General features: G+C 70.2%; 48 protein-coding genes and 1 pseudogene (2 of these 49 running past the window's edge). 19 read left to right on the top strand and 30 right to left on the bottom strand.

Annotated features, from left to right (window positions below; translation table 11 throughout):
* Both OG266_RS43585 and OG266_RS43580 read left to right on the top strand, forming a co-directional pair.
* Positions 1-1,479, top strand: the end of a protein-coding gene (locus OG266_RS43585; protein WP_371552376.1) for an amino acid adenylation domain-containing protein. The gene continues 2,415 nt to the left of window position 1, outside the view; the window shows 1,479 of its 3,894 coding nt (coding positions 2,416-3,894); the start codon falls outside the window, past its left edge; its stop codon occupies positions 1,477-1,479.
* A complete protein-coding gene (locus tag OG266_RS43580) occupies positions 1,476-1,667 on the top strand; it encodes an MbtH family NRPS accessory protein (RefSeq protein WP_371552374.1) in 192 nt (63 codons plus the stop codon). Before OG266_RS43585 ends, OG266_RS43580 begins: the two co-directional genes overlap by 4 nt.
* Before the next feature lie 35 nt (positions 1,668-1,702).
* Here OG266_RS43580 and fes read toward each other — a convergent pair whose 3' ends face one another.
* Positions 1,703-2,965 (bottom strand): enterochelin esterase, encoded by a 1,263-nt coding sequence (fes, locus tag OG266_RS43575; protein WP_371552372.1) that lies wholly within the window; start codon positions 2,963-2,965, stop codon positions 1,703-1,705.
* Between the two features lie 156 nt (positions 2,966-3,121).
* Here fes and OG266_RS43570 point away from each other — a divergent pair, with 156 nt between their 5' ends.
* The 3 genes from OG266_RS43570 to OG266_RS43560 all read left to right on the top strand — a co-directional run bounded on the left by OG266_RS43570 (position 3,122) and on the right by OG266_RS43560 (position 7,156).
* Positions 3,122-4,804, top strand: coding sequence for a hypothetical protein (locus OG266_RS43570; RefSeq protein ID WP_371552370.1), 1,683 nt, complete (start codon positions 3,122-3,124; stop codon positions 4,802-4,804).
* A gap of 179 nt (positions 4,805-4,983) precedes the next feature.
* Entirely contained in the window at positions 4,984-6,036 is a 1,053-nt protein-coding gene (locus OG266_RS43565; RefSeq protein ID WP_371552368.1) for a YncE family protein, read from the top strand.
* A 163-nt stretch (positions 6,037-6,199) separates the two neighbouring features.
* Positions 6,200-7,156: an alpha/beta hydrolase fold domain-containing protein gene (locus OG266_RS43560; RefSeq protein ID WP_371552366.1), complete on the top strand. Its 957-nt coding sequence runs from the start codon at positions 6,200-6,202 to the stop codon at positions 7,154-7,156.
* Positions 7,157-7,343: 187 nt separating this feature from the next.
* On the opposite strand, the gene OG266_RS43555 is transcribed toward OG266_RS43560, so the two are convergent.
* From OG266_RS43555 to OG266_RS43535, 5 genes are all read right to left on the bottom strand, one after another.
* Positions 7,344-8,414, bottom strand: coding sequence for an Ldh family oxidoreductase (locus tag OG266_RS43555; RefSeq protein ID WP_371552365.1), 1,071 nt, complete (start codon positions 8,412-8,414; stop codon positions 7,344-7,346).
* 20 nt (positions 8,415-8,434) lie between these two features.
* Positions 8,435-10,144 (bottom strand): thiamine pyrophosphate-dependent enzyme, encoded by a 1,710-nt coding sequence (locus OG266_RS43550; RefSeq protein ID WP_371552363.1) that lies wholly within the window; start codon positions 10,142-10,144, stop codon positions 8,435-8,437.
* 13 nt (positions 10,145-10,157) lie between these two features.
* Positions 10,158-11,018 (bottom strand): amidohydrolase, encoded by an 861-nt coding sequence (locus OG266_RS43545; protein ID WP_266470371.1) that lies wholly within the window; start codon positions 11,016-11,018, stop codon positions 10,158-10,160.
* Positions 11,019-11,150: 132 nt separating this feature from the next.
* The gene (gene lhgO / locus OG266_RS43540) at positions 11,151-12,359 is read right to left on the bottom strand and encodes an L-2-hydroxyglutarate oxidase (RefSeq protein ID WP_371552361.1); all 1,209 of its coding nucleotides are present in this window, start codon (positions 12,357-12,359) and stop codon (positions 11,151-11,153) included.
* 29 nt (positions 12,360-12,388) lie between these two features.
* Positions 12,389-13,834, bottom strand: a complete 1,446-nt coding sequence (locus tag OG266_RS43535; RefSeq protein ID WP_371552359.1) for an aldehyde dehydrogenase — start codon at positions 13,832-13,834, stop codon at positions 12,389-12,391.
* Positions 13,835-14,070: 236 nt separating this feature from the next.
* Here OG266_RS43535 and OG266_RS43530 point away from each other — a divergent pair, with 236 nt between their 5' ends.
* Positions 14,071-14,358, top strand: a complete 288-nt coding sequence (locus OG266_RS43530) for a putative quinol monooxygenase (protein ID WP_266822822.1) — start codon at positions 14,071-14,073, stop codon at positions 14,356-14,358.
* Positions 14,359-14,414: 56 nt separating this feature from the next.
* Here the strand turns inward: OG266_RS43530 and OG266_RS43525 are convergent, their stop codons facing one another.
* From OG266_RS43525 to OG266_RS43470, 12 genes are all read right to left on the bottom strand, one after another.
* Positions 14,415-15,455 (bottom strand): methionine synthase II (cobalamin-independent)-like protein, encoded by a 1,041-nt coding sequence (locus OG266_RS43525; RefSeq protein ID WP_371552357.1) that lies wholly within the window; start codon positions 15,453-15,455, stop codon positions 14,415-14,417.
* A 2-nt stretch (positions 15,456-15,457) separates the two neighbouring features.
* Positions 15,458-15,937: a heme-binding protein gene (locus OG266_RS43520; RefSeq protein ID WP_266470362.1), complete on the bottom strand. Its 480-nt coding sequence runs from the start codon at positions 15,935-15,937 to the stop codon at positions 15,458-15,460.
* Positions 15,934-16,719, bottom strand: a complete 786-nt coding sequence (locus tag OG266_RS43515) for an alpha/beta fold hydrolase (protein WP_371552355.1) — start codon at positions 16,717-16,719, stop codon at positions 15,934-15,936. Before OG266_RS43515 ends, OG266_RS43520 begins: the two co-directional genes overlap by 4 nt.
* 26 nt (positions 16,720-16,745) lie before the next feature.
* A complete protein-coding gene (locus OG266_RS43510; RefSeq protein WP_266470358.1) occupies positions 16,746-17,117 on the bottom strand; it encodes a VOC family protein in 372 nt (123 codons plus the stop codon).
* The gene (locus OG266_RS43505) at positions 17,114-17,911 is read right to left on the bottom strand and encodes a fumarylacetoacetate hydrolase family protein (protein ID WP_266470356.1); all 798 of its coding nucleotides are present in this window, start codon (positions 17,909-17,911) and stop codon (positions 17,114-17,116) included. The genes OG266_RS43510 and OG266_RS43505 overlap by 4 nt, the downstream gene beginning before the upstream one ends.
* 6 nt (positions 17,912-17,917) lie before the next feature.
* Positions 17,918-19,366: an NAD-dependent succinate-semialdehyde dehydrogenase gene (locus tag OG266_RS43500; protein WP_371552353.1), complete on the bottom strand. Its 1,449-nt coding sequence runs from the start codon at positions 19,364-19,366 to the stop codon at positions 17,918-17,920.
* A 48-nt stretch (positions 19,367-19,414) separates the two neighbouring features.
* Positions 19,415-20,335: a VOC family protein gene (locus tag OG266_RS43495; protein WP_371552352.1), complete on the bottom strand. Its 921-nt coding sequence runs from the start codon at positions 20,333-20,335 to the stop codon at positions 19,415-19,417.
* A gap of 193 nt (positions 20,336-20,528) precedes the next feature.
* On the bottom strand, positions 20,529-21,440 hold the full coding sequence (locus OG266_RS43490) for a LysR family transcriptional regulator (protein WP_266470347.1): 912 nt from the start codon (positions 21,438-21,440) through the stop codon (positions 20,529-20,531).
* Between the two features lie 203 nt (positions 21,441-21,643).
* Positions 21,644-22,642, bottom strand: coding sequence for a sugar ABC transporter substrate-binding protein (locus tag OG266_RS43485; protein ID WP_371552351.1), 999 nt, complete (start codon positions 22,640-22,642; stop codon positions 21,644-21,646).
* 158 nt (positions 22,643-22,800) lie between these two features.
* Positions 22,801-23,823, bottom strand: coding sequence for an ABC transporter permease (locus tag OG266_RS43480; RefSeq protein WP_371552350.1), 1,023 nt, complete (start codon positions 23,821-23,823; stop codon positions 22,801-22,803).
* The gene (locus OG266_RS43475) at positions 23,820-25,361 is read right to left on the bottom strand and encodes a sugar ABC transporter ATP-binding protein (RefSeq protein ID WP_371552349.1); all 1,542 of its coding nucleotides are present in this window, start codon (positions 25,359-25,361) and stop codon (positions 23,820-23,822) included. The genes OG266_RS43480 and OG266_RS43475 overlap by 4 nt, the downstream gene beginning before the upstream one ends.
* A gap of 38 nt (positions 25,362-25,399) precedes the next feature.
* On the bottom strand, positions 25,400-25,963 hold the full coding sequence (locus tag OG266_RS43470) for a carboxymuconolactone decarboxylase family protein (RefSeq protein ID WP_371553168.1): 564 nt from the start codon (positions 25,961-25,963) through the stop codon (positions 25,400-25,402).
* Positions 25,964-26,195: 232 nt separating this feature from the next.
* Between OG266_RS43470 and OG266_RS43465 the strand changes: the two genes are divergently transcribed.
* On the top strand, positions 26,196-26,600 hold the full coding sequence (locus tag OG266_RS43465) for a cupin domain-containing protein (RefSeq protein ID WP_266470339.1): 405 nt from the start codon (positions 26,196-26,198) through the stop codon (positions 26,598-26,600).
* Positions 26,601-26,758: 158 nt separating this feature from the next.
* Here the strand turns inward: OG266_RS43465 and OG266_RS43460 are convergent, their stop codons facing one another.
* Positions 26,759-28,765 (bottom strand): ricin-type beta-trefoil lectin domain protein, encoded by a 2,007-nt coding sequence (locus OG266_RS43460; protein WP_371552348.1) that lies wholly within the window; start codon positions 28,763-28,765, stop codon positions 26,759-26,761.
* A gap of 252 nt (positions 28,766-29,017) precedes the next feature.
* Between OG266_RS43460 and OG266_RS43455 the strand changes: the two genes are divergently transcribed.
* Positions 29,018-29,767: an MBL fold metallo-hydrolase gene (locus OG266_RS43455; RefSeq protein ID WP_371552347.1), complete on the top strand. Its 750-nt coding sequence runs from the start codon at positions 29,018-29,020 to the stop codon at positions 29,765-29,767.
* Here OG266_RS43455 and OG266_RS43450 read toward each other — a convergent pair.
* Positions 29,760-30,143 carry a MerR family transcriptional regulator gene (locus tag OG266_RS43450; protein ID WP_371552346.1) on the bottom strand — a complete coding sequence of 128 codons (384 nt, stop codon included), beginning with the start codon at positions 30,141-30,143 and terminating at the stop codon, positions 29,760-29,762. The two genes, OG266_RS43455 and OG266_RS43450, sit on opposite strands and share 8 nt — an antisense overlap.
* 59 nt (positions 30,144-30,202) lie before the next feature.
* Between OG266_RS43450 and OG266_RS43445 the strand changes: the two genes are divergently transcribed.
* Together OG266_RS43445 and OG266_RS43440 are read left to right on the top strand one after the other, a co-directional pair.
* Positions 30,203-31,447: an MFS transporter gene (locus tag OG266_RS43445; protein WP_371552345.1), complete on the top strand. Its 1,245-nt coding sequence runs from the start codon at positions 30,203-30,205 to the stop codon at positions 31,445-31,447.
* A 171-nt stretch (positions 31,448-31,618) separates the two neighbouring features.
* Positions 31,619-32,191 (top strand): dihydrofolate reductase family protein, encoded by a 573-nt coding sequence (locus OG266_RS43440; RefSeq protein ID WP_371552344.1) that lies wholly within the window; start codon positions 31,619-31,621, stop codon positions 32,189-32,191.
* Positions 32,192-32,231: 40 nt separating this feature from the next.
* On the opposite strand, the gene OG266_RS43435 is transcribed toward OG266_RS43440, so the two are convergent.
* Positions 32,232-33,086: a GNAT family N-acetyltransferase gene (locus OG266_RS43435; RefSeq protein ID WP_371552343.1), complete on the bottom strand. Its 855-nt coding sequence runs from the start codon at positions 33,084-33,086 to the stop codon at positions 32,232-32,234.
* Positions 33,087-33,206: 120 nt separating this feature from the next.
* Here OG266_RS43435 and OG266_RS43430 point away from each other — a divergent pair, with 120 nt between their 5' ends.
* Positions 33,207-33,725 carry a GNAT family N-acetyltransferase gene (locus OG266_RS43430; RefSeq protein ID WP_371552342.1) on the top strand — a complete coding sequence of 173 codons (519 nt, stop codon included), beginning with the start codon at positions 33,207-33,209 and terminating at the stop codon, positions 33,723-33,725.
* 63 nt (positions 33,726-33,788) lie between these two features.
* Here OG266_RS43430 and OG266_RS43425 read toward each other — a convergent pair whose 3' ends face one another.
* Entirely contained in the window at positions 33,789-34,463 is a 675-nt protein-coding gene (locus OG266_RS43425; protein ID WP_371552341.1) for a chaplin, read from the bottom strand.
* Between the two features lie 289 nt (positions 34,464-34,752).
* Between OG266_RS43425 and OG266_RS43420 the strand changes: the two genes are divergently transcribed.
* Together OG266_RS43420 and OG266_RS43415 are read left to right on the top strand one after the other, a co-directional pair.
* Positions 34,753-36,381 carry an alpha/beta hydrolase gene (locus OG266_RS43420; protein WP_371552340.1) on the top strand — a complete coding sequence of 543 codons (1,629 nt, stop codon included), beginning with the start codon at positions 34,753-34,755 and terminating at the stop codon, positions 36,379-36,381.
* A gap of 161 nt (positions 36,382-36,542) precedes the next feature.
* Positions 36,543-37,070, top strand: coding sequence for a DUF4232 domain-containing protein (locus tag OG266_RS43415; RefSeq protein WP_371552339.1), 528 nt, complete (start codon positions 36,543-36,545; stop codon positions 37,068-37,070).
* A 31-nt stretch (positions 37,071-37,101) separates the two neighbouring features.
* On the opposite strand, the gene OG266_RS43410 is transcribed toward OG266_RS43415, so the two are convergent.
* Positions 37,102-38,364: an arginine deiminase gene (locus OG266_RS43410; protein ID WP_371552338.1), complete on the bottom strand. Its 1,263-nt coding sequence runs from the start codon at positions 38,362-38,364 to the stop codon at positions 37,102-37,104.
* Positions 38,365-38,426: 62 nt separating this feature from the next.
* Positions 38,427-39,799 (bottom strand): annotated as a pseudogene (locus tag OG266_RS43405) (amino acid permease).
* A 150-nt stretch (positions 39,800-39,949) separates the two neighbouring features.
* Here OG266_RS43405 and OG266_RS43400 point away from each other — a divergent pair.
* A complete protein-coding gene (locus tag OG266_RS43400; RefSeq protein WP_371552337.1) occupies positions 39,950-41,047 on the top strand; it encodes a chemotaxis protein in 1,098 nt (365 codons plus the stop codon).
* 52 nt (positions 41,048-41,099) lie between these two features.
* A complete protein-coding gene (locus tag OG266_RS43395; protein ID WP_371552336.1) occupies positions 41,100-42,125 on the top strand; it encodes a Gfo/Idh/MocA family protein in 1,026 nt (341 codons plus the stop codon).
* On the opposite strand, the gene OG266_RS43390 is transcribed toward OG266_RS43395, so the two are convergent.
* A complete protein-coding gene (locus OG266_RS43390; protein ID WP_371552335.1) occupies positions 42,115-44,145 on the bottom strand; it encodes a phosphocholine-specific phospholipase C in 2,031 nt (676 codons plus the stop codon). The genes OG266_RS43395 and OG266_RS43390 overlap by 11 nt on opposite strands.
* Before the next feature lie 124 nt (positions 44,146-44,269).
* On the bottom strand, positions 44,270-45,310 hold the full coding sequence (locus tag OG266_RS43385; RefSeq protein WP_371552334.1) for a medium chain dehydrogenase/reductase family protein: 1,041 nt from the start codon (positions 45,308-45,310) through the stop codon (positions 44,270-44,272).
* A gap of 132 nt (positions 45,311-45,442) precedes the next feature.
* Here OG266_RS43385 and OG266_RS43380 point away from each other — a divergent pair, with 132 nt between their 5' ends.
* Both OG266_RS43380 and OG266_RS43375 read left to right on the top strand, forming a co-directional pair.
* Entirely contained in the window at positions 45,443-46,126 is a 684-nt protein-coding gene (locus tag OG266_RS43380) for a TetR/AcrR family transcriptional regulator (RefSeq protein WP_371552333.1), read from the top strand.
* 279 nt (positions 46,127-46,405) lie between these two features.
* Positions 46,406-47,836, top strand: coding sequence for a PP2C family protein-serine/threonine phosphatase (locus OG266_RS43375; RefSeq protein ID WP_371552332.1), 1,431 nt, complete (start codon positions 46,406-46,408; stop codon positions 47,834-47,836).
* 25 nt (positions 47,837-47,861) lie between these two features.
* Here OG266_RS43375 and OG266_RS43370 read toward each other — a convergent pair whose 3' ends face one another.
* Positions 47,862-49,361: a hypothetical protein gene (locus OG266_RS43370; RefSeq protein ID WP_266470286.1), complete on the bottom strand. Its 1,500-nt coding sequence runs from the start codon at positions 49,359-49,361 to the stop codon at positions 47,862-47,864.
* 232 nt (positions 49,362-49,593) lie between these two features.
* Between OG266_RS43370 and OG266_RS43365 the strand changes: the two genes are divergently transcribed.
* Both OG266_RS43365 and OG266_RS43360 read left to right on the top strand, forming a co-directional pair.
* Positions 49,594-50,736, top strand: coding sequence for an aminoglycoside phosphotransferase family protein (locus OG266_RS43365; protein ID WP_266470284.1), 1,143 nt, complete (start codon positions 49,594-49,596; stop codon positions 50,734-50,736).
* A gap of 391 nt (positions 50,737-51,127) precedes the next feature.
* A complete protein-coding gene (locus OG266_RS43360; protein ID WP_371552331.1) occupies positions 51,128-53,107 on the top strand; it encodes an N-acetylmuramoyl-L-alanine amidase in 1,980 nt (659 codons plus the stop codon).
* A gap of 39 nt (positions 53,108-53,146) precedes the next feature.
* Here OG266_RS43360 and OG266_RS43355 read toward each other — a convergent pair whose 3' ends face one another.
* From OG266_RS43355 to OG266_RS43345, 3 genes are all read right to left on the bottom strand, one after another.
* Positions 53,147-53,644 carry a hypothetical protein gene (locus OG266_RS43355; protein WP_266470278.1) on the bottom strand — a complete coding sequence of 166 codons (498 nt, stop codon included), beginning with the start codon at positions 53,642-53,644 and terminating at the stop codon, positions 53,147-53,149.
* Positions 53,645-53,773: 129 nt separating this feature from the next.
* Positions 53,774-56,677, bottom strand: a complete 2,904-nt coding sequence (locus tag OG266_RS43350; RefSeq protein ID WP_371552330.1) for an AAA family ATPase — start codon at positions 56,675-56,677, stop codon at positions 53,774-53,776.
* A 140-nt stretch (positions 56,678-56,817) separates the two neighbouring features.
* A protein-coding gene (locus tag OG266_RS43345) for an ABATE domain-containing protein (RefSeq protein WP_371552329.1) crosses the window boundary here: on the bottom strand, positions 56,818-57,160 show its 3' portion. Its footprint extends 257 nt past the window's final position; 343 of the gene's 600 nt are visible here — the last part of the coding sequence; the start codon falls outside the window, past its right edge; it ends in the stop codon at positions 56,818-56,820.

Raw genomic sequence — 57,160 nt, 5'->3', positions numbered from 1 at the left:
GCGCAGTTGGCCGACGGCTATCTGAACCGTGCCGAGCTGACGGTGTCCCGTTTCGTGGCCGACCCGTTCGGCCCGTCCGGCAGCCGTATGTACCGCACGGGCGACCTGGCACGCTGGACGGAGCAGGGCGAGGTCGAGTACCTCGGCCGCACCGACCACCAGGTCAAGTTGCGCGGGCAGCGCATCGAACTCGGCGAGATCGAGGCCGTGTTGGCCGCGCAGAACGGCGTGGACGGCGCCTGTGCGCTGGTCCTCGACGACCGGCTCGTCGGGTACGTGACGGGGAGCGCCGACCCCGCGGCCGTACGGGCGGCGCTGGCACGCGAGTTGCCGGAGCACATGGTCCCGGCTGCGGTCGTCGCGCTCGACGCCTTCCCGCTGAGCCCCAACGGCAAGCTGGACCGCCGCGAACTGCCCGCCCCGGTCTTCGCCGGCGGCGAGGGTGCCAGGCGCCCTTCGGATCCACGCGAGGAGGCGCTGACGCAGCTGTTCGCGGAGGTGCTCGGCGTCGAACAGGCCGGTCCCGACGACGCGTTCTTCGACCTGGGCGGCACCTCGCTGCTCGCGGTGCGGATGGTGGCGCGAGTACGGGAGGAGCTCGGCGCCGAGTTGACGATCGGCTCGCTGTTCGAGGCCCCGACGCCGGCCGCGCTCGCCGCCCGGCTCGATTCCGTGGCAACGACGTCCGCATCCGAGGACGCGCTGGATGTCGTACTGCCGCTGCGCGCCGAGGGCGACCGGCCTCCGCTGTTCGCGTTCCATCCGGCGGGCGGCATCTCCTGGTGCTATGCGGGCCTGTCGGCCCGGCTCGGTCCGGGTCAGCCCGTGTACGGCATCCAGGCCCGGGGCCTGGTCCGCGACGAACCGCTGCCCAGCACGCTGCAGGAGGAGGCGGCGGACTACGTAGAGCGGATCCGCGAGGTACAGGCAAACGGCCCGTACCGCCTCCTCGGCTGGTCCGTCGGCGGAATCCTCGCGCACACGGTTGCGGTGCTGCTCCAGGAAGCCGGGGAGGAGGTCGAACTCCTCGCGCTGCTCGACGCGTTCCCGGCCGAGCAGTGGCGCGAGCGGCCCGCCCCCGAGGAGGGCGACGCGCTCACCGCCGTACTGCGCATGGCCGGCTTCGACCGCACGGACGAACGCACCAAGGACGACGTACTCGCCACGCTGCGCCGGGCGGGCAGCCCGCTCGCCGGACTCGGCGACCACACCCTGTCGAAGATCGTCGACATCGTGCCCAACCACGCCCGCATGATGCGCGAGCACCAACACCGGCTGTACGAGGGCGACTTGCTGTTCTTCACGGCCGCCGCGCCGCGTGCCGAGGACTGGCTCACCCGGGAGGCCTGGCGCGCGCACGTGACCGGAGCCGTCGTCAATCACGACCTGGACTGCACGCACCCGCAGTTGATGCGGGACCGGCACCTCGACGACATCGCCGCGCATCTCGCGGCCCGCTTGAAGGAGCTGGACTCATGACCCCGCTTCAGTCCGGACCGTTCGATCCGGGGGCGGAGGGCCAGGACACGCACCTGGTGGTGGAGAACGCCCGGGGTCAGTCGTCGCTGTGGCCGGCCTGGCGTGCGGTGCCGAAGGGCTGGAGCGCCGTGTTCAGCCCGGCCCCGCACGAGGCGTGCGTCGGCCGGGTGGAGGCGAGGCGGGGATGACCGGCTCAGCGCACCCCGTCCCCGCACACCTCGACTCAGGCTCCGGACAGCAACTCCACCAGCCCGTCGGCCAGTTCCGTGCGCCAGCACAGGTAGTCGTGTCCGCCGTTGAACTCACGGTAGGAGGCGTCGTCGTAACCGGCGGCGGCGAGGGTGTCACGCAGGCGGCGGGCGGCGGGAAGGGCCACCCACTCCTGCTCGCCGAAGGAGAGGCGGAAGCGCACCGGCAGCCGGGGACCGTCGGCGATACGGCCTGTCAGCCACTCCGGCTCCGGGCCGACGGGCCACCAGAAAGAGCCCGACTGGACCAGGACGTTGCCGAAGCGGTGCGGGGCCGAGAGGCCGGCATAGGCGGCGGTGAGTCCGCCGAGGCTCTGGCCGGCGATCACGGTGCGCTCGGGGTCCTCCGTGACCGGCAGTCGCCCGGCCGCCCACGGCAGCAGCTCGTCCGCGAGGAAGGCGACGAACTCCGGACGGCACGTCAGCTCCGCCCATCGGGTGTCCGCGTCCACCGACTCGGGCAGCACGGCGGCGAGCGGCGGGATACGGCCGTCCGCGATGAGGTTGTCGAGGAGGTGCGCGAGACCAAGCCGCGGCTGCCAATGCTCGCCGTCGAGCAGGACCAGGACGGGCAGGTCAGCCAACTCACGGGCGGGTACGGGGGGTTCGTACAACCAGACACGCCGGGTCCCTCCGAGGCGCGCACTCTCCACCTTGTGCTCGGTGGCCGTGCCGCGGGTGACATCCGACCTCGGCGTCCAGTCCACCGCGCTCGGCGCGGCGGGGAGTTCGGCGTACGGAACGGGATCACCGCCCCAACGACGGGGCAGCGTACGGGAGTTGAAGGGGTCGGCGCGCCGTTGGGTGCGCAGCCATCGCCAGTACTCGGGGGTGCCCGGCTCCGGGCCGCCCCCACCCTCGTCGACGTAGAAGTCGTACGTGCCGCGCCAGTCGTGGCGCAGGCGGAGCGTCCAGTGCCAGACGTCCGTTCCGGGGACCCGCTCCATCAGGTTGCCCTCGGGAACGCGCGGGTCGCCGAGCTTGTTCGGCAGGACCTGGACGGCGCGGGTGGCGGGGGTGCCGCGCCACAGGTACGTCACGGCGACGTGGTCGGCGCTACCCCGGGGGTCGGGCGAGACAAGCGGGGTGCCGCGTCGGCGGATCCCGGCCCAGAACTCCTCGACGCCTTCCGGCGCGGGCAGCGGGCAGCCCGGTTCCGGGAGTCGCTGCAGCGCGTCGGGGCGCTGCAGTCGGGGCGGATGGTGCGGGGCGCCCTCGGGCGGCACGAGCTCGAACATGCGGCTGGACTCCGGATGAAGGGGGAACTGACCTGCATTTATTAGGTTAGCCTAACCTAATTTGACTTTTCATCACCTTTTGCACCGGACACCGCCGATATGTCGCGCCCGAGTGCCCGCTACTTCCCTCACGTCAGCATCCAGGAGCAACCCACCATGACCTCCGAGAGACCCTTCTCCCCCACCTCCGTCACCACGCCGTCGGGCCGTACCGCCCGAGCCAGGGTCGGCCGCATGGCCGCGCTCACCGCCGGGGCGACTCTCGGTCTCGGCGCACTGGCCGTACCGTTCGTCACCGCGGCCTCGGACGGGGTGGACACCACCCCCGCGGTGGCGCTCGCGGCCGATGCAGCGGCGCCCGCGGTCACACTGGGGACCACCTCCGTGAAGCCCGGCGGCGAGGTGTCGTTCACGGCCATCGGCTTCCCCGCCGGGGGGACCCTGAGCATCAAGTTCGACGACAAGACGCTGCTCAAGCAGTTCACGATCGGCGAGGACGGCAGTGTCTCGGGGAGCGTGACGGTACCGGCCGACGCGACCGTGGGCGGCGAACACTGGCTGCGCTTCCTGGCACCGCAGACGAGCATCCGCAGCGAGAACCTGACGGTGACGGGCGACGCCACGACGCCCACTCCGACTCCGACGCCTACGCCAACCCCCACGCCGACTCCGACTCCCACTTCGACGGCCACGCCCGCGGTGAAGCTCACCAGCGGTGCGAAGGTCGCGGCGGGAGGCAAGGTCTCCTTCACGCTCTCCGGATTCACCAAGGGGCAGACCGTCACGGTCAAGCTGGACGACAGCGAGATTCTCGGTCAGTGGACGGGCGCCGTGGGCTCCGACGGCACGTTCTCGGGCACGGTCACCGTCCCCGCCTCCACCTCGGCGGGGGCGCACTGGCTGCGCGTCCTCGCCCCGAGCCCGGCGACGAGCCTGAAGGCCGACATCACGGTCACGTCCTCCGACAGCGGAAGCACGGGCGGCGGCTCGAGCTCAAGCGGCGGATCGACTGGCGGTTCGACCGGCGGCTCCGGCACCAGCGGCGCTTCGGGAACGAGCGGCGGCTCCGGCAGCACGACCGGCACGTCCGCCACGATCACCGCGGGGTCCAGTGTCGCCGCCGGCGGCAAGGTCTCCTTCAAGGTGACGGGCTTCCCGGCCGGCGAGCAGCTCACCGTGAAGCTGGACGACAGCGAGATCATCGGGCAGTGGTCCGGGGTCATCGGCGCGGACGGTTCGTTCTCCGGCAGCGTCACCATCCCGGCGGGCACCACCAAGGGTGCGCACTGGCTGCGTTTCCTCGCTCCGAACCCGGCGACGAGCCTGAAGGCCGGCTTCACCGTGACCTCCGGTTCCGACGCGGCCACGACGGGCGGGCCCGGCGCGAGCGCCAGTGCCTCCGCCACCCCGGTCCCCGCCGCTTCGGGCGCCCCGGCCAGCGCGTCCAACTCGGCCGGTGCGAAGGCCGAGATCACCGCCAGCCAGGTGCAGCCCGGCGGCACGCTGCACTTCAAGGTGACGAAGTTCCCTGCCGGCGAGACCGTCACCATCAAGCTCGACGACGACGGCATCCTCGGCCAGTGGCAGGCGGATTCGGCAGGCTCGTACGAGGGTGACGTGGCCATCCCCGCCGACACGACCGCGGGCGCGCACTGGCTGCGCTTCCTCGCTCCCAACCCGCCGACCACGCTGAAGGTCGAATTCACGCTGCCCGAGCCGGGCACGACGGCGGACTCTGGCGGCGGCCTGACGTCGGCCACCGCGGCCCCGGAGACGGTACCGAACGCCGCCTTGGCCACGTCGGTCGAGAGCTCCGTGTCGGTCGCGACGATCGCCTGATCGGCAACGGCCGCCGCCATCGGCGGCGCCGCCGGAGCCGCGGGCACCACGGTGTTCGTCCTGCGCCGCCGACCGCAGCACGCGGCCGGGAGCTGACGCCCCAACAGACCCCCCACATCCATCCCCCACCCCATCCACCGCGCCCTTGAGGCGTATCCCACCAAGGAGATCGACACCGCATGACCTCATTCACCCGCACCATCCGTCGTACCGCCGCGGTCGCCGTGGCCCTCGCCGCGGGCAGCGCGGTCCTGACCGGCACCGCGACCGCCGAGGCCGGCACCGCGACCGGCTCGGCCGTCACCTCCGCACCGCTGGTGAGAGGCCTGTACCAGTCGGCGTACTCCGAGCGGAACGACGCTCTGTGGGTCACCACGGCCGTGGGCCGGCCGCCGGTCACCAACTCCAGCCTGCTGAAGGTCGATCCGGACACCCTGGCGATCGAGGCGACGTACACGCCGCCGGTCACCGACGCGACCACCGGTGCCCTCGAAGCCGTCTACGGTGTCGCCGTCGACGACGAGCACAACACCGTCTGGACGACGAACACCCGTAGCAACACCGTCGCCGTCTACAGCCAGAAGACCGGCGAGCACCTCGCCACGCTGCCGGACGTGGCCCACGCCCGCGAGATCGTCGTCGACGAGCGGCACAACACGGTGTGGGCGAGCGCCTTCGGCTCCGGCACCCTCGTCGCCTACGACAGCAAGACCTTCGAGGAGAAGGAGCGCGTCACGGTCGAGGGCTCCAGCCCGACGGGCCTCGCCGTCAACGAGAAGACCGGCACGGTGTACGCCGCCGACCTGGGCGGCGACCGGATCATCGAGGTCTCGCGCGGCTCCGAGACCCCGCGGTTCATCCCCACGGGTGACGGCCCGATCTCGGTCTCGCTGTCCAAGAGCGGCCGTTACGCCTACACCGCCGACCAGACCGCCGGCACCGTCTCGGTCGTCAACCTCAAGGACGGAGCTGTCACCAAGTCCGTGGCCACCGGCGCGGGTGCCCTGTCCGTGACCACCGACGAGCGTTCGGGCAATGTCCTGGTCGCCAACCGTACGGCCGCCGACGTCACGGTGGTCGACCCGCGCGAAGGGGCCGTCGTGGAGACCGTGGCCACCGGCGCCAACCCGAACTACGTCGAGGTCGCCGACGGCACCGCGTACGTGGTGGACAAGTCGGGCTCCGGCCCGGCGGGCGAAGACCTGGTGACCCGCATCAGCCTCGGTCACTGAGACACGGCACGTCCACAACTCGTCCGGGGGCCCTGCCCATCGCGCGGCTGCGATGGGCAGGGCCCCCGGACCTGCCGGGGCGGTACCGACGCGTGCTAGCATCGCCCCACCCAATTGACAGGAATCCTGTCGATGAGTGAGACGGCTCGACGAACGGAACGGTATGTCCCTCCTCGCCCGACCGGCCGTGGCCGCCTTCGCCGCCAAGTCGATGCAGCGCCTCGTCGTGGCGGCGAGCCGACGCTCCCAAGGCCGCGGCTCCAACGCTTCCCTGCACGGCCGCTTCCCGGAATTCCCGCGCGACGTACGCGAGTTGACCGTCCCCACCTCGGTCGCTCCGGCCCGGGTCGTGGTGTACATGCCCACGGCCACGAGTGAGGGCTCACCCCCGCCGGTGCACGTCAACTTCCACGGTGGCGGCTACGTCATGCCCGTGACGGAGATCGACGATCCGTTGTGCCGGTTTCTGGCCGCGGAGGCGGGTGTGGTCGTGATCAACGTGGACTACGTCGTCGCCCCGCAACACCGGTTCCCCGCCCCGCCCCGTCAAGCGTACGAGGTCGTCCGGTGGATCGCCTCGCACGGTGACGAGCACGGCTGGGACGGCAGCAGGCTCACCGTGGGCGGGCAGAGCGCCGGCGGCGGTCTCGCCGCGGCCGTCGCGCGCCAGGCCCTGGAGGAAGACGGGCCTTCGATCGCACTCCAGGTCCTGCACTACCCGCCGCTGGACCTCATGACCGGCGCCAAGAACAAGCGCGCCGCCATCGCCAAGCCGATGCTGCGACCCTGGATGGGTGAGATCTTCGACAGCGCGTACGTGCCGGACCCGCGCGAGCGCGCCGACCGGCTGGCGTCGCCCGCCCATCCGTCGGACACCGCGGACCTCAAGGGCATCGCCCCGGCCCTGGTGATCACCGCGGAGTTCGACCTCCTCAAGGCGGAGGGCGAGCGCTACGCCGAGCGCCTGCGGACAGCGGGCGCGCTGGTCGAGCACCACGACGTGCCCCAGGCCGATCACGGGTACGACGGCACGGACGACGAGAAGGCCCGGGAGGTCTACGCCCTGATCGCACGTCAGATGCGGCGGGCGGTCAACTCGGAGGCACCCGAGGCCGGTTGAGCAGGCGTCAACGTCGCGCTCCCGACAACCGTTGAGCAGGTAGCCAACGCCGAAGCGCCCGCCGGGCCCCGTCCAACGGGCCCGGCGGGCGCCGGCGTTCGGACTCGGCGGCAGGGACAGCGCCGCACAGCGGACGCCCCTGCCACCTGTCCCTCCATCCCCCTTCATGGAGTCCCGGTGAGCCCGGCTATCCGAGCTCGGGCGGTGTGACACCCAACTTCTCGGCGCTCTCCAGCAGTTCGCGCCACACCTTCGGCGCCACGGGTACCCCCGTCTCGGCACGCTCCACGGCCACGGCCGCGCTGCGCTCGCCGGGGTAGAACACGCCCGCCGCGTCGTCCGCCGCCGGCAGGGCCTTGAGGGTGCTCAGCGTGGCGTCGACGGCCGCGGTGAAGCCCTCCGCGTCACCGAAGGCCGCCGGGTCGATCGCGATCAGCAAAGCGTTCTGGCGGTGCTTGCGGCCCTGGGGGTCGTCCGAGTGGAAGGCGGCGAAGATCGGTGCGCCGACGAGCACGCTGGTGAGCAGCTCGAAGGCGAGCGACATGCCGGACCCCTTGACGCCGCCCAGCGGCAGCGGCATGACCGCAAGGGCCGGATCGGTGGTGGGCGTGCCGTCCGCGGTGGCCGCGGCGCCCTCGGGCAGCGGGGTGCCGCTCACCTTGGCCTGGCGGATCTTGCCGAGGGCGATGGTGGCGGTGGCCATGTCGAGCAGGAGTGGTGCGTGGCTCTCGGCGGGCACGGCGATGGCGAGCGGACTGGTGGCGACGGCGGCGCCCTTGACCCCGGTGTAGCCCATGTTGGGCATCCCGGCGACGAAGCCGATGCCGACCAGGCCCTGTTCGGCGATCTTCGAAACGTAGTAGCCGATGGCGCCGGTGTGGACGGTGTGGCGTACTCCGACGGTGGCGATGCCGGTCGTCCTGGCCCGCCTCACCGCCTCCTCGGCCGCCGCGGTGAGCGCCACCGGGCCGGGTGCGCGGTCGGCGTCGAGGACGGCGGCGGCCGGCGTGCTGGACTCCAGCCTGATGTCGGGCTCGGCGTTGGCCACACCCTTGGCAAGCAGCTCCAGGTAGGCCGGGATGCGCGCGGTGCCGTGGGAGTCGACGCCGCGCTGAGCGGCCCAGACGAACACCTCGGCGGTGGTGCGGGCGTGCTCGGGGCTGAGGCCGCCCTTCTCGAGGAGGGCGGCGCCGAAGGTGCGCAGGTCCTCGGCGGGGACCAGGACCTTGCCGGGCTTGGGGGTCGGTGTGTCGGTCATGGTGGCGCGTGCCTCCTGGATCAGCGGGTGACGAGGACGTCGACGACGGCGGTGGTGCCCTCCGCCACGGCCTTGAGCGCGCGCTCCAGGGCGGGGGCGAGCGCGTCCGGCGCGTCGACCGTCTCGGTGTGCATGCCGAACGGCTCGGCGAACTGCGCGAGTCGGGGCAGCCGGTGCAGGTCGGTGCCGAGCCACTCGCCGGTCTCGGCCGCCGCGCCCTCGGGGTAGAACCTGCGGTGGTTGAGGTTCATCGACTTGTAGACGCGGTTGTTGAAGACCACGATCAGCAGCGGCAGTTCGTAGGCGTTGGAGGCGTCGTACGACTGGATGACCGGGTTGTACGTGAACGCGCCGTCGCCGATCGTGAGCACCACGGGCCGCTCCTTGGCGGCGAGTTTGACTCCGAGCGCGACCGCCATGCCCTGGCCGAGACCGCCCTGCACATAGAAGTACGAGTCGGGGTCGGAGGTCTGTACATGGCGCTTGACCACACGGCTGTGCGTGATGGTCTCGTCGACGACGATCGCGTCCTGACCGTCGAGGAGCCCGCGCAGGGTCGCGGCGACGAGCACCGGATCGATGCCCTCGGCCTGCGCCGCCTTCACCTCCACGGCGGCGATCGCGGCCTGCTCGTCGGCGTGCCGCTCCTCCTGCGCCGCGCGGCGCGCGGTGACAGCGGCCACGTCGAGATCCTTGGCCCGCTTGGCGAGTTGGCGCAGGGTGTTGGCGACGTTGCCTTCCAAGTACTTGTCCGCGAACAGGACTTGGTAGACGACGTGCGGGCGCTGCGGCACCTCGTCGATGACGACGATCGTCGCCTTGGAGGGGCGGCGCGACGGCGGGTAGAAGGGAGCCCGGCAGTTGACGAGCAGAATCAGGTCCGCCTCGTCCATCCACGGCCCGATGTCGCTGCCAGCGTGCAGCGGGTGGGTGCGCGGGAAGTTGCCGCACACCGCCGAGTCGGGCTCGACGACCGGGATGTTCCACGCCTCGGCGAAGGCGACGAGCGCCTCGAAGCCGCCCGCCTCGCGGCCTGCCGTCTCCGTCACGATCACGGGGTTGACGGCCTCGCGGATCAGTTGGGCGACGGGGTCGACCTCTTCGGGCGAGCTGTGGGTGGAGCCCGGCGGGACGATGGGCTTGGCCTCGCGGCCGTCCCAGTCCTCAAGGAGGATCTCCAGCGGGATGTTGAGGTACGCCGGTCCTGCCGGGGCCCGCCAGGACAGTTCCGCCGCCCGCGCGATCATCGTGGGCAGGGTGTGCACGCTGGCCGCCTCGTTGGACCACTTCGTGAACGGCTGGGCGATCTGGTGCGGGCCGCCCACGATCGACAGGTTGCGGTACCACTGGCCGCCCGGGTCCTGCCCCGGCCCGTCGCCGTACGTGGTCGACTCCGAGGAGGTGACCACCATCGGGACGCCCGCGAGGAGCGCGCCGTGGACCGCCATCGAGCCCTGCAGCAGGCCGGGGGCCGCGTGCAGCAGCACGCCCTGCGGCCGGCGCTTGACGAGTCCGTAGCCGGTGGCCATGCCGACGGCGACGGTCTCGTGGGTGAGGTCCAGGTACTCCGGTGCGGGCTCCCCGTCCCGGTGTCGCCGGGCCAGGGACTCCCAGACCGGGGCCCATTCGGACCCCGAGGAGCAGAAGATGTAGTCGGCGCCGACGGCGTTGAAGGCGGAGACGACGGCGTCACCGCCGTCGGCGCCTGGCGTGTTGTTGGTGTCCGTCATCTCAGGTGTTTCCTCAGCCCTCGATCGGCCAGTCAAGGACCTCGCTGATGCCGCGGCCCATGATCCATTCAAGCTCTTCGGGCGTGAAGTCGTAGTGCTTGGTGAACTGCTCGACCGTGTCGGTGTACGTGATGCCGTGGCCCAGCAGGCGGGTGATGTCGGTGCCGTAGAAGCAGCGCTCCGGGCCCATCTTGTCGACCATCTCGCGCACGTACTGCTCGATGTTCTTGTTCGGGAAGGGCTGCGTCGAGTAGCCGGGGAGAGCCGAGACCTTGACGTAGATGTTGGGGTGCTTGGCCAGGTCCGCGGTCTCCGCGACCCAGTAGCCGATCGCGTCGTCGACGCAGCGGGCCATGATGCCCATGTGGTCGATGATGATCTTCAGGCCGGGGTGCTTGGCGGCGATCTGACCGAGCTCACGCTTCCAGATCGGGGCGTGCACCATGGTCGGGACGGCGAGCTCCTCGGCGACCGGCCAGTACCAGTCGTTGGTGCCGTCGATCATCCAGTTGCGGTCCTGCGGGCGGTGGAAGGTGAGCCGGGTGCCCTTGATGTGCGGGTTCTGCGCGAAGTCCTTGAGCATCGCGGTGCCCTCGACCTCGTTGTCCTGCGGGACGCGGGCCATGATGCCGAAACGGTCCGGGTGCGCCTCGCAGGCCTCGAGCGCGTAGTCGATGCGGTTGCCCTCCCAGGAGGGGGGCAGGATCAGCGCCCGGTTGATGCCGGCCTCGTCCATGAGCTCGAGGGCCTCCTCGTAGGAGAAGGCCTCCTCGCGGTGCCCGTTGAGGCGGATGCGCTCACGCGCGCCCGGGACCCAGGGGCGGTCCGGGGTCTCTTCCTTCCAGATGTGGATCTGGGTGTCGACAACGAACATGTCTTCGGCCGTTTCTCTTCGACAGGGGTGGCGGGGTGGTGCGGATGGAACGCTAGGCGGGCGTGAGCCCTTTGCAGAGACCTGGGGATGCAAGCAGTTGTTGCGCGAAAGTCCGCTGTACGCAGGGCATTCTCAGGTTGCGGAGCCGTCGCCGAAGACGGCGCCGACGATGTGCTCCGCGATCGCCATGGAGGCAGTGGCGGCAGGCGAGGGCGCGTTACGGACGGCGGTGATCCGGCCCACCTGATGGATGCGGAAGTCGTCCACGAGCGTGCCGTCCGGGTCCAATGCCTGGGCGCGTACACCGGCCCCGCCGCGGACCACGTCCGAGACGCCGACCCCGGGGACGTACAGCTTGGCGTCCTTCATGAAGGCCGCCTTGGACAGCGAGCCGCGGTACTCCTTGATGCCGGTCCGCCAGTGCTGGGCCGCCATCCTCCAGGAGCCGGGGTAGGCCGCGAGTCCGGCGAGGTCCTTGAGCGAGACCTTGCTGAGCCGGTAGCCCTCCCTTGCCAGGGCCAGGACCGCGTTGGGGCCGACCTCGACCGAGCCGTCGACGCGTGGAGTGAAGTGCACGCCGAGGAAGGGATAACGCGGGTCCGGGACCGGGTAGATGAGCCCGCGCACCAGGTCCGTGCGCTCCGGTTTGAGGAGCATGTACTCGCCCCGGAACGGGATGATCTTCGGTTCCCTCTTGTCCTGGGCGAGCCCCGCGACGGAGTCCGAGTGGAGGCCCGCGCAGAGGATCAGCCGGTCGACGCGTACCCGGTCCTGCCCGGAGGCCACCTCGATCCCGCCGGGCACGTTGGTGATGGAGGTGACCGGGAAGCCGAGCCGCACCTCGCCGCCCGCGGCCTCGATGTCCTTCGCGAACTCACGGGCGATCGCCGGGTAGTCGGTGATCGCGGTGCGCGGGGAGTGCAGGGCCGCGATGCCCCCGGCATGGGGCTCGAGCTCCTTGATCTCCTCCCTGGAGACCTTCCTCAACTCGGGCACGTGGTTGTTCCTCGCCCGTTGGTAGAGGTTCTCCATCCGGCCCAGCTCGTCCTGGCGCACCGCCATGACGAGCTTGCCGATCTCCGCGTACGGCAGTCCGCGTTCCTGGCAGTACTCGCGCAGGATGGACACGCCCCGCACACACAGGTCCGCCTTGAGGCTGCCCGGCGCGTAGTAGATCCCCGCGTGCACCACCCCCGAGTTGTGCCCGGTCTGGTGGACGGCGACCGCCTGCTCCTTCTCCAGCACCACGATTCGGGTGCCGGGGCGGCGCAGGGCGATCTCGCGGGCTGTGGCAAGACCCACGATGCCGGCACCCACGATGCCGATCGTCTCGTCAGCCATCGGCATCCTCCTTTCCTTGCAGCGGGCCGTCAGCCGAAGTGGATGGCGACGGTCTTGACGCGCGTGTAGAAGCGCAGGGCTTCCTCGCCCTGCTCCTTGAACGGCGATCCGGAGTCGCGGAAACCGCCGAAGGGGTGGTGGACGTCCCAGCCGGAGGTGGTGGTGTTCACCGCGACCTGCCCGCACTCGGCCTCTTCGGCGAACCGGTGTGCGGCGCCCAGGTTCTGGGTGAAGACGGCGGCCGCGAGGCCGAAGTCGGAGTCGTTGACCGCCTCGACGGCCTCCTCGAAGGAGTCCACCGCGCGCAGCGCGACGACGGGGCCGAACACCTCCTCGTGCCAGATGTCCGCGTCCGGCGTCACGTCACCGAGCACGGTCGGGTTGACGTAGCAGCCGTGGCTCAGCGCCTCGGCCTTCGGCTGGTCGCCGCCCGCGAGGACCGTGGCGCCCTGCTTGACGGCGCGTTCGATGTCGGACAGGACGCCGTCGCGCTGGCGGGCGCTCACCAGCGGCCCCATCGTGGTGCCCTCGGCGAGGCCGGGGCCGACGCGCAGTGCGGCGGCCTCGGCGAGCAGCCGGCTGGTGAACTCCTCGTACACGGACCGCTCGACGATCACCCGGCTGGTGGCGGTGCAGCGCTGTCCGGCCTGTGCGAAGCCTGCGGCGGCGACCGCCTTGGCCGCGGCGTCGAGGTCGGCGTCGGCGAGGACGACGGTGGCGTTCTTGCCGCCGAGTTCGCCCTGGAAGCGGACGTTGCGGCTGGCGAGCTGGGCGCGCAGACCCTCGCCGACCTCGTTGCTCCCGGTGAAGGTGAGCGCGGCGAGGCGCGGGTCGGAGATCAGCGCCTCGGAGATCTGCGCGCCGCGGCCGGTGATCACGTTGAGGACGCCTGCGGGTAGGCCCGCGTCGTGCAGGGCGCGGGCGAAGTGCAGGGCGGCCTGCGGGGTGTCGGTGGCCGGCTTGAGGAGAGCCGCGTTGCCTGCCGCGAGGGTGGGCGCCAGCTTGCGGGCCGGGGTGATCAGCGGGTCGTTCCACGGGGTGATCGCGAGGACGATGCCGATCGGCTCGCGCTGGAAGCTGGTCCGGGTGTCCGGGCGTACGTCGTGCACCAGCGTTCCGTAGCCCTGGCGGGCGATGCCCGCGTAGTACTCCAGGAAGTCGGCTGCCTTGATCGTCTCGCCCGTGGCCTCGGCCCGGGTCTTGCCCATCTCGGTGGCCAGGTCCTCGGCGATCTCGGCGACGCGCTCGCGCAGCAGCCGGGCAGCGTCCGTCATGATCCGGGCGCGTTCGAAGGGGCTGGTGCGCTTCCAGACGGCGAAGCCCCGCTCGGCGTGGTCATAGGCGCGGGTGACGTCGGCGGCGCTCAGTGCGGGGACGCGGGCGACAGGGGTGCGCAGGTCGGAGGGGTCGTGGACATCGATCCACTCGCCGGTCGCCAACCACTCTCCACCGGAGAGGGTTTCCAGGGTTCGCATTGAAGATCACTTCCTTCGTCCGCCGCGGTGCGGGTTCCGCGGTCTGCACAGGCAGCGGCCATACGGGCCGAATGCGACAACACACCATGTCGGGGCGGTGCCACCACCCCCGCGGCGGCAGTCATTGCTTGCGCCGCGCGCGGGCCGTCGGGCGGGTGTTCCGTGCTGGAATCGGCAGGCCGGACGGCATGTGCGATGCCGTCCCCCGAGCCGTAAGAGCCGTAAGGAGAGAACAGATGGCCTACGCAGTCGTCGCCCACTACCGGTGCGAGCCCACCGACGAGGCCACGGTGCGCGCCGCGCTGCTCAAGATGCGCGAGCACACCCGGGGCGAACCGGCGAACCTGGCGTACGAGGTGCACGCCGAGGCCGACCAGGAGGGCAGCTTCGTGCTGTACGAGCAGTACACCGACCGCGCCGGCTTCGACGCGCACGCTGCCGCGGACTACTTCGCCGAGCTGATCGTGGCCACCGTGCGACCGCTGCTGACCGAGCGGACGGTGACCTTCGCCGAGGTGCTCTGAAGGTGCTTTCACGCCCCGGCCGGGAAGCGCATCCGCGCTTCCCGGCCGTCGACGTCTCAGAACTCGTTGCCCCAGCAGTAACGCGCGAGCGTCTCCACCAGAACCAGCTTGAGGCGCTGCTCCTCGGTGCTCAGCAGCGGGCGTACGGCCAGGTCGGCGAAGCCACGCGACGGCGAGATCGCCATGTCCTCCAGGTCCTTGACCTCGGCGGCCGCGTCGATACGGGCCATCACCTCGTCGATGCCCTCCAGCTCGGGCACGGTCGCGTCCACGACACCCAGGCACACGTCCCGGTCCTCGGGCATGGCCTTGAGCAGGTCGACCTCGGCCGCGGTGCCCTTGTCGTACGGCAGGATCCAGCGGTCGGCGGGGATCTCGCCGTACAGCCGCTCGGCCTTGCTCCGGTCCACCGCGGCGGGCGCCGCCCAGCCTGGGCAGACACCCACTCGTACGCCTTCGGGCCGCGCGTCCAGCCGTACCGCCAGAGCCTCGACGGCCAGCGCGTCCTCGAAGGAGAGCGCGCCGACGGCGGCGGGCTCGGTGGCGGTGTGGGCGAGCAGGAGCGGGTTGTTCAGCTGGATCAGGCGGACGCCCCGGGAGACGAGGAGCTCGATCTCCGCGTTGATGATCTCCGCCAGGGCCTCGCCGAGTTCACGGGCCGAGGAGGGACCGCCGGACGCGGCGAGTTCGGGCGCGAAGGTCGTGGCGGCGAGGTAGGCCGGGGACGGCAGGGAGACCTTGGGGGCGATCCAGGTCAGGTCCGCCAGCTTGCTCGCCGAGTCGGCGGCCAGCGGGTGGTTGGCCTTGGGCAGCGCCTCGGCCACCCAGCGGGCCAGGCCGTCCGCCGTCTCCTCGCCGGTACGCCGGAAACCGGAGACGGCGTCGAAGACGGCGCTGCGGAAGTCCTCACGGAGGAAGTCGCCGTCGGTGACGACCGTGGAGCGCAGCTTGCGCTGGAAGGTCACCACCTCCTTCACCGCCTCGGTCTCGGCCGTGTGCAGGGCCTCGGGGTCGCCCTGCGCCCGCGCGGCGAGGAGCTCGGCGGGGCGGACCAGGCTGCCGTGGTGGTCGATGCGGTAGTTGAACGTATCCGCCATGATCAGACCGCCTTCTCGGTGTTCCCGGCCGGCTTGCCCGCGACGCCCCAGGCGGCGAACTCCAGCTCGTAGCCGAGGGATTGAAGGATCTCGTCGGCGATCTGCTGGTCCTCGTCCGCGGTGCCGCCGGCGATGCCGAGGCCGCCGATGATCTCGCCGTCCTTCTTGATCGTCATGCTGCCCTCGGTGGCCATGATCGGCATTGCGGCACCCGGCAGTTGGGAGAGCTGGGAGAAGAAGACCGGCTGGCTCTCCTGCCACTTCTTCAGCATCTTGCCGGGCCGCTGCATCACGGCCGCGGTGTACGCCTTGGCGCGGGCGATGTCCGGGGTGAGCGGACGTGCCCCGTCCGAGCGGCGGACGCTGATGACGAAGCCGCCCGCGTCCACCACGGCGACGCTCACCGCTTTCCCGAGCGACTGGGCGCGCTTGAGGGCGGCGTCGATGATCTCTTCGGCGGCGTCGAGGGTGAGGCTGCTCATGCGGCTTCCTTCTGTGCGGTGAGGGTGCGGCGCAGGTGGGCGACGGCCGCGTTGTACTGCGCAGGCGTCTCCCAGTACATGGAGTGCGGGGCGTCCGGGACGATCTCCAGGTGCGAGCCGGGAGTCAGCTCGTGGGCACGGGTCACGGTCTTCACGCTGAGCACCGCGTCCTTCTCGCCGGCCAGGAATGCGACCTTGACGCCCGAGGCCTCGATGTCCTCCAGGGACGGGCCGTTGGTGTCGAGGTTGCGCAGGTCGGCCATCTTCGCGACGTTGAAGGTGCCCATCTGCTGGAAGAGGAAGGTGAGGTCGGCCCGCTCCTGCTGGAACCGCTTGGTCAACAGGCGGTCGATGACCGGGAGTTTGACGGCCTCGGCGCGGTCGGCGGCGGCCAGTTCCTTGAGTTCGGGGTGGCTGATCCCGCCGAGCGAGTGGCCGAGGACGACCGAGCCGACCCGCTCGGGGCGGAGGAGACCGGCGCGCAGGGCGGCCACCGAGCCGATGGACTGGCCCACCAGCATGGCGTCGGTCAGATCCTCGGCGTCCAGGACGGCGACCACGTCGCCGGGGAAGTCCTGGCCGTCGAACTCGGGCATCGACGAGTCGGACTTGCCGAAGCCGCGCAGGTCCACGGTGACGACCGTGAACTCATCCCGCAGCGCGGCCACTTGCTGCCACCAGGCGGCGTGGTGCCCGCCACTGCCGTGCACGAACAGGATCGCCGGACCGCTGCCGTGGCGCTCGTAGTAGATGGAGGTGCCGTCGGAGTCGGCGAGAGGCATAGGGGTGAACTCCTAGCAGAGGGCGATCAGTTGGGGCGCTTGCCGTGCCAGACCAGCTCGATCATGGTGTGGTCGGGGTCGTGGATGTAGCAGAACTTGGACTGGTTCTCGGGGCGCTCGATCGGGCGGGTGTGCCGGATGCCGAGCTCCTTGAGGTGGGCGAGGAAGTCGTCCCAGTCGTCGACCTCGACGGCGAAGTGATAGGGCGCCATGCGCTCCATCTCCTCGACCGGGGTGAAGTGCAGGTCGAAGTTGCCGCGGGTCATCAGCACCACTTTGGTGTTGGACTTGGGCATGATCCGCTTCAGTCCGAAGACCTTCGTGTACCACTCGGCGGTGCGATCGGGGTCGGTGGTGGGGAAGTTGACGTGGTGGATGTAGCGGGGTGCGTTGCTCATGCGTGAATCCCTTCTGGATGTACGGGGTTGGACAGCACGCCGATGCCGGAGATCTCGACGTCGACGGTGTCGCCCGGCTCGATCTGGCAGGTGGACTCGGCGCCCATCCACAGCACGTCGCCCGGGTGCATGGTGATGTGCTTGGTGATCTCGACGATGTAGTCGTAGGGGTCGAAGACCATGTCGCCGGTCGGGAATGCGGCGCGGACCTCACCGTTGACGCGCAGCGTGGTCGTCTGGGCGAGCGCGTCGACGTCGGTCTCGATCCAGGGCCCCATCGGCTTGAACGTGTCGCTGTTCTTGCTGCGCCAGAACGTGCGGTCCTCGTGCTGCCAGGTGCGGGCGCTGATGTCGTTGCCGATGGTCCAGCCGAAGACGGACTTGCGCGCTTCCTCGTGGGTGGCGTGCCGCAGGGTGCGGCCGATGACCGCGACGAGTTCCGGCTCGGCCTCGAACCGGCCCGCCACCTCGGCCGGCTTCACGATGGGTGAAAGGTGCCCGGTCAGCGCGTTGTTGGCCCGGTAGCCCACCTCGGGGCGGCTGGGCACCTGGGCGCCGGCGTGCGCGATGTGCCGCGGGTAGTTGAAGCCGACCGCGTAGAACACGGGCGGGACGACGACGGGCAGCCAGGTCGCGGTGGCACGTGACACCGTGCCGATGACGGTGGGACTGCATTCGACATGCGGCTGGCACCGCGTGGCGCTGAGCGGGGACTCGGACAGCAGCTCGATGTCCTCCTCCCCCACGCGGCCCCACACCGCTCGTCCGCCGACCGAGACACGGGTGTATCGCATGGCGCCTCAGCCCGCCAGCAGGTGGGAGACGCGCTTGGTGACCAGGTAGGCGTCCAGGGCCTCGGGGCCGCCCTCCCTGCCGTAGCCGCTGTCCTTGACGCCGCCGGAGGGGGCCTCGCTGACGGAGCCGCCGCAGTGGTTGAGGGAGAGGATTCCGGCCTCCAGTTCGCGCACCAGGCGCTCGGCGGTGGCGGCGGACTCGGTGAAGCCGTAGGCGGCGAGGCCGTACGGCAGCGCGTTCGCGACGGCGAGCGCCTCGTCGAGGTCGCTGAAGGGGACGATGGGCGCGATCGGCCCGAACGGCTCCTCGTGCATCAGGTCCGCGTCCGCCGGTACGTCGGTCAGGACGGTCGGCGCGAAGAAGTAGCCCGCGCGGTCCAGGCGTGCGCCGCCCGTGCGGACGGTGGCTCCGCGGCTGACGGCGTCGTCGGTCAGGCGCTGGATGGCCTGGAGCCGGCGCTCGTTGGCGAGCGGTCCCATGGTGGTGCCCTCCGCCAGGCCGTCGCCGACGACGATCGCCTCGGCGGCCTTCACGAACTCGGCGGTGAAGTCCTCCACGAGGCTCTCGTGGACAAGGAAGCGGCTCGGCGAGGTGCAGACCTGTCCGGCGTTGGCGAACTTCGCCTGTGCGGCACGGCGCGCGGCCCTGGCCGGGTCGGCGTCCGCGCACACGATCACCGGGGCGTGGCCGCCCAGCTCCATCAGGGAGGGCTTCATGACCTCACCCGCGGCCGCGGCGAGCAGCTTGCCCACGGGGACCGAGCCGGTGAAGGCGACGAGGCGGACGACCGGGGAGGCGATCAGGTGGGCGGAGACCTCCGCCGGTTCACCGAAGACCAGGTTGAGGACACCGTCGGGGAGTCCGGCGTCCACGAAGCAGCCGACGAGGGCCGCGGCGGTGGCCGGGGTCTCCTCGGAGGCCTTGATGATGATGGAGCAGCCGGCCGAGAGCGCGGAGGAGATCTTCCGCATCGGCCCGCCCGCGGGGAAGTTCCAGGGGACGAAGGCGGCAACGGGCCCGAGGGGTTCGCGGCGCACGGACAGCAGCGTGCCGGGCGCCGAGGGAATGATGCGGCCGTAGGCGCGGCGGGCGTCGTCGGCGTGCCAGCGCAGGGTGCCCGCGACGCGGTTGGCCTCCCCGACCGCCTCGGCGAGGGGCTTGCCCTGCTCCAGGGTCATGATCCGGCCGACCTCCACACTGCGCTCCTCCAGGAGGTCGGCGGCGGCGTGCAGGATGGCGGTGCGCTTGACGATGGGGGTGTCGCGCCAGGTCTTGAAGCCTTCGGCGGCGGAGTCGAGGGCGCGGTCCAGATCGGCGGTGGTGGCGAGCGGTACTTCTCCGATCGCCTCCTCGGTGGCCGGGTTCACGATCGGGGCGGTGCGTCCGGTGCCGCCTTGGCACCACTCGCCCGCTATGTACATGCGGACGGCGGGGTAGCCGTGGTCGGTGGTCATCAGTGGGTGCCCTTTCAGGCCGGCGAGCGAAATGAACAGGGGGCTGGGTCAGGAGGCGGGGGCGTCCTGCTGGTCGCGGTTGGTGCGCAGCGCCCAGATGTGGTGGGGCGGCGTGGTCTCGTGGACGCGGGTCTCGTACGTGTCGTCGACCCGGTCCATGTCGGCGGCGTACTCGACCCGCCCGCCGCACGGCGCGTGCACGAACCGGAAGACGTTCGAACCGACGGTGTGGCGGCCGAGCTTGCGTGCCTCGCGCCAGCCCTGGTCGATCATGTGGTTGCCGCCCTCGATGACGTCGTCGAAGCCGGGCACCTCGTAGGCGATGTGGTTGACGCCGGCCTTGTCGGGGCGGTGGCACAGCAGCATCGTGTGCTGGTCCTCGTCGCCCGGCGCCTGCATGAAGACGCCCATGGGCTCGACCACGTCGGTGGGCCGGAAACCGAGGAGCTCCACGTAGAACCCGACGGCCTTCTCCCGGCCCTCCTTGGGGATGTTGAGCGCCACGTGGCACATCCGCAGGGGGTGGACCCGGGTGATCGCCTCCAGCGCGGTGTTCCAGCGGTTGACGCTGCCCAGCGCGTTGGCGGGGCGCGGGGTGACGGGCGCGGGCTTCGGCCGGGCCAGGGTCAGACCGACGCCGAAGCCTGTCTCGTCCACGGTGTGGAACACGCCGGCGGCGTCCTCGCGGAGGGCGCGGTCACGGCCGACGGCCGCCACCAGCCGCTCCAGTTCCTCCTGGGTGTCGACGCCCCACACCACCTCACGGAGGGTGGGGCCGCCTTCCACCGGGGGCGGCAGCAGCGGGCCGGGGTCGGTGTCGAGGTGGAGCGTCTGGCCGGTGAGCGTCTCGAAGACCGCGTACTCGTCGGTCTTCTCCACCAGGAACAGTCCGAAGTCGTCGAAGAACCGGGCGCATTCGCCGAGGTCGGCGATGCTGTAGGTGACCGATTCGATTCTCTGGATTCCCATGGATTCCTCGCTTCGTCGCAGAGCACGCCTGCGGGACTTGTACGGTCACCTACTCCCGGCGATCGTAGATATGCGGCAGAGGCGGTCTCAACAGCCTTGCCGCGCAGGCATCGCAAACGTTTCTTGCACGCCCGGTCGTTTGGTCCGGGCAACGGTCGGGCAGTGTCAGGTCACTTACCGGCCATGGATCAGGTCACTTGTCGATCACCGGAATGGGATTGCTGGAGAACCACTCGGTGAGGAAGTCGAGAAATACGGTGATTTTCCTGGGAGTTGCCTGACCGGGACCGTAAATTGCGTAGAGTGGGCGGTCGGGTACGGCGAGTTCGGGGAGCAGGACCTTCAGCGCGCCGGAGATGAGGTCGTCGTAGGCCGGGCGCTGCGGCAGCAGGGCGATGCCGCGGCCGTGCACAGCCGCTTTCTGCAGAGCCAGGTAGGAATTGGACGAGAACGCCACGTTGCGGATCTTGTGCAGCGTGGAGGCGTGGCCGTGCCCGATGCGCCACACGGGGTCGTTGACGTGCACGAGGCACTCGTGGAGCGCGAGGCCGTTCGGCTCGGTGAGCGGGCCCTCCCGGTCCAGGTATTCCTTCGACGCGCACAGCACGAAGGGCAATGAGGCGATCTTCTTGAGCCGGACGCTGGAGTCGCGCAGGTCCCGGGTGTGGAAGGCGACGTCGAATCCGCTGTCCAGGAAGTCGTAAGTCCGGTCGGACATTCCGCCGAGTTCGAAGCGGACGTGAATTTTGGGATGCGCCGCCGAGAATGCGGCGATGGCGTCCCCGAGATCCAGGCTTCCTATCCACTTGGGGCAGATGATGCTGAGCGTGCCTTCGGCACGGTCATGGAGATGGGCGATACCCGCGTCCTCGGCCTCGATCTCATCGAGTATGCGTGCCGCGAATTCGGCGTACCGCTGCCCCGGTTCGGTGAGGCTCACCGAGCGGGCCGTGCGATTGACCAGACGGACGCCTACCTGCCGTTCCAGTTCGGCCACGTGCCGTGACACGAGCGAGCCGGAAGAGCCCAGCTTCTTGGCGGCTCCACTGAAGCTGCCGACCTGCGCGACGGTGACGAAGCTGTGCATGAGGAGCAAGCGGTCCATGTTTCCTCCGGAAACCCCCTCCCGTCAGCCCGAGACCGGAGGGGGAGGGTGCGTGGGTTCGCCCGCCGCCGGAATCTCCTTGATGGGTCCCCCGCTCAGGGGAAGCCGAGAGCGGGGGAGGCACTACCTGGAACATTGCGGCGCGGCGAGTATTGCGGCTCGGACGCGGTGAGACAGGCACCGTTTCCTGATGGGGCCCCTGACTACTTGGGGCAGTACTGGGGTGCCTCGCTCAAGTTGTCCTTGGTGACCAAGAGAAGAGGAATGTTGGCAATTTTGTCAACTGCCTTGTCCTTGTCCAGCAGGGCGATCGTGTTCTTGACCGCGGTCTGGCCGATCGTCATCGCCGAGTTGGCCACGGTGGCGGAGAAGTCCCCGCTCTTGACGGCGGCCAGCCCCTCGTCGGTGCCGTTGGTGGTCACGATCTTGACGTCCTCTGCGCCGGCTGCGTCGAACGCCTTGCGTACGGCGAAGCCCATCTCCTCGTTGGCGACGAAGGCGTAGTCCAGGTCGGGGTTGGCCTGGATCATGTTCTCGGCGACCTCCTGGGCCTTGACCGGGTTGAACATGCCGGGCTGGTTGGCCACCACCTTGGCGTTCGCCGGAAGGCCGGCCTTGAAGCCGCCCACGAGCAGGTCGGAGGCGGCGCCGGGGGCACCCGCGACGATGCCGACCTTCACGTCCTTGCCGGCGGCGTCCGTCCCGATCCAGCCGGCGTCCATGGCGCCGACCTTCTTCAGGTCGACCTTGGCGACGCCCAGGACGTCCGACATGTCGTCCGTGGCCACGGAGGTCAGGAAGATCGGGATACCGGCGGCCTTGGCCTTGGCTATGTCGCCCTCGAGGGCGTCGACGTTGACGGTCTGGACGATCAGCGCGTCCACATTGCGGGAGATCATGTCCTCGATGTTGGACAGCTCGGTCCCGGCGTCCTGCTTGGAGTTGGCCGAGTACACCTTGACCCCGTCCGTCTCGGCCGTGGCCTGCACGGCCTTCAGCAGACAGCTGTGGAAGTTGGTGTTGGCGCCGTTGACGAAGCCGAGGGTGACCGAGCCTTCGGCGGCGCCCCCGCTGTCGTTCTCCGTGCCGCATCCGGACAGGACCAGCGCGGCGGCGCCGACGAGGGAGGCCGCGGCGGCGATGGGGGTCCCCCCGCGCGAGCGATTTCGAGCGTGGGGGAGGTAGCGGGCGGTGGGCTTCATGGGGTTGGCCTTTCCTGCATCGTTGAAGAGAAGGGTGGTGACACGGGTGTGGGGGCGCGCGAAAGCTGCGGGGGATGCGCAAAATCGATGTGCGCTCCTGGTCGGCGCTGCGCCGGCGGACGTCCCTGGTCGCCGGCGCCGAACGGCCTGACGCGGCGCTAGTGGCCCGGCTCGGACTTGCGCTGGAACTCGTTGACGATGGCGGCGACGAGCAGCACCCCGCCGGTCACGACGTACTGGTAGTAGCTGTTGACCTCGAGCAGGTTGAGGGCGTTGGCGACGACACCGAGCAGTACCGCGCCGAGGGCGGTTCCCACGACGGTGCCGCGGCCGCCGGCGAGCGAGGTGCCGCCGATGACCACCGCGGCGACGGCCGTCAGCTGGGTCTGCAGTCCGCCGGTGTTCGGGGCGGCGGCACCGAGCCGGGAGAGCAGCATCAGCCCGGCCAGGCCCGCCAGGCCGCCGGCGAGCGCGTACAGGGCGAGCTTGCGTCCGGAGACGTTGATGCCGCTCAGCCGGGCCACGTGCTCGTTGCCGCCCATCGCGAAGGCGTCGCGGCCGAAGGTGGTGAACCGCATGACCAGACCGATCGCCACGAGCACCAGCAGGGCCACGATCAGCAGGTACGGGAGGCCGAGGAACTTGGAGTTGCCCAGCGCGGACATCTTGTCGCCGATGGTGACGCTCTCGCCGTTGAGGACCAGCAGGGCGACGCCGTCCAGGAGCATCGCGGACGCGAGGGTGGCGACGAACGGAGCGACCTTGGTGTAGGTCACCACCAAGCCGTTGACCAGGCCTATCGCGGTGGCGAGCAGCAGGCAGAGGACCACGGTGACGAACGTGGACTGGCCGCTGTGCAGCAGGGTCGCGCCCACCGACACGGCGACGGCCGCGTTGCTGCCCATGGAGAAGTCCATGCCCCCGGCGGTCATCAGCAGGGTGAGCCCGCCGGCGATCACCGCGGTCACGCTGATCTGCCGCAGCACGTTGATCAGGTTCTGGGAGGTGGTGAAGGAGTCCGCCTGGAGGGCGGTGAACAGCGCCACCAGGACGAGGACGACGATCAGTCCGCCGTGCGGGATCCGCAGCAGGGCCTGGGGAGTCAGGCGGGTCGCGGTGCGCTCGGGCGAGGGCGAGTCGGCCACGGCGTCCGGGGAGGCGGAGGGGGTCTTGAGGCTCACTGGGGTTGACCTCCGAGGGCGGTGGCGACGAGTTCGTCGCGGGTGATGTCGGTGATGGCGTGTTCGGCGACCGCGCGCCCCGCGCTGACGACGACGACACGGTCGGCGAGGCGCATGACTTCCTCGGCGGAGGAGGAGGCGAGCAGTACGGCCACGCCGCGTGAGGCGAGGTCGTCGACCAGGGTGTGGATGTCGGCCATGGCCGCGACGTCCACCCCGTTGGTGGGGTCTTCGAGGAAGCAGGCGACCGGCTCGGTCTCCAGCCACTTGCCCAGCAGGACCTTCTGCTGGTTGCCGCCGGACAGCGCGCCCACCGGCGGGTTTCCGGCGAGGGCGACCACTCCGTAGCTGCTGCGCCGGGGCGCGGCGCGGCGGGCGAGTTCGGTACGGCGGTGCAGCCTGCGGCGCGCGAAGCGGTCGTCGGCCAGCATCAGGTTCTCGTCAAGCGACATGCCCTGGACGAGCCCCAGGCTGCGGCGGTCACCCGTGACACAGCGCAGACCACTGGCGAGCGAGGCCGCGACCCGGCCGAAGGGCACGGACCTGCCGTCGACGTGCAGTTCACCGGCGTCCGGGCGCTGCCGGCCGGACAGCAGGTCGAACAGCCGCGACTGCGCGTCACCCGCGGGTCCGAGGACGGCGACGATCTCGCCCCGGCGCACCTCGACGGTGAAGTCCTGGATGGCCCGGCCGTGGCTCAGACCCTGTACGACGAGACCGGCTTCGTCCTTCGGAGCGGGGCGCTCGGGTCGCTGCGAGACCACATCCCGGCCGACCATGCTCCGTACGAGCCCTGCCTGGTCCATCTCCGCGGCCGGTGCACTGCGCACCACTCCCCCGTCCCGCAGGACGGTGAGGCGGTCGGCGACGGCCATGACCTCGTCGATGTAGTGCGAGATGTAGACGACGGCGACGCCGTCGTCGCGCAGGGTCCGCACCAGAGCGCGGATCTGGTTGGCGGCCTCCGCACTCAGACAGGCGGTCGGCTCGTCGAGGATCAGGATCCGGCCGCCGCGGCGGACCTCGCGGGCCACCTCGACCATGGTCTGTTCGGCGACGGTGAGTGAACCGGCCGCCCGCTCCACGTCGATGTCGATACCGAGTCCGGACAGCGCCTTCCGCGCCTCGCTCTTGACCGCCTTCCAGTGCACGGTCCCGCGTCGGGTGGGGAGATCGCCCAGCATGACGTTCTCGGCGACGGTCAGACCCATCGCCAGTTCCCGGCGCTGAGGCACGCAGGCGATGCCGAGCCGGCGGGCCTTGCGCACGGTGAGTCCGGACTGCGTCTGCCCGTTGACCTCGATGGTGCCGCCGTCGGCCTGGTGGACCCCGGAGAGGATCTGCACCAGCGTCGACTTGCCGGCTCCGTTCATGCCCATCAGCGCGTGGATCTCGCCGGGGTAGAGGTCGAGGTCGACGCCCTTGAGCGCGGCCGCTCCGCCGAAGTTCTTGGTGACGCCTCGTACGCGGAGCACGGCCTCGGGTGCCGAGCCGGCACCGTCGGTGGCGATGGGCGCGACCGGTTTCCTGGGGGTCACGGCGGTACCTCCCTGCGTGTTCCGGGCGGTCGGGGCTGTCACGGCTGCGGCCGGTCGGCGTCGGAAGCGACACGCCCGTAGCCGCGGATGTCCGGGAACGGGGGTTCCTTGTCGGCCTGCAGGTCCACCTGGAAGGTGTTCAGACACATGCCGAGCATGGTGAAGTTGCCGAGCGCGCCGATGGTGTCGACCAGGCCCTTGGAACCGAAGTGCTCGTGTGCTCGGGCGAAGGTCTCGTCGGAGACGAAGTGGTCCTCCAGGATCTCCCTGCAGAACTGGTAGAAGGCCTGGTCCGCTTCGCTGTCGAAGACCGCCTCGCGCTTCTCGGCGACGGCCTTGACCGCGGCCTCCGGGATGCCGGCCTCGATCGCCTGGTGCACATGCGCGTTCCAGGAGTACTGCGCGTCCCAGTTCCGGGCGGCCATCAGCAGCGTGAGTTCACGCAGGTGCTTGGGGAGGCTGCAGTCGAAGCGGGCGAAGGCACCGAGGGACTCCGCGCGTTCACACATCTCCGGGCTGTGCAGCCAGACCCGGAACGGGCCGCGTACGGCGCCGCGCCGGCCGGCGATGCGGGCGGCCAGTTCCTGCTGGCGCGGATCCATCTCGTCATCGGTGAGAACGGGGAGCCTCATGTGGCCGATACCTGCCTTTTCTTTCCGGCGTGTTTCAGGCACGTACTGGGAAGCCGTGCGACGCCGCCGACGGTACAGCCGGGTTCGAGAAGCTCACCCACCTCGGAATGCAAGGTAAACCTGCACGCCGGAGGGCACCCATTCACGGGGACGCGACCTAACGTCGTTCAGTGCACCACCGTGAACTGGAAAGGAACTCCGAGTGAGCACGATCATCAAGGCCGCGTCCGTCCGCCGGCTCGACCGAGGCGGCGCCGTTGTCACGACGCCGCTGATCACCACGACGTCGGCGGGCGGGGAGAACCGCATCACCAGCGGGATGAGCGTGTACCCGGTCGGTTCCGGGGCCCCTATGCACTCGCACAACTGCGATGAGCACGTGACGATCCTCGAAGGCGAGGCGGAGGTCGTGGTCGACGGTGAGGTGACCAAGCTGGAGCAGTTCGACACCACCTACGTTCCGTCACCGATTCCTCATCTCTTCAGGAATGTCGGTGACAGTCCTCTGCGCATCCTGTGGGTCTACACGTCGGGGATCGTGACGCGTACGTTCACCGAGACGGGCGTGACGGTGGAGCACCTCTCGGCTCAGGACCAGATGGGCTGAGACGGGTGATGCGGGGCGGGCGGCTCGTGCGGTGTCCTGGCGGTGACCGTAACCGGCCACCCAGGTTGTCAGCAAGATGTGACGCACAATTGTTGACCATGCTCGTCCACCATGGCCGTCCGCCCCGCGGTACCGGATATGCCGAGGTCAGCGGCCGGTCAGTTGCGGGTCCACTGCTGGTTCGCTCCCCCGTTGCACGTCCACAGGTCGATCAGCGTGCCGTTGGCGGTGCCGTTGCTGATGGCGTCGAGGCACAGCCCCGAGACGTTGTTGGTGATGGTGCCGTTGGCGTTGATCGTCCACTTCTGGTTGGTGCCGCCGTGGCAGTCCCAGATGACGACGCGGGTGCCGTTGGCGGTTCCGCTGTTGTAGGCGTCGAGGCACTTGTTGCCGTACACGACGAGTTCACCGCGCGAGGTGTACGTGAACGTCTGGTTCTGGCCTCCGCCGCAGTCCCAGAGTTCGGCCTGGGTGTTGTTGGTGATGGTGCTCTTGAAGAAGTCGAGGCAGCGCCCGGAGCCGGTGCCGACGATCGCCGTGCCGTTGGTGCCCGGGATGGCGCGGACGGCCACGGCGTCGATGTCGGGCGCGGTCCCGGATGTCCCGAAGGCCAGCGTGTTCGACCCCTTCGCCAGCTGCGCCAGGACGGAGACCGTGCGGTACGTGGTCGCCGAACCGGTGGGTGGCAGGGAGAGCGTCTGCGTGTACTGGTCGTTGACCTTGAAGGTCGCCTTGCGGGCCGTGGTACCGGAGTTGGCGTAGGTGACGTCGATCAGCTTCGTGCCCGCGTTGGCGGCGGTGACGCCGGTGAACGTCGGCGTCGTGGCCGTGGTGGTGTCCTCGTACGTCGTCCCGGCGCCCTCCGTGCCGGAGACGGTGAGCAGGACGGCCTCCCCGGCGGGAACCGCGGCGGTGTAACTCGTCGCGTACGAACCGACGTTGGACGCCGACCACACGTTACGCACCGCGGCCGACGCCGTGGTCAGCCCCAAGTCCTGCCAGCGGGCGGTGATGTTGGCCGCCGCGGAGGTGCGGTTCAGCAGCAGGACCGCGCGCTTGCCGGTGCCGGAGAGGATCTTGCTGTAAACCTGCAACCCCGTGCTGTCCTCGGCGACTTCGACGCCCTGCAGGCCGCGTGCGTCCTGGTCGATCGCGATGACCTCGCGGTTGGTGAGGATCGAGGCGGTCGAAGCGCTCATGGTGGCAAGGTTGTTGCCCGCGAGCAGTGGTGCGCCGGCGATCGCCCACAGCCCCATATGGGTGCGGTTCTGCGCGGCGCTCAGACCGGTCATGCCGACCGTCATCATGTCCGGGTCGTTGTAGTAGCCGGTGTGCTGGGCCGCGGGGTGCAGGGACTTGTCGAAGTTGGCCAGAATGCTCGACATCGTCGGGTTGCTGGGCCAGAAGACGATGTCGGTGCTGGTGCGCCACATGTCACCGGTGCCCGCCGCCCAGTTCCAGGGATTGCCCGTGCCCCACTCGCACAGCGACAGCACGAGCGAGCGTCCGGTGACGGCGGTCGCGGCGGTGTTGGCGGCGCTGATCGCCTTGTACGTCGCCTCCTGGTCGAGGCCCTCGGCGTCACCGCCGCACCAGTCGACCTTGACGAAGTCGAAGCCCCAGTTCTGGAAGGCCTCCAGGTCCTGCTGGTTGTGCCCTTCCATACCGGTGTTGGGCGCGGCGGGCACGGTGTCCGGGGTCGGGTAGTAGTAGCCGCAGCCGTTCTTGCCGGCGTCGGTGTAGATCCCGGCCTTGAGGCCCTTGCTGTGGATGTAGTCGGCGATGGCCTTCATCCCGCCGGGCCACTGCTCGGTGTCGACGGTGATGTTGCCGGCACTGTCGCGGGTGCCCACCCACCAGCCCTCGTCGATGTTGACGTACTTGTAGCCCGCGGCCGCCATTCCCGAGGACACGAGGGCGTCGGCCTGGGCCTTGATCGTGTCGAAGTCGATGATGCTCGCGAAGCTGTTCCAGGAGGCCCAGCCCATCGGGGCGGGGTTGACCCCGATCTGGTTGGTGCTGACGGCGGCCGGCTCGGCCGCGATCGGCTCGGCCGACCGGCCCAGGCCGGCCAGCCCCGCGATGGCGAGACACAGGACGGCACACTGGACCACCGCACGTCTCAAGAGACGCCTGAGACGCGCGGTGTTCGAAATAGTGGACATGCGGCTCTCCCTTGAGCGGTTTGTTCGCAGAGTCGAACAAAAGTCAACGAGACTCGCCATATGGCAGCGCCTCGTCACGAGCACGTCAAGTCCCTGAACCACAACTTCCGTTCACGTTCGGCCAACACCTCCGGCGAAGGCACCCGGAGACCGGCTGAACTGCCGTCGTCACGCCCTCCGGAACACGCGATACCTTCCACGTGACACGGCCGCACTCCGGCCGGAACAGATCTCAAACGTCGGGAGAGAGCCATGCGCGACGGCGCGATGGTGGAGGTGGCTGCCGGAGTTCATCTGGTCCACGGCAGCAACACGAACTGGGTGATCCTGACCGAGGGGGACGCCGTCACCCTGGTCGACACGGGTTACCCCGGCGACCGTCAGGCGGTCCTGGCCTCCCTGGACGCTCTCGGTCACGCGCCCGAGGCCGTCACGGGCGTCCTCATCACGCACGCGCACAACGACCACCTCGGTTCGGCCGAACACCTCAGCAGCACGTTCGGCATCCCCGTGTACCTGCACGAGGCCGAACTGCCGCACGCGCGCCGGGAGTTCCTGCACCAGGTGAGTGTCGGCCAGGTGCTGGGCCAGGCGTGGCGCCCGGGTGTACTGCCGTGGGCGCTGCACGCCATCAAGTCGGGCGGCAAGAAGGACGTCCGGATGACCAGGCCCGAGCCGTTTCCCGGGAAGGGCCCGCTGGATCTGCCCGGCCGTCCGGTCCCGGTGCACACGCCCGGTCATACGGCGGGGCACTGCGTGTTCCACCTCCCGGACGCCGGGATCCTGATCTCCGGCGACGCGCTGGTCAGCGCCCACCCCACGTCACGGGTACGGGGTCCGCAGCTCCTGCCCGCGATGTTCGACGCCGAGCGCGAGCAGGCCTACGCATCGCTGGCGGACATCGAGGTCCTTGCCGCGGATGTCCTGGCCCCCGGGCATGGTCCCGTGCACCGGGGCCCCGTACGCGAGGCCGTGGGACGGGCACGGGAGCTGGCTAGTTGACGGGGGCCGGCCCGTCCGACTGCACCGCCGTCAGATAGGCCCGCAGTGCGTCCCGGTTGCGGGCCAGGCAGTCGATGCGGCTCTGGATGCGGTCGATCTCGTCGCGCAGCAGCCCGGCCGTCTCGGCGGTCAGGCATTCGGGGTGGAGGTGGATCTCGCCGGGGTCGGACAGAAACGGCAGGATGGCGCGGATGATCTCGGTGGTGAGCCCGGAGTCGAGCAGCCCGCGGATCTGCTGAACGCACTGGACGGCAGCGTCGCCGTACTCGCGATAACCGTTCTCGCCCCGCGCCGGGTGGAGCAGGTTCTGCTCCTCGTAGTACCGCAGCATCCTGGTGGGGACGCCGGTCCGGCGCGACAGTTCACCGATCTTCATGGCTCTCCCTGGAGGCCGCGCTTGCCTTCACACTGATGTGAAGGTTTCAGCATGGTCCCATGACCGTCGCCCCGCCCGCCGGCAGCACGTCCATGCCTGCCGCCGCGCTCCCGCTGTCTGGGCTCCTGGCCCTGTCCACGGCCGCCTTCACCGCCGTCATGACCGAACTGCTGCCCGCCGGTCTGCTGCCGCGGATGGCATCGGACCTGGGCGTCTCGGAGGGGCGGGCCGGCTTCCTGGTGACCGGTTACGCGCTCGCCTCCTTCCTGGCCGCCGTGCCGCTCACCGCCGCGTTGCGCGGTCTGCCGCGCCGCCGGGTACTGATCGGCGCGCTCGTGGGCTTCGCCTGCTGCAACGCCGTCACCGCGCTGTCGTCCGCGTACGCGCTCACCTTCGCGGCCCGGCTCGCGGCTGGGGTGATGGGCGGCGTCATGTGGGCGATGCTCGTCGGGTACGCGGCCCGTATGGTGCCCGCCGAACGGCGCGGCCGCGCCATCGCGATCGTCCTCGCGGGGATCACGCTCGCCCTGTCGCTGGGTGTCCCGGCGGGTACCGCGCTGGCCGAAGTCCTGGGCTGGCGCGCGGTCTTCGCGCTGTCGGCGGTCGTCGCCGTGCTGCTCGTGGTCTGGGTGCGCCGACGGGTTCCGGACTTCCCCGGTGAGGCGGCGGGCGCACGCGTGCCGTTGCACCGGGTCGCCACCCTGCCCGGGATCGCGACCGTCCTCTCCGTCACCTTGCTGCTGCTTCTGGGGCACCAGGTGATGTACACATACGCCGCCCCGTTCGCGGAGCATGTGGGGTTCGGCCACACCGGTCTTGTCCTGCTGGTGTTCGGGGTGGCCACTGTCGTCGGGATCTGGATCACCGGCGTACTGGTCGACACATACCTGCGACGGACGCTGCTGACGGCGCTCGCCACGATCGCGTGCGCCTTCCTCATCCTGGGTCTGTACGCGGGCAGCCCCGCCGTACTCCTCGTATCGGTGGCTCTGTGGGGCGCCGCGTTCGGCGGGGCACCGACCCTGATCCAGACCGCGCTGGTCGACGCCTCCGGCCCCGCCAACGCCGATGTTGCCACGTCGTTGCAGGCCACGGTGTACAACGCGGGCATCGCGGCCGGATCGTTCACCGGTGGACTCGTCCTGGAGGGTGCGGGCGCCGGGGCCCTGCCCTGGACTTCACTGCCGCTGATCGCCGCCGCGCTGGCCGTCGTGGCGGTGGGGCGCCGGCGGGCCTTTCCCGTGCGGCGCCTCACAGGGAGTCGGCCGAAGACGGCCGTCACCTCCAACGGCACGTGTTCCTAGGCTGTTTCGTTCGGATCGTCGAGGCCGCCGGGAGGGACGGCGACGACCGATGAGTTTCTCCGCGATCAGCAGTCAGAGAACATGGTTGGTGCGCCGCAGCCGCAAGTGCGGCCGGAACGCGAACCGACCGAACCTGCCGAGCACCAGACACGAGACACCGAGGAACCTTAAATGCGTACCTTGATCAGCACCGCCTTCGTCTCCCTCGACGGCGTCGTGGAGGCCCTGGGCGGCGAGCCCGGTTACCGGAACTCCGGTTGGACCTTCAAGGACATGGAGTTCCTCCCCGAAGCATTCGACATCAAGGGTCGGGAGCAGAAGGAAGCCACCGCGATGTTGCTGGGCAGACTCAGCTACGAGGCGTTCAGCCCAGTGTGGCCGGACATGGAGGACTTCGCCGACTACAAGGTGATGCCGAAGTACGTCGTCTCCACCACCCTCACCGACGACGACCTGGTTTCCAACTGGGGCGAGACCACGATCCTGCGCTCGCTCGACGAGGTCGCCGCGTTGAAGGAGACCGAGGGCGGCCCGATCATCGTCCACGGCAGCGCCGCCCTCAACCACGGCCTGTCGGATGCCGGCTTGATCGACCGTTACCACCTGCTCGTCTTCCCGCTCCTGCTCGGCGCGGGCAAGCGTCTGTTCAGCGCCACGGACAAGGACACCCAGAAACTGAAGCTGGTCGAGCACGAGGCCTACGCCAACGGCCTGCAGAAGAACGTATTCGACGTCGTCCGCTGACAAGGCTCCCGCACTCGCCCTGCCGTCCGAACGAAAAGCCCTAGCCGAGTTCGAGGGTGGTGACGCCGTACACGCGCTCACCCGCGAACGGCCTGACCTGACCCGTGTACATACGGGCGGTGTCGAAAGAGGGGGTGAGGCCGAACTCCTGGGCAAGCGCGACTCCGGCCGAGTTCGTCCCGGGGATGTCGATGGCGACCTCCCTCCCGGCGGCCTCGCCGGTCAGCGCGACGAACAGCGCCCGGGCGTCCTCGGCGGTGTCGGCGAACAGCGGGCCGATGCGCAGGGCGTCTTGGCCCGGGCGGATCACGCCGTACCCGCTGAGACGTCCGTCGGTGTGGCGGACGAAGGCACGGTGGTCCGGGCCGCTCAGCCACGACTCCAGGAACCGCGGCCGGTCGGCCGGGTAGCAGGCGCTGTCGTACGCCGTGACGGCCTCGAGGTCCGTCACCTCGGCGGGCCGGACCCCCGTCGGAGTCTCCCCCACGGGCACGATTCCACCGAACCGGGAGGTGCGGTAAGCGAGTTCGAAGCCGGACTGACGGTAGTTGTCCTGCTGCGCGACCACCCCGTCGAGGCCGACGGTCCGGCCGCCGGCGTGAGCCAGGGCCGTCTTCCAGGTGGTGATGCCATAACCGCGGCCGCGCAGGTCGGGGCGTACGAGGTAGAAGCCCAGGAAAGCGTAGTCGGCGCCGTAGTTGACGACCGAGACGGCCGAGACCGGTTCGCCGCCGAGCCGCCCGATGAAGAACCCCTCCGGATCCTGGGCGAAGAAGCTCACGCTGTCGGACAGACCGGGATTCCATCCCTCGTCCGCCGCCCATCCGCGGACCACAGTCCACTCGTCGAGCGAGGCCTGTGTGACGACGAGGTCTTCGGGTCCCGGAGTGGTCATGCGGGTGCTTCCTTTCGTCGGGGTGGTGTCGCGGGGTGTGGTTACCGTCCGCACCTCGGCAATCCTTCCCGATCTCCACGGGGATCACTGGCGAAAACCGCGCTCATAAGGTTGACGCTCATGAGCATCAACCACGTGACTTTGCGCCCGGTGGCCGAGGACGACCTGTCCGTCATGGAGCGGTTCCTCATGGAGCCGGAGACGGCCGAACCCTTCCAGTGGTTCGGCTGGTGGGACATCGGGCGCTGGCGGCGCCAGTGGGCGGAGAACGGTCTGATCACCGAGGATTCGGGATATCTGATGGTGGTGCGTGACGACGAGCGGCTGGGATTCGTCGCCTGGCGGAAGATCGTCTCCAGCCGGACCACTCACTACTGGAACATGGGTATCGGGCTGCTGCCCGAGGCACGCGGCAAGGGAGTGGGCACCGAAGCCCAGCGGCAACTGGTCCAGTACCTCTTCGCCCACACGCAGGTGATACGTGTCGAGGCCGACACCGAGGTGGACAACATCGCCGAGCAACGCGCCCTGGAGAAGGTCGGGTTCACCCGCGAGGGCGTGCTGCGCAGTGTCGTGTTCCGCAACGGTCACTGGCGCGACGGCGTGCGGTACGGCATCCTCCGCGGCGAGCTGGGCTGAGGAGTCGTCAAGGCCCCACCGGTCACGAGTCCGGTGGGGCCTTCCGCTCTTGCCGGGCCCTGGTCAGCGAGTGGCGGCCGGCCGGAATCGCCGGTACAGGACGGCTCCGCCCAGGACCAGCGCCGCGCTCCCGGCGATCGCGGGCGCCATCTGGTCCGCGCCGGTCTGAGCGAGGGAGGCCACAGGCCCCGACGGCGTGCCGGGAGGCGCGTACTGCGGCTTGGCGGGCGGCGCGGACGGCTTGGGCGCGGGCTTGACGGGGCGGTCGGGCCGGCCGCCGGAGGTGTTCGTGGACTCGTTGCCGACGGCCGCGTTGCCGATACCGACGACGCTCACGGAGTTGCCGGTGACGTTGACCGGGAGATGTACGGGAAGCTGCACGCCGTTGCCCGAGAGCACACCTGGCGAATCCTTTCCGCTGCTCTGTGCGGCGGCACCTCCGCTGCCGTTCTCCACCGCACCGCCCTGCGTTCCACCGGGCGCCTCGGCCCCGCCGCCGCCCTCGTTGGCACAGCTGTTGCCCGCCGCCGGGTTGAGGACCCCGACGACGTTCACGGTGTTCCCGCACACGTTCACGGGAACGTGCACCGGGAGCTGGATGGTGTTGCCGGAGATCAGCCCGGGCGAGCCCGCCGCGGTGCCGTCCGCCGCGGAGTCGGCGTACGCCGGCATGGTCACGGCCATCGCTCCCGAGGCGGCGGCTGCTGCGATCAATCCATTTCGGGTAACCCGTTTCATAGGGTCCCTGCCTTCCAGACATGGTCGCGGGCGGTCGCCCGCATGCCATAAAACGCGAGAGAACCATCCGAGTTATGGCTAATCGGTCTTTCACCCCATCGAGCGTCATGGTTATCGAACTGGTGAGGCGGCTCGTACGAGGGCCATCGGCGCTTGCCGAGCGTGCGGATCGGCCCCGCGCAAGGCGCGCAGAGTAAGGCACCGCGGCCCGTTCCGCTCGCCCAGAGGCGTCCACCGGTACCCGCCCTTATCGTGAGCGAGGGGGCAGCCGGGCGTCCTGGAGGCATGCATGCTGTCCGTGCACCAACGCTGCGCGTTCGCCGGAGCCACGACCGTGACGCTGGCCCTGCTGGTGGCCGGACTCCCTTCGGCGGCGAGGGCCGCCGACACACCAGACCTGTCACGCTTCTACGGCCAGCGCATCAAGTGGGCCGCGTGCGAGGGCTACGGCATGCCCGAGGATCTGCAGTGCGGGAAGGTGACCGTCCCGCTGGACTACGCGAACCCGGGTGACGGAACGCTCGACGTGGCGATGGCCCGCTACCGCGCGACGGGAAAGTCGAGGGGTTCGGTGCTACTGAACTTCGGCGGGCCCGGAGGCGCGGGAATCCCTCAACTCGCTTTCGGTGGCGAAGACTTCATGCATCTGACGAACGGCTACGACGTGGTCACCTTCGATCCGAGAGGCGTCGGCCAGTCCTCGCCCGTCAGTTGTGGCGAGGGCGGCGACGAGTACTACGGCACGACGGACGGCACCACCGACAGCGGCGATCCGCAGGCCGCCCTCAAGGCGTTGCGGAAGACCGCCGACGAATGCGCCAAGCACTCGGGGCCCGTACTGGCCCACATAGGCACGGTCAACGCCTCCCGGGACATGGACGTGATGCGGCAGGCGCTCGGCGACAAGAAGCTCAACTACCTCGGCTTCTCCTACGGAACGCGTCTGGGCGCGGTGTACGCGGCCCAGTTCCCCAAGAAGACGGGCCGGTTGGTCCTCGACGGCGTGGACACGCTCACCGAACCGCTGTCCGAGCAGGGACTGGTGGGCGCCGCGGGCCAGCAGACCGCGCTGGAGGACTTCCTCACCTGGTGCACCAAGGATCTGTCCTGTCCGTTCGGGCGGGATGCGCGCAGCGCCCGAAAACAGGTCGTCCAGCTCGTCGACTCGCTCGACGCGGACCCGGTTCCGGCCGACTTCGGCCAGGAGTTCTCCGGCCAGGACCTCGTGGGCGCCATAAGTCAGGCCCTGTACAGCCGCCAGATGTGGCCCACGCTGGCGCAGGCCCTCAACTCCCTGCTCCAGGACGGCGACACCCGCTGGCTCATGCAGTTGTCGGGCGGCGCGGCCCTCCCCGGCACCGCCGGGAGCACCCGGCCGGGCGGACCGGCGGTGGCACCCCGCAAGGACGACGAGCTGACCGTGACGGCCAGCCCGGACGGCGGTCTCGTCGACCCGGTGGACGTCCCCATCGACAACCTCCCGGCCGCCCTGATGGCGATCAACTGCGCGGACGACCCCGACCGGCCCACCGCCGACCAGGTCACCAAGGAGATCGACGCACTGCGCGCCGAGTACGCGCAAGTGTCCCCGGTCTTCGGCGAGTACCGGCTCACCCAGGTACTGACGTGCTACGGCCGCCCCAAGGGCACCGACTACATACGCGACGAAGTACGCGACGTCGACACCCCGAAAATGCTCCTCGTCGGCACCCGCGGCGACCCCGCCACTCCGTACCGCTGGGCCCTGGAGACCGCCGAGCGGCTCGGCTCCTCGGCGGTCGTGCTGGACAACAAGGGCGACGGACACACCGGGTACGCGTCCTCCGAGTGCGTGCATCAGAAGGTCGACGACTTCCTGCTGTACGGCTCCCTGCCGGACAACGGCAGCTCCTGCGGGCCGCCGGACTCGGGCGACTGAACCCGGGGGCGAGGATGCACCGGGAAATGCAACAGCCACGTAACACGGACAAGTCGGCTACAACCCCTCGAACCCCCCGGCCGTCACACTGTGCGAGCGTCGCCTCGACCGGGCACGCCGCAGTACCCGTATACATGTCCATCACAGGGGGAACACCACTGATGCGTATCCGTCCCGTCCTCGCCCTCGCGACCGCCGCCGCGGCACTGCTCGTCGCCGCGCCTCAAGGTTCGGCCGCAGGCCAGGGCTCCGCCGCCACCAAGGTCGCCGCCTGCCCGGAGAAGTCCCTCACCCTGGCGGCGCACCAGTCCGCGAACCCCACCGTCGTACACATCAGCGTCACCAACCACTCGAAGCGGACCTGCACCGTCGACCGCATCCCGACCGTCACCTTCGGGGACCTCGACGGCGCGGCTCAGCCGGTGCCCGCCGGGGACAGCGGGCCGTACCGGATCGGCGCGGGCAGGACGGCGTACGCCGCCGTACGCACGATCGCCGACCTGGCCGACCCCGAGGCCCGTCGGGTGCACTCGATCACCGTCTCCGCCGATCCGGCGCGGTTCGGCCGCACCTTCACGGCGAAGGAGCTGGGCGCCGGTGACGCCGTGCGCGTATGGGAGCCGGTGACGACATGGTGGAAGCCGTCGGTGACCGCCGCGGACAAGGCACTCGGGCTCAACCAGGCATGAGGTCCGGGGCGCGGAGGGGCCGGCGAGCCGCTCAGAACTCGACGGGGTCCCGCAGGATCGGGCACGTCATGCAGTGGCCGCCGCCCCGGCCGCGCCCCAACTCGGCGCCGACGATGGTGATGACCTCGACGCCGGCCTTCCTCAGCAGTGTGTTGGTCTGGGTGTTGCGGTCGTAGGTGAAGACCACACCGGGTTCCAGGGCGACGGCGTTGTTGCCGCTGTCCCACTGCTGGCGCTCGGAGGCGTACACGTCTCCGCCGGTCTCGACGACGCGCAGTTGCGGCAACCCGAGGGCCTTGGCGACGACTTCGGTGAAGGGGCGCGAGCCCTCGTCGGTGAGTTCGATGCCGGGGGCCTTGTCGCTCGGGCGGAGGGAGAAGGTGTGGACCGCGTCCATGATGGTCGGGTAGAGGGTCACCAGGTCGCGGTCGGCGAAGGTGAAGACGGTGTCGAGGTGCATCGCGGAGCGCAGCTTGGGCATACCGGCGACGATGACGTGCTCGGCCGCCCCGTTCTTGAACAGCGCGGCCGCGACCTGGGTGATCGCCTGCCGTGAGGTGCGCTCGCTCATGCCCATGAGGACGACGCCGTTGCCGACCGGCATGATGTCGCCGCCCTCGAACGTGGCCTGCCGCCAGTCGAGTTCGGGGTCGCCCCACCACACCGTGGAGCCGGCGTAGTCGGGGTGGAAGGTGTAGATGGCCTTCATCAGGAGGGTCTCGTCGTGCCGGGCGGGCCAGTAGAGGGGGTTGAGCGTGAGGCCGCCGTACAGCCAGCACGTCGTGTCGCGGGTGTAGAGCGTGTTGGGCAGCGGCGGCATCAGGTATTCGCGCGCGCCGGTCGACTCGCGGGCCAGTGCGAGGTGGCCGGAGCGGAAGTCGTCCGGCAGGTCGCCGGTGGCCAGACCGCCGATCAAGTACCGCGCGAGCGTGGCGGGTTCGAGGGACCCCAGGAAGGCCCGGGTGTCGTCGACGGGTCCGAGTCCGACCTCGTTGGCGGTGATCTTCCGGTCCAGGAGCCAGTCCCGGGCCACGGGGATCGCCATCGTCTCGGCGAGCAGGTCGTGCAGTTCCACGACGTCGACGCCTCGTTCACGCAGCTTGTTGACGAAGTCGGCGTGGTCGCGCTGGGCGTTCTCCACCCACATGACGTCGTCGAAGAGCAGGTCGTCGGAGTTGGTGGGGGTGAGCCAGCGGTGTGCGAGGCAGGGCGCGCAGACCAGCACCTTGCGCAGCCTGCCGACCTCGGAGTGGACGCCGTACGCCGTCCCGTTGGTGCTGTCCTGACTGGTCACGGTGTGCCTTTCTCCAGGTCGTCCGGGCCTTCCGGGTCTTCCGGGTCTTCCGGGCCTTTCCGTCAGAGGCTGATCCAGCCCAGCGCCAGAGCGACGATCCCGAGGATCGCGCCGGCGATCGAGACGGCGAGGATGACGAGTTCGCGGGGCGAGAACAGCTGTCTGCCCTGCTCGCGCCTGGCCATCACGAACAGGATCGTGGCGGGCGCGTAGATGATGAACGAGACGAGGAGGTACTTCAGCCCGGCCGCGTAGAGCAGGAAGGCGGTGTAGACGGTGGCGAGCGCGGCGACGAGGAGGTCGCTGCCGGGGCCCGCGCGGGCGATCTTGACGGCGAAGCCCGCCGCCAGCAGGAACGGGATCAGTGTCAGCGCGCTGGTCAGGTCGAGCGCGAAGTTGAAGGCGTCGTCCGAGAACAGCGTGACGATCAGCACGACTTGGGTCAGCAGGGTCGTCATCACGAGCGCGGGTGCGGGTACGTCGTCGCCGATGGAGCGGCCGAGGAAGCGGGGCATGTCCTCGTCCTTGGCGGCGACGAACAGCACCTCGGCCGCCATCAGGGTCCAGGCGAGATAGGCGCCGAGCACCGAGACGATCAGGCCGACGCTGACGAAGACCTGCCCCCAGGTGCCGACGGCGTGCTCCAGGACCTCGGCCATGGAGGGCTGCCGCAGCTCGGCGATCAGGGGAACTCCAGGACGGTCGCGCGCCCCACACCCTCGCGGCGTTTGACGTGCCGTGAGTACGCGTTCGCGCGGATATGGTATCGCCGCCGCCCAGCGCGGGTGCGACGGCGCCGACGGCCGGAATGCTGAGGACCCAGTACGTCGCATTGCCGACGCAGGCGCTGGCCCATTGACGTCCTCGCCGCCTTGAAGGGCGACGACTCCGGTCCGTACCGCTGACGCGACACCACCGTGGGTTCCTGCTTCAGCGACCTGTGCCGTTCCGTGAGGAGCGGTCTTACCTGGTCTCCACAGGCGTGACTTCCCGCCCGTCCGGCGGTAGGTCCGCCAACTACGTTGTCAGACAATCCGACGTTAGCAGTGGCCCTGCGGCCATCGGAGCCGCTGGGCCAAGGATGCCCTTCACCTCCACCCTGGAGGGTGGAGCACTGCGCAAATGTTCGATAGCCGAACGCCGAGAAGAAACCCAGGTACTCGCCGAGGCCGGCCTTCGCGTAGGCGTAGACGCCCGCGTCGAGGTCCGGTCTGCGGATGGCGAGGCGCTGGAAGACGAAGGCGAGCATCAGCATGCCGGTGCCGGCGACGGCCCACGCGATGAGGGCTCCGGCCACGCCCGTCTCCTGGGCGAAGCGGCGGGGCAGTGAGAAGACGCCGGCTCCGACCATCGAGCCGACGACCATCGTGGTGAGCGTCAGGAGCGTGAGTTTGGCGGCGGGTGGCGCCTTGGCTTCCACGTCGGCCTGCGTCATGGGCGTCCTAAGCAGGTCATGGTGTCCTACGACGGTGGGGCACCGGCGTCCGGCGACGGTGACGAGGACTACGCGATCTGTCGACGCGAGCGACCCCAGCAATCAAATGCACCAAATGCCCGATAAGCGAATTGGTCCTATCGTGCAGGTATGGAGCACGCACTCAGTCCCGCCACCCTGACCGAACTGCGCAGGCCCCGGCCGTATCCCGCGGTCTCCGTGCTGACGCCTACGCATCGCCGCGAGCCCGACAACGCCCAGGATCCGGTCCGGCTGCGCAATGTGGTCGCCGAGGCCAAGAAGCAGCTGGAAGCCGATCCGTCGGTCACCCGCGAACGGCGGATGGACCTCGTCGAGCAGCTCGACCGCGCCCTCGCGGAGGTCGATCTGACGCACGCCGAGGACGGCCTGGCCATCTTCGCCGCCCCCGGTGAGCACCAGGTCTGGTCGCTGGCCCGTACCGTGCCGGAGCGTGTGGTGCTGTCGGACACCTTCCTGACCCGCAATCTCGTCGCCGCGCAGGCCTCCGAGCGGCCGTTCTGGGTGCTGTCGGTATCCGCCGACCAGGTCACGCTGTGGAACGGCGGAGCCGACCGGGTCGCCGAGGAGCACGCCAACGGCTTTCCGCTCACACGGAGCCTGGAGGACCCGGACGCCGAGCGCCAGGAACGCGTCGGCGACCTGCCCAGCACCTTCCGCGACGAGCAGACCCGGCACTTCCTGCGCGACGCCGACACCGCCGTGAGCGCAGTCCTGCGCAGGCACCCCCGGCCGCTCTACGTCACCGGTGAGACCGCCGCTCTCTCCCTCCTCGACGAGATCGGCACCGTCACCAAGGAGGCCGCGCACATCCCGCACGGCGGCCTCGCGCACGGCACGCCCGACGCCGTGTGGCAGGCGGTGCATCCCCTGATCACCGCCGAGGCGAAGAAGGACGTCGACGCGGTGGCGCGCGAGCTGGAAACGGCACGCGGTCGCAAGGCGTTCGCCGCCGGAGTCGACGAGGTGTGGCAGAGCGCGACCGAGGGCCGCGTCCAACTGCTCGCCGTCGAGGAGAACTACCGCGTGACCGTACGCGACAACGGCGGCGACCATCTCGTCCCGGCCGAGAGCGGCGACCTGGACGCCCGCGAGGACATCGTCGACGAGATCGTCGAACAGTGTCTGGAGACCGGCGCCGAGGTCCGCTTCGTTCCCGACGGCAGTCTCGGGGACGCGAAAGGGATCGCAGGGGTGCTGCGTTACTGATCTCCACGGCCGACAATGATCCTGAACTGTCGGCTGGAGAGGTGCGGAGCACGTGAGTGAACTACTGGGTGTAGCGGTCCTGGGTGCGGGGCACATGGGTGCCGACCACATACGGCGAATCGACCGGGTGGTGGGCGGCGCTCGGATCGCCGCGGTCGCCGATCCCGACACCGGGCGGGCCAAGGACGTCGTGACCGGAATCGACGGCGTCTCGGTCCACGCCGACGCGACGGCCGCGCTGGACGCACCCGGCGTACAGGCCGTGTTGATCGCGTCCCCCGGGCCCGCGCACGAGGAGGCGCTGCTCGCGGCCTTCGCGCGCGGTCTGCCGGTGCTGTGCGAGAAGCCGATGGTGCCGGATTCGGCCGGGGCGCTGCGGGTGGTGGAGGCGGAGGCGAGGCTCGGCCGGCGGCTGGTGCAGGTCGGGTTCATGCGCCGGTACGACGCCGAGTACCAGCGCCTCAAGTCGTTGCTGGACAGCGGTCGGCTGGGGCGTCCGCTGATGCTCCACTGCACGCACCGCAATGTCTCCTCGCCGCCCGGTTTCACCACCGCGATGCTGGTCAACAGCTCCGTCTCGCACGAGATCGACGCGGCACGCTGGCTGCTCGACCAGGAGCTCACGGCCGTGACGGTGCTGCGCCCGCGCTCGTCCTCGCACGCCCCGGAAGGTCTCGTCGACCCCCAGCTCGTGCTGTTCGAGACCGCGGAGGGCGCACTGGTCGACGTGGAGATCTTCGTCAACTCCGGCTTCGGCTACCAGGTGCGGTGCGAAGCGGTCTGCGAGACGGGGAGCGCGCGGATCGGGGACGAGCACACGATGGTCGTGACAACGGCCGGCGGGGCGTACGAGGAGGTCGCGCAGGACTACCTCGTACGGTTCGCGGACGCGTACGACCGTGAGGTGCAGGCATGGGTGGACGCCACCCGCGAGGGCCGGGTCACCGGACCGAGCGCCTGGGACGGGTACGCGTCGTCCGCCGTCGCCGAGGCGGGAGTCCGGGCGCAGGAGAGCGGCGGCCGGGTGACCGTCGAACTCGCCCCGCGCCCGGAACTCTACGAGCCGGTCAACCGCTGACGCTCGCCGCGCCCGTCTCGATGTGCCCGGTGAACCGGCGCGACCAGCTCGCGTCGGAGTCGACGGTGACCGTGAAGTCGTACCAACCGGCCTGGTACGCGACGGCGTTGAAGTAGTCCTCCGCCGAGGTACCCGCGGCGACGGTGTACGTCCAGGGACCGTCGCCGCGGTACTGGTTCGAGGTGATCGTGAACTTCACCGAGGAGGAGGCGCAGTTGGCCATCCTGAAGTAGATCGCCGTCTTCCCGGTGCCGGGCTCGGTGGCGTAACGGGTGCTCACCTCCACGGACTTGCCCGCCTGTGTCGCGTCGCCCTTGAAGCGGCGCAGGAAGCGGTTGGGGCCGGTCATGGAGATGTCGTACTTCCCTGCGCCGTACCCGGTGCCGATGTTGAAGTAGTCGGAGGCCGTGCCGCCCGCGTCGACGGTGTACTGCCAGGGCGTGGTGTCGCGGTAGGCGTTCGGGTGGATGGAGAAGTGCGCGGCGCTCCTGGCCGGGGTGCCCTGGTTGGCCATGGTGAACCAGGCGAGGATCTTGCCGCCGGTACCGAACTCCAGGTGATCCAGGTAGCCGTTCGGCTGGTACGGGAGGGCGCGGGCGGGGCGGGTGCCGGGTTCCTGGGCGGGCAGCGCGTTGGTGGTGGGCACCGGGTTGGGCAGTGGGCCGCAGGTGCCGAAGCCGATGACGCTTGTCGCGGGCAGCGTGGCGGCGCCGTACACCGGGTGCGCGAAGTCGAAGGCGCCGGTCAGGTCGCCGGTGACCTTGCGGCGCCAGGTGCTGATGTTGGGGCAGGGGGCGGGCTTGCCGAGCGCGCCGGTCCAGGTCTCCAGGAAGCGCAGCACGGAGGTGTGGTCGAAGACCTCCGAGGAGACCCAACCACCGCGCGTCCAGGGCGAGATGACGAGCATGGGTACGCGGAATCCGAGGCCGTACGGCACGCCGTTGAGGAACTCCCCCGCCGTGCCCGCGGGCGGCGCCGGCGGCGGTACGTGGTCGAAGAAGCCGTCGTTCTCGTCGTAGTTGAGGAACAGGACGGTCGAGTCGAAGACCTCCGGGTCGGCGGCGAGGGCGCGGTAGACGAGGTCGACGAAGTGGGCACCGTCGCCGGGCGGGGCGTACGGGTGCTCGGAGAAGGCCTCGTTGGCGACCACCCAGGAGACCTGGGGCAAGGTGCCCGCGAGGACATCGGCCTTGATGGCGGCGGCGATGTCGTCGGGCGTGGAGCCGGTGACCGCCGGCACGGAGGACATGCCCCGGTCGTGGAGTGGGTTGCCCGCCTTGGCGTCGGTGAACTTCTTGAAGTACGCGCAGCCGTTGTCGCCGTAGTTGTCCTGGGCGTTCTGGTAGACCTTCCAGGTCACTCCGGCCGTCTGCAGCGCCTCGGCGTAGTTCTGCCAGGTCAGCCCGGACTCGTCGCCGCCGTCGTAGCTGGTGCTGTCGACCTTGCCGCTCCACAGGTACGTGCGGTTGGGTCCTGTGGCGCTGAGCGTGGAGCAGAAGTAGGCGTCGCAGATGGTGTAGTTGTCGGCCAGCGCGTAGTGGAACGGGATGTCGGAGCGGTCGAGATAGCCCATCGTGCGTACGTTGCCGACGCCCGAGACCCAGTTGTCGAGTCTTCCCTTGTTCCAGGCGGAGTGCTGCGAGGACCAGGAATGCGGGAGGTCGCCGTTGCACTGCGCGAGGGTCTCGCCGTCCGTGCCGCCTGCGGCGGGCGTCGAGCTCAGCTTCCAGGGGTACTGTCTGCCGCCGCCGTTCGGCTGGTTGAAGACGGAGTGGCCGCCGGAGAGCGCGATACCGCTGCGGTCGCCGAAGCCGCGGACGCCGTTGAGGCGGCCGAAGTAGTGGTCGAAACTGCGGTTCTCCTGCATGAGGATGACGACGTGCCGTACGTCCGAGATCGTGCCGGTCGCGGTTGCCGCGGTCCCTGCGGCTTCGGCCGTCCGCGAGCCGACGCCCATCGCGGCGCCTGCCGCGACAGTTGCGCCGAGCCCCACGAACCCTCTTCGGCTGATCGGTGTCATTCGCCCGCCCTCGTCACCGGAGTGCCCCTGCGGCACACCGCGCGCAAGCGTGCACGGGGCGATCGTCAAGGGCCATGCCTGCGTGGTGAGGCGGGGATGAACAGCCGTAGAACCGTGATGGACGTCAGATGTGGGTGTCGGGGACGAGAATCACCTTGCCGGTGACGGTGCCGGACTCCGCCAGCCGCATGGCCTCCGAGGCCTGGCTGACCGGGATGCGGGCCGCGACCTGGGCCTTGATGGTGCCGTCGGCGAGCAGGGCGAAGACCTGCCCGAGGTCCCTGCGGAGGCGGGCGTGGAAGGCGGCCGGACGGCGCTTGCCCGCCCAGATGTTGTAGAAGTGCGTCCGCCGGCCGTTGGGGAGCAGCTTCCAGAGGAAGAGCCGCCCGACGAGCTTGAGGACGGGCAGCTTGGAGGATCCGGTGACGTCCCGGGTTGCGGCGCTGCCGTACGAGACGAGCGTGCCCCCGCGGGCCAGCAGCCGGAAGGAGCCGACGATCCCGTCACCGCCGACGTGGTCGAAGACGGCGTCGACTCCGTCTGGCGCCAACTCCCGCACCCTGGCGGGCAGATCGGCCGCACGGTAGTCGAGCGGCAGCGCGCCGAGCGCGCGCACCGCGTCGTGGTGGCGGGGCGAGGCCGTGCCGATCACGCGGACGCCCGCGTGAGTGGCCAGTTGCACCAGGGTCGAGCCCACGCCGCCGTTCGCGCCGTGCACCAGCACCGTCTGTCCGGCGCGGACCTTGGCGACGCGGTGCAGCATCTGCCAGGCGGTGATGCCGTTGACGACCACCGTCTCGGCGTCGGCGGGGTCCAGCGCGCCGGGAACCTCGACCAGGTCGGTGGCCGGCAGCACGACCTGACTGGCCCAGCCGCCGACCTTGGTCAGCGCGGCGAAGCGGCGGCCGATCAGCGTGGCGTCCACTCCCCCGCCGACCCGGACGACGACTCCGACCAGGTCGTAGCCGGGGATGAAGGGGAACGGTGGCTGGTCGTAGTACTTGCCACGGCGCATCTGCTGCTCGGCGAACGACACCCCGGTCGCCTCCATGGCCAGGACGACCTCGCCGGCCGCGGGCTGCGGCGCGGGGCGCACGCGGATCTCCAGGCCGGACGGCGCCACCACGCCCGGGAGGACGACTTCGGTCACGTTCTCGCTGTTCATGACGGTCAAAGCCCTTCGTTTCGTAATAGCTTCACGTGTTCGTGATAGGTTCTAACTAAAGCTTGCTCCTCTACATTCCGTAAGTCAAGCTCAAGGTCAAGGACCACCGGCAGCAGACGAAGAGGCGACGACATGGCCGCAGAGAACCGGACCAGGCCCGGCCCGCGCGATCGGTTCCGCGCGCAGGTACGACAGGAAGTCAAGACGGCGGCACTGCGGCAGCTGGCCGAGGGCGGCCCGGAGGCGCTGTCGCTCAACGCCATCGCCAAGCAGGTCGGCATGACCGGCCCCGCGCTCTACCGCTACTTCGCCAACCGGGACAGCCTGCTCACCGAGCTGGTCATCGACGCGTACGGCGACCTGACGTCCACGCTCGCCCGCGCAGCCGAAGGCACGCCACAGGACGCGGCCGCGCGCCTGACGTCCGTCGTACGGGCCTACCGCGACTGGGCCCTGGCCGAGCCACACCGCTACCGTCTGCTCTTCCGGGCGCCCTTGCAGGGCTATGACGCCCAGTCGACGAGCCTGGTGGAGGCCGCACAGCCGGCCATGACCGTCGTACTGGACGTGGTGAGTGCCCTCGCGAATCCGGACACCGCGGTTTCCCAGGACTCGGGGGCCCAGTTCGAGGAGTGGATGAAACGCCACGGAATCGAGGACGTGACGACGGCGGTCGCCTCACGCGCCACGATTCTCTGGGCCCGCCTGCACGGCTTGGTGAGCCTGGAGATCGAGGGCAACTTCGCCTCGATGGGCATCGACCCGGCCCCTCTCTTCGAGGCCGAGGTGCAGGACTTCGCACGCCGGATTCCGTAACGCGGAGGGGCTAGCACAAACGACCCTCGAACAAGAGAATGACTGGAGCGCATGCGTAGCCTCGAACACCTTCAAGTCGCGTATGCCGCCTACGACTTGACCACGCCGGACGCGTACCGAACACGTGCTAGGTACCCACTCCATGGGGACTGTGGCATATGCCAGGTGCACCACCGTATCGTGTGTTGCCAAATCCCTTACAGCGCGTCGCAGGCTGTGCGACAGTCGTAACGGTCCTTCCTCAGCCTTGGTCGTACCGTCCCCGCATCGGAGTACGTCATGCCCTCCCATCTCTCTGCGGATCGCTCAGCCGCCCAGCCGCCTCAGCGCGGCACGGTTGACGCGCTCATATCGCAGACGCGGCGGCTGCGCGGCGAGGTGGACGCCGTACGGCGTGAAGCACCCGCCGACGACGAGGACCCGCAGGGACGCTGGCAGCGTGCGCTGTGCAATCTGGCGCTTCATCAACTCAACGACCTCGACCAGCACTTGGCCCAGCTGCGGGACGGACCGCCCACGGCGCCCGTCCAACCCGCACCCGCCCCCGCCGTCCGAGCCGTGCCGGTCACACCCCGGCGCGGCTCGCTGCTCAGCCGGGTCGGCAGCGCCGAGTGGAATCTGCTGACGGACGAGGCCAGTTGGTCGGGGGAGCTCTACCAGCTCCTGGGCCGCGACCCCGCCGCTCCCCCACTCACGCTCGACGAGCTGCCGTCTCTGGTGCTCGACGAGGACCGGCCGATGCTGACCGCGATGGTCACGGACTGCCTCATCGACGCCAAGCCCATCGACGGTGAGTTCCGCATACAGCGCCCCGACGGCGGGGTGCGGACCGTGCACATGATGGGCGAGCCCGTGCTCGACGCCGACGGCAGCACCGTCTCGATGTGGGCCGTGCTGCGCGACGTCAGCGAACTGCGCAGCAGCCAGCGGAAGGTGAGCGAGACCCGTGACTCGCTGCAGCGCCAACGGCACATCGCGCAGACCGAGCACCGGCTCGCGGTAGAGCTGCAGGAGGCCGTGCTGCCGCCGTGGCGTGGCTCCCTGCGGTTCCCGCAGCGGGGGCCCGAGACCCTGGACCTCGCCGCCCGCTATCTGCCGTCGTCGACCAGCGCACTGGTCGGCGGCGACTGGTACGACGCTCTCGAACTACCCGACGGGGAAACCCTGTTGAGCGTCGGTGATCTCACCGGCCACGGAATCCCGGTCGCTTCGGGCATGGCGATGCTGCTCGGCGCCCTGCGCGGTATGGCCATGTCCGGCACGCAGCCGGGCCAACTCATGTCCTGGCTCAACCAGTTACTGGACGCCACCGTCCAACCGGCCCTCGGCAGCGCCGTCTGCTGCCGCTACCGGCCCGAGACCCGCACCCTCACCTGGGCACAGGCAGGACACCCCGCCCCGCTGCTGTTCCGCAACGGGACGGGGCGCATACTGCCGGCGCCGGACGGCGTGCTGCTCGGGGCGACCACGGGGGCCACCTACGGGCAGGCCGAGGAAACGCTCGAGGACGGCGACCTGCTGCTCCTGCACACGGACGGACTTGTCCCCCGGCGCGGTGGCGCAGTGGCCGCACCGAAGCTGCTCGCTCTGGCCCCGCGCTTCCACGAGGCGCGCACGGCACAGGACTGTGTACGGACGGTTGTCGAGGAATTCGGTGAGACCGAGCGCGAGGACGACGCCTGCGTGCTCGTGGCCAGGGTCGGCCCCTGACGACCGGACTTAACGTCCCTGAGACCTACGCCCGCGCGCTGTTGCCGCCCTTCGGCTTGAACGTGCCCTTCGGCAGAGCGAGTTCGATCTCCTCACGCAGTTCGTGGATCTTCGGATAGCTGGAGTACTGCCCGGTGAGCCGGTACATCTCGCGCAGCCGGTCCCAGGTGCGGTGGGAGGAGTTGGCCCCCATCGACGTCAGGGCCAGTCGCGCGTACCGGTCGGCCTGTTCGGGGTCGTCGGCGATGAAGCAGGCGGAGGCCAGGGAGATATGGTCGAAGATCTGTGACCTCTCTCTGCCCGACTCGCGCAGCTTGAGCGCCTCCTTCGCATGGCGCTGCGCGGTGGCGGCCGCGGCCGGCTCGTGTTCGGCGAGGGTGCGGTAGGCGAGGGCCTGCATACCGTGCATGTCCGCCTCGTCGAACATCTGCATCCAGCTCGGCGGAGGTACGTCGCCCCGGTCGGAGACGAACAGGTCCTCGGCCTCGCCGAGGGTGCGCCGCATGGCCTGGCCCTTGCCCATGGAGGCCTGTGCCCAGGCCTCGATGGTGTAGAGCATGGCCCTGGTGCGGGGTAACACCTCTTCGCCGGAACCGGACTTGGCGAGTTTCATCAGGTCGAGTGCGTCGTCGGGCCGGCCCAGATGCACCATCTGGCGAGCCGCTCGTGAGAGCGCCTCCCCGGCGCGGGGCCGGTCGCCGCCCTCACGGGCCGCGTGGGCGGCGATGACGAAGTACTTCTGAGCCGTCGGCTCCAGGCCGATGTCGTGCGACATCCAGCCCGCGAGGACGGCGAGGTTGGCGGCGACGCCCCACAGGCGCCGCTGCAGATGATCGGGGTGTCGGTAGGAGAGCATTCCTCCCACTTCGTTGAGCTGGCCCACCACAGCCTTGCGTTGCAACCCGCCCCCGCGGGCGGCGTCCCAGGCCCGGAACACCTCGACCGAGCGCTCCAGTTCCTCGATCTCCTGCGACCCGATGGGGGCGGCCTCGTAGCGGTCGAACCCAGCGGGGTCGGCGTGCAGGGGATCGTCGAAATCAGGGGCGTCGGCCGCGAGGGCCGGATCGGTGTGCAGCCACTCGTGCATGGCAGAACTGAGTGCGGAGCCCGCGGCAAGCGCGGCACCCGCGCCCACCAAGCCGCGTCGGTTGAGCATGAGGTCCATTCCCGTGAATTCGGTGAGGACCGCAGCAGTCCGCTCGGGCGCCCACGGCACTCCGTCGGGATTTTCCACACTCCCGCCGCCTGGCCGTTTCCCCACGCGCCCGTGCCGGACCAGACCGAGGTCCTCGATGGTCACGACACGGCCGAGACGCTCGGTGAACAGAGCTGCCAGCACCCGCGGAACCGGATCACGCGGGATCTCTCCCGTGTCGATCCACCGCCGCACCCGTGAGGTGTCGGTCGCCAGTTGGGGGTGGCCCATCGCCGCCGCCTGCCGGTTGACCATTCTCGCGAGTTCGCCCTTGGACCAGCCGGCCAGGCCGAACAGGTCCGACAGACGAGTGTTGGGTTGTCCGTTCACGTCAAGCCCCCAGGTTCTCGGCTGATTTGACAGTAACCGCCTGTCAGTTGCTGAGCGACTATTCGCCAGGGTTCGCCAGGGTGCGCCAGATGGTGTGCCACTGGGCATCCGGTGTCAGGTAGGAACGCGCCACCCCGACCCGGTTGCCTCAGGACATTCCCCAGGGTGCACCAGGGCGGCCGGGGCGGGTAGCGCGGCATCTTGCAGGCACACGAAGGGATCTGTTTCGCCCATGTACACAGCATCGTCCTCCGTGTCCGCCCCGCCCCGGTCGCTGCACCCCCGCCCGGCCGGCAGCGGCCCCTACCTCGACCCCGCGCGTCCCGCGGCGGGCCCCGTGCTCGGCGCCGGCAGGACACGGCGCGTTCCGGGGCTCGGCACCCAACCGCTCAGCGGGAGACTCGACTTGTCCGGCCCTCAGGGCGCACAACTGCGCACGGCGATCGCGTCGGTGCACCGGATCTGCCCGGAGTTCGCTCCGGTCCAGGTGCTGCGCCGCAGTGGACGCTCCGTGCTCCTGGTCGGCACGACCGGGCGCAGCACGGCCGTCGCCAAGTGTTTACTGGACCACTCCCCAATCTGGGCGGAGCGGATCCGGCATGAAATAGCGGCATACCGCTCGTTCGTGCGGCACCGGCCGCCGGTCCGGGTGCCCCGGCTGATCGCGGCGGACCCGGACAACTGCACCCTCGTGATCGAGCGGATGCCGGGCCGGGTGGCCGCGCTGCAGCGGCATCCGGCCGAGGCCCCGCCCCGCGCGGACATCCGGGCGGCGCTGGGCGCGATCTGCCGGCTGAACGCGTGGCGGCCGCCGGCGGGGACGTTCAACGCCCCGCTGGACTACGCGGAGCGGATCTCCCGATTCCACGGGCTGGGTCTGCTCACGGACCGGGACATGGGCGATCTGCAGAAGCTGGTGCACGGCATCGCGCACTCGTCGGGCCGTCAGGGCATGGGCCAGTTCTGTCACGGCGACGCACTCCTGTCGAACATCCTTCTCTCACCGGCCGGTCCAGTGCTGGTGGATTGGGAGCACGCGGGATGGTATCTGCCGGGGTACGACCTGGCGACGCTGTGGGCGGTCCTCGGTGACGCTCCGGTGGCACGGCGCCAGATCAGCCAGCTCGCGCAGTCGGCGGGACCGGCGGCGCGCGACGCCTTCCTGGTGAACCTGATGCTCGTACTGACTCGTGAGATCCGCACGTACGAGACGGCCATGCAGCGTTCGATGCACGATGCGACCCCGGCGGCACCGGGTCCGGCCCACCCGGGTGCTGCGCCGTCCGGCGAGGAACAGCGGCTGCTGCTGCGGCGGCTGCACGACGACTGCCAGATGGCCCGACGGGCCGTCCGAGCGGCGGTCGGCACTCGCTGACGGGGATGGTGGTCCGCGGTCGCGCCTTGGACAGGGGCGCACCGCGGACCTTCGTCATGTCCGGACGCCGGGGCGCCATCGGCCGGGCCAAGCTTCCACCGACCGGGTCATGCCTCCACCGGCCGGACACGCGTCCACGGACCGGCCATGCGTCCGGGGACCGGCCATGTCTCCGGGGACCGGGTTGTGCGTCCACCATCCGGGTTATTGGTCCACGCCACTGACGCTCCGCAGGCGGGATCGCCGCCGCCACGAAACCCCTTCCACCCCTCGCTGACATGGGAAATCGCCTGCCTCTGGGCATGATTGACGGATCGTCGGAGACCCGGTACCACTGACGCACGTTCGGCCCCGCACGCCCCACCGCGCTCGACCGTCCCAGGAGGCTGCTTTGCGAGGACCCGCCACCGACCCCAGGACCACCGCCGGGCACAGACGCGCGCGCAGAACCGCAGGCACCCTCGCCTCGGCGGCGCTGCTGCTGCCGCTGCTCGGCGCGGCCCCCTCCGGCAGCACCGCGCAGGCCTCCTCAGCACAGCTGCAGAGTGCTTTTGCCGGTGCGGCCGCCACCTACCACGTTCCGCAGAGTGTGCTTCTCGCCGTCTCCTATCTGCAGTCCCGCTGGGACGCGCACGGCGGAGCGCCGAGCGTCAGCGGCGGCTACGGCCCCATGCACCTCACCGACGCGCGTACGGCGATCGCCGGCGCGCCGCATCACAGCGAGGGCACGGAGGACGCCCGCGGCGACAGCTCACGCGCGGCTCTGCACCCCGACACAAAAGTGCCGGAGAACTCCGAACTCCCCGCCCGCCTCAAGACTTTGACGAAGGCGGCCGAGCTCACGGGCCTGCCGGCGGAGCAGCTGCGTACGGACCCGGCCGCCAATGTGGCGGGCGGCGCCGCGCTCCTCGCCGCCGCACAGCAGGACCTCGGCGAGCCGCTGAGCGACGACGCCGCCGACTGGTACGGGGCGGTGGCGCGCTTCTCGGGTGCCGACGACAGCGCGACGGCCGCGACGTACGCCAATGACGTCTACGAGGTGATCCGCGGCGGCGAACAGCGCACCACGGACGCCGGTCAGCAGGTCGCGCTGGCGGCCCAACCCGGACTGGGCCCCGACAAGGATCAGCTCAGGCGAGCGGGTCTGCGTACGGTCTCCGCGGCCGGCACCGAGTGCCCGGCGACCGTGTCCTGCGAGTGGATCCCGGCACCGTACGAGGAGTTCGGCGAGGGCGACTACGGAAACCACGACCTCGGCGACCGGCCCGCCTCGCAGAGCATCAAGTACATCGTCATCCATGACACGGAGGGCACCTGGGACGGCGTCCTGAACATGGTCCAGGACCCGACCTATGTGTCGTGGAACTACACCCTGCGCTCGACCGATGGGCACATCGCCCAGCATGTGAAGGCCAAGGACGTGGCCTGGCATGCGGGCAACTGGTACGTCAACGCCAAGTCGGTCGGCCTGGAACACGAGGGTTTCCTCGCCTCGCCGGACGCCTGGTACACGGAGGAGATGTACCGGTCCTCGGCACGGCTGGTGGCGTACCTCGCCAAGAAGTACGGCATTCCGCTGGACCGGCAGCACATCCTGGGCCACGACAACGTGCCGGGCACGACGACGTCGACCATCCCCGGTATGCACACGGACCCGGGCCCGTACTGGGACTGGCAGCACTACTTCACGCTGCTCGGCCACCCCTTCCGCTCCACGGCGAAGGCCGTCGGCGGGCTGGTGACCGTGCTGCCGGACTTCACCGCGAACCGGCCCGCGTACACCGGCTGCGTCACCAGCGGCGAGCCCTGCGCCGTGCACGGTTCCAGCGAGGTACGGCTCTACAGCGCGGCGAGCGAGACCTCGCCCCTGATCAAGGACATCGGGCTGCGACCGGGCGGCGCGGACTCGACGATCGACGTGAACGACATCGGTTCACGGGTCTCCACCGGCCAGCGGTACGCGGTCGCGGGCCGCGACGGCGACTGGACGGCGATCTGGTACCTGGGCCAGAAGGCCTGGTTCAAGAACCCGCAGAAGCAGCCCACGGCGGTGAACGCGTCGGGGCTCGTGGTCACGCCCCGGACAGGGCTCGCGGAGATCCCGGTCTACGGGCGCGCGTACCCGGAGAAGGAGGCGTACCCGACGGGCGTACCCGTGCAGACGGTCTCGCCGCTGCCGTACAAGCTGCTCACGGGCCAGGAGTATGCGGTCGGTGACAAGGTGCCGGGCGAGTACTACTACGCACCGACCTTCGACACGGCACCGCACAAGGTCGTGATCGGCAAGGACATGTACTACGAGATCCAGTTCGGGCACCGGGTGGCGTTCGTGCGGGCCGCCGATGTGCGGGTGCTTTCGTCGGCCTCGTAGGGGCGTGGGCGGGTCCGCGGAACGCGCGGACCCGGCCGTTCAGCCCTGTTGGAACAGCTCGGCCGGCAGCGGCTTGAGCAGCGCGTACAGATCGTCGGTGATGGGGCGGTCCCAGGCGGCGATGGTCACCAGGACCTTGTCGCTGCGGTCGAACTGCACGCACGAGATGCGGGTCTCGGAGAGCTTGAGGCGGCGCACGATCAGGAGGTTGTCCCCCTGCATCACCGGCATGTCCTCGGTGCCGACGACGGTGACCTCCTCCTCGTTCTCCAGCGCCAGCAGCAGCTGGGCCACCTCGAAGGGGATCTCTCCCTCCGGGATGTCACGGGCCGGGGAGCCCTCCGGCAGATTGCCGATGATCATCGCGGGGCCACGGCCGCCGAACAGGTCGTAGCGCAGGAAAACGCCCTGGCAGCTGCCGTCGGGAGCGGGCAGCAGGCCCGCGCCGAGATTGCCCGGCCAGTCACCCGGGTCCATGGCCAGAACATCGAAGTCGGGCCCGGCGGGTGTGGCGCTACGGCGGCGGAGGAAGGACATGCCGCAATGGTACGTGCACAGCGGTGCTCCGGGCCCCGGGGGCGCCCCTTGTGAGCGGTCACGTGGACGGCTGTTCCCCGGTCGCGGAGACGCCTGTTGCTCCGCATACGGGGACCGCTGTTCCTCCGGCTACGGGGACGGCCGCTCCCCCAGCGCGGCACCGAGTCCCATGCGCTCCGTGCCCACCTTCCGGTAGACCGCCGAAAGCAGCCGTACGACGGCCGGCTCGTCGATGTCCAGCTCCGCTGCGATCCCGGCCGTGCTGCGGCCCCGGACAGTCAGGGCTGCGGCGGTGCGCTCGCGGGCGGTGAGCGTGTCCGTCTCGGTGCTGTGCAGGCGGCGCGGCCCGAGGCCGGCGGCGGCCAGCTCGTCGCGAGCCTCTTCGACGCGTCCGTCGGCGCCGCACTGCACGGCCGCGTCGAGCCCCCGGTAGAGGTGCTCGGCGGCTTCCTTGGGGCGTCCGGCGCGGCGCAGCTCGGTGCCGAGCGCGATCAGGGCGCAGGCGAGTTCGTACGCGGCCGGGGAGCGCTCCAGGTTGGCGACGGACTCTTCGAGGAGTTTGACGCGGGTCGAGCCGGAGGAGACCTCGGCGGCGGCACGGAGTGCCTGTCCGACCGCTGAGGGAGCGCCGAACTGGCGGGCGCGATTCACCGCTTCCAGCGCCGTGGTGACGGCCCGCTCGGGGGCGTCGTGGCTCTCGGCGCGCGCGAGGTGGAGCTGCCAGGGGCACCAGGCGGGGTTGCGCATGCCGCGCGGATCGAGGCGGCGCCCGGCCGACGCCAGCTCGACGGCGGCGTCCTTGGTGAGGCCGCGGGCCAGCAGCAGCTCGCCGTGCACGGTCTGGACGTCGGGGAAGGTCACGGCGGCCGGGAAGGGCGCGCCGAAGGCGTGGTCCTCGCCGGTCTGCGCGGCCTCGGTGATCTTGCCCCGGGCGAGCAGGATCTCGATGAGGACGCCGACGGAGTACCAGTGCACGGGGGTGCCGGGCCCGACGCGCTGCGCGAGCCTGAGGCCCGCCCGTGCGAAGTCCTCGGCCTCGGTGAGCCGGCCGCGGCGGTAGCGGACGTACGCGAGGAGGGTGTAGCCGAAGGACAGGTGCGCACCGTGCCAGCCCTGGGATTCGAAGTCGGCGATGCCGGTGGCGAACAGTTCCTCCGTGCGCCCGGGGCGGTCCGCGTACATGAAGGTGAGGGCGACCAGGACGGGCACCTCGAAGCCGCGGTCGGCCTCGGCCCAGCCGAGCCCTCCGGCGAGGGCGCGTTCGGCGTGGTGGAGCGCTACGGGGGCGGGTTCGCCGCGCAACGTGGCGTCCCAGGCGCGCAGGCCGATCACATAGCGCTCGGTGAGGTCGCGGCCGGACAGTCGGTCGGCGAGCCTGGTCAGGCGGCGGGAGCGGGCCGGTGAGTCGGGTTCGTCGGCGCGGAAGGCGTCCCACATGAACTGCTCGGACTGCATGCGCAGCCGCACCCGGGCGTCGCCGGTCACCGGGATCTCGCGGGCGAGTGTCTCGGACGCCTCGGCGAGGCGGTCGCTGTGGGCGAGGACCTGGGAGAGGCGGTAGACGATGTTGTGGCGCAACTCCGGGTCGGTGATGGGCTCTTCGAGGGCTGCGCGCAGGTGGTTGACGGTGGTCGCCGGTTCGGTGAGCAGGGAGGCGCAGCCCAGTTCGTACAGGACGGCCGCGCGATCCTCGAAGGGCGGGGGTTCGCGCAGGGCGCGGGCGAGGTAGCGGCGGGCCGCGTCGGGGGCGCCCGCGCGGAGGTTCTCGCGGGCGGCGGCGCGCAGTTGCTGGACGACCCAGGTGTCGCCGTCGGGGTGGGTCTCCATGAGGTGCCGTGCAGCGGCCGACGGGCCGAGCCCGTCGTTGATGATGCACCAGGCGGCCTGTCCGTGCAGAGCCACGCGTACGCCGCCGGGGATCGCGCGGTAGACGGCGGTGGCGATGAGCGGGTGGACGAATTCGAGAGTGCCCCCGGCGGTCACCGGGCCGGTGAGGATACGGGCGCCGCGCAGGGCGTCGGCCGCGTCGGCGGCCTCCTCGGAGCCGAGGCCGGCGACGGCGGCGGCGAGCATCGGATGGATCTCCGTGCCGAGGACCGCGCAGGCCCAGGCGAACCGCACGGTCGAGGTGCCCAGGCGTTCCAGGCGGGTGATCAGGCCGCTGCCCTTGACGGCGGCGGCCAGGTCGCGCAGCAGATGCGCCCCGGCCTCGGTCGGGGTCAGTCCGCGGTCGCGCACCTTCGCGGTCAGCTCGACCGCCTCGAACGGGCTGCCCGCGGTGACCGCCCAGCACTCGCGGCAGAACGCGTCGTCGGCCTGGGTGCCTAAGTCCTCCCGTACGAGTCGGGCGACGGCGGCGGCGCTGAGCGGTTCGAGGTCGATGGGGCGCTGACCGGCGCGCCCGGGCAGTCCCCTGAACGCCTCGGCGTGGTCGGGGAGTTCCTCGGGCCGGTAGGCGACGACGAGCAGCAGCGGCAGCTCCTCCGCACGCGGTGCGAACGCGGCGAGCCAGCTCAGCGATTCGGGGTCGGCCCAGTGCGCGTCGTCGAGGACGAGCACCATCGGGGCGCGCTGCACGGCCAGGTGTGTGAGCACCCAGTCGAGACCGTCGCGCAGGCCCTGCTGGTCGGGCGGGGCGCCCTCGGCCGGCGCGCACAGGCCGAGCGCCGGGCCGACGATCGCGTACCAACTCCCCAGCGAGGCACGGATCTCGGATTCGGCGGCCCCGGCGAGCTGCGGTTGCAGAAGCTGGCGGGCGACGTGGAAGGCGACGCGCTGCTCCTGGTCGCCGCCGCGCGCCGACAGTACGGTGCAGCCTTTGACCGCGGCGCGGCGGCGGACCTCGGCGAGGAGTGTCGTCTTGCCCAGTCCGGCGCGTGCCGCGAAGGCGAGGAGCGCGCCGCGGGGGCGCCCTGGCGGTTCGGTGCCGTCCCTGCGCAGCCCGGTGAGTTCGTTCAACGCCTCGTCGGCCGCGGCGAGTTCACTCTCGCGTTCGAAGAGTGTCCTTCTGCTCCGTGCGTTTCGCTGCCCCATGGCGCACCCCCTGCCACGGTGGCGCAGCCAGCGCGGGGAGCGGGTGCGCACCGTGACCTACAGGCACCTCAGCGTACGCCGGGAGCGGTGCTGGGGCGCCCCGTTCGACCACTCCTGACCGCCGGGCAACCGACCGCGGCCTACGCGGACTTCTTGTGCCGCTCGTGGTGGCGGGCGACCCGGGCGCGGTTCCCGCACGACGCCTTGCACCACTCCTGACGCGGGTGCTCCTTGAGGAAGTAGCGCACGCAGCGCGGCGCGTGGCAGGCGCGCAGGCGCTGCCGGTCGGGGCTCGCGAGGAACGCGATCGCGGCGCCGGCGAGGACGGCGGTGAGCTCCGGCCTGCCGCCCTGGGGCTCCTGCCGTACGACGGGGTCCGCGCCGTCGGGCCAGGCGAGGACGGGCACGGTCGGAGTTCGGGCGGCCGCCGCGTTGAGCCGCGCCACGGCCTCGGGTACGGGCAGCAGCCTCGCGGCGTCGGCG

Source organism: Streptomyces sp. NBC_00554, from assembly GCF_041431135.1.
Lineage (GTDB): Bacteria > Actinomycetota > Actinomycetes > Streptomycetales > Streptomycetaceae > Streptomyces.
Note: the sequence above shows the minus strand (reverse complement) of the source record. Positions and strands in the feature narration are given on the sequence as shown.

Excerpts from the sequence above, each read along its gene's own strand:
- OG266_RS43580 (WP_371552374.1), top strand. The coding sequence starts at position 1,476 with ATGACCCCGCTTCAGTCCGGACCGTTCGATCCGGGGGCGGAGGGCCAG.
- fes (WP_371552372.1), bottom strand. The coding sequence starts at position 2,965 with ATGTTCGAGCTCGTGCCGCCCGAGGGCGCCCCGCACCATCCGCCCCGA.
- OG266_RS43570 (WP_371552370.1), top strand. The coding sequence starts at position 3,122 with ATGACCTCCGAGAGACCCTTCTCCCCCACCTCCGTCACCACGCCGTCG.
- OG266_RS43565 (WP_371552368.1), top strand. The coding sequence starts at position 4,984 with ATGACCTCATTCACCCGCACCATCCGTCGTACCGCCGCGGTCGCCGTG.
- OG266_RS43560 (WP_371552366.1), top strand. The coding sequence starts at position 6,200 with ATGTCCCTCCTCGCCCGACCGGCCGTGGCCGCCTTCGCCGCCAAGTCG.
- OG266_RS43555 (WP_371552365.1), bottom strand. The coding sequence starts at position 8,414 with ATGACCGACACACCGACCCCCAAGCCCGGCAAGGTCCTGGTCCCCGCC.
- OG266_RS43550 (WP_371552363.1), bottom strand. The coding sequence starts at position 10,144 with ATGACGGACACCAACAACACGCCAGGCGCCGACGGCGGTGACGCCGTC.
- OG266_RS43545 (WP_266470371.1), bottom strand. The coding sequence starts at position 11,018 with ATGTTCGTTGTCGACACCCAGATCCACATCTGGAAGGAAGAGACCCCG.
- lhgO (WP_371552361.1), bottom strand. The coding sequence starts at position 12,359 with ATGGCTGACGAGACGATCGGCATCGTGGGTGCCGGCATCGTGGGTCTT.
- OG266_RS43535 (WP_371552359.1), bottom strand. The coding sequence starts at position 13,834 with ATGCGAACCCTGGAAACCCTCTCCGGTGGAGAGTGGTTGGCGACCGGC.
- OG266_RS43530 (WP_266822822.1), top strand. The coding sequence starts at position 14,071 with ATGGCCTACGCAGTCGTCGCCCACTACCGGTGCGAGCCCACCGACGAG.
- OG266_RS43525 (WP_371552357.1), bottom strand. The coding sequence starts at position 15,455 with ATGGCGGATACGTTCAACTACCGCATCGACCACCACGGCAGCCTGGTC.
- OG266_RS43520 (WP_266470362.1), bottom strand. The coding sequence starts at position 15,937 with ATGAGCAGCCTCACCCTCGACGCCGCCGAAGAGATCATCGACGCCGCC.
- OG266_RS43515 (WP_371552355.1), bottom strand. The coding sequence starts at position 16,719 with ATGCCTCTCGCCGACTCCGACGGCACCTCCATCTACTACGAGCGCCAC.
- OG266_RS43510 (WP_266470358.1), bottom strand. The coding sequence starts at position 17,117 with ATGAGCAACGCACCCCGCTACATCCACCACGTCAACTTCCCCACCACC.
- OG266_RS43505 (WP_266470356.1), bottom strand. The coding sequence starts at position 17,911 with ATGCGATACACCCGTGTCTCGGTCGGCGGACGAGCGGTGTGGGGCCGC.
- OG266_RS43500 (WP_371552353.1), bottom strand. The coding sequence starts at position 19,366 with ATGACCACCGACCACGGCTACCCCGCCGTCCGCATGTACATAGCGGGC.
- OG266_RS43495 (WP_371552352.1), bottom strand. The coding sequence starts at position 20,335 with ATGGGAATCCAGAGAATCGAATCGGTCACCTACAGCATCGCCGACCTC.
- OG266_RS43490 (WP_266470347.1), bottom strand. The coding sequence starts at position 21,440 with ATGGACCGCTTGCTCCTCATGCACAGCTTCGTCACCGTCGCGCAGGTC.
- OG266_RS43485 (WP_371552351.1), bottom strand. The coding sequence starts at position 22,642 with ATGAAGCCCACCGCCCGCTACCTCCCCCACGCTCGAAATCGCTCGCGC.
- OG266_RS43470 (WP_371553168.1), bottom strand. The coding sequence starts at position 25,963 with ATGGATCCGCGCCAGCAGGAACTGGCCGCCCGCATCGCCGGCCGGCGC.
- OG266_RS43460 (WP_371552348.1), bottom strand. The coding sequence starts at position 28,765 with ATGTCCACTATTTCGAACACCGCGCGTCTCAGGCGTCTCTTGAGACGT.
- OG266_RS43455 (WP_371552347.1), top strand. The coding sequence starts at position 29,018 with ATGCGCGACGGCGCGATGGTGGAGGTGGCTGCCGGAGTTCATCTGGTC.
- OG266_RS43450 (WP_371552346.1), bottom strand. The coding sequence starts at position 30,143 with ATGAAGATCGGTGAACTGTCGCGCCGGACCGGCGTCCCCACCAGGATG.
- OG266_RS43445 (WP_371552345.1), top strand. The coding sequence starts at position 30,203 with ATGACCGTCGCCCCGCCCGCCGGCAGCACGTCCATGCCTGCCGCCGCG.
- OG266_RS43440 (WP_371552344.1), top strand. The coding sequence starts at position 31,619 with ATGCGTACCTTGATCAGCACCGCCTTCGTCTCCCTCGACGGCGTCGTG.
- OG266_RS43435 (WP_371552343.1), bottom strand. The coding sequence starts at position 33,086 with ATGACCACTCCGGGACCCGAAGACCTCGTCGTCACACAGGCCTCGCTC.
- OG266_RS43430 (WP_371552342.1), top strand. The coding sequence starts at position 33,207 with ATGAGCATCAACCACGTGACTTTGCGCCCGGTGGCCGAGGACGACCTG.
- OG266_RS43425 (WP_371552341.1), bottom strand. The coding sequence starts at position 34,463 with ATGAAACGGGTTACCCGAAATGGATTGATCGCAGCAGCCGCCGCCTCG.
- OG266_RS43420 (WP_371552340.1), top strand. The coding sequence starts at position 34,753 with ATGCTGTCCGTGCACCAACGCTGCGCGTTCGCCGGAGCCACGACCGTG.
- OG266_RS43415 (WP_371552339.1), top strand. The coding sequence starts at position 36,543 with ATGCGTATCCGTCCCGTCCTCGCCCTCGCGACCGCCGCCGCGGCACTG.
- OG266_RS43400 (WP_371552337.1), top strand. The coding sequence starts at position 39,950 with ATGGAGCACGCACTCAGTCCCGCCACCCTGACCGAACTGCGCAGGCCC.
- OG266_RS43390 (WP_371552335.1), bottom strand. The coding sequence starts at position 44,145 with ATGACACCGATCAGCCGAAGAGGGTTCGTGGGGCTCGGCGCAACTGTC.
- OG266_RS43385 (WP_371552334.1), bottom strand. The coding sequence starts at position 45,310 with ATGAACAGCGAGAACGTGACCGAAGTCGTCCTCCCGGGCGTGGTGGCG.
- OG266_RS43380 (WP_371552333.1), top strand. The coding sequence starts at position 45,443 with ATGGCCGCAGAGAACCGGACCAGGCCCGGCCCGCGCGATCGGTTCCGC.
- OG266_RS43375 (WP_371552332.1), top strand. The coding sequence starts at position 46,406 with ATGCCCTCCCATCTCTCTGCGGATCGCTCAGCCGCCCAGCCGCCTCAG.
- OG266_RS43365 (WP_266470284.1), top strand. The coding sequence starts at position 49,594 with ATGTACACAGCATCGTCCTCCGTGTCCGCCCCGCCCCGGTCGCTGCAC.
- OG266_RS43355 (WP_266470278.1), bottom strand. The coding sequence starts at position 53,644 with ATGTCCTTCCTCCGCCGCCGTAGCGCCACACCCGCCGGGCCCGACTTC.
- OG266_RS43350 (WP_371552330.1), bottom strand. The coding sequence starts at position 56,677 with ATGGGGCAGCGAAACGCACGGAGCAGAAGGACACTCTTCGAACGCGAG.